This is a genomic window from Paenibacillus humicola, from assembly GCF_028826105.1.
In the GTDB taxonomy this organism is placed as follows: Bacteria; Bacillota; Bacilli; order Paenibacillales; family Paenibacillaceae; genus Paenibacillus_Z; species Paenibacillus_Z humicola.
Genome location: NZ_JAQGPL010000001.1, coordinates 1,692,465 through 1,750,135, shown reverse-complemented (window position 1 = coordinate 1,750,135; position 57,671 = coordinate 1,692,465). Strand labels below are relative to the sequence as shown.

The following is a 57,671-nucleotide window of genomic DNA, read 5'->3' as shown; positions in this document are numbered from 1 at the left end:
AAGCCCCGGTCTGCATGCAGACCGGGGCTTGCCGCACCTTCTATTATTCCGCCGCAGCGGCTACGGGAGCAGCTTCGATCGGGTAAACGCTGACTTTCTTACGGTCGCGTCCCCAGCGTTCGAATTTGACGACGCCTTCCACTTTCGCGAACAGCGTGTCGTCCTTGCCGATGCCGACGTTTGTGCCCGGATGGATCTTCGTGCCGCGCTGACGGACGAGAATGCTGCCCGCCGTTACGGTTTGGCCGTCGGCGCGTTTGGCGCCGAGCCGCTTCGATTCGCTGTCGCGTCCGTTTTTCGTGGAACCGACGCCCTTCTTCGAAGCGAACAGCTGAAGATTCAGTTTCAACATGGTGTTTCCCTCCTTTATGACCGGTATTGTTCTCGGATAACGACGAATTTGCCGTACGAACCGGCGATCGACTCCAGCATGACGATCATCGACTCCAGCAGCAGCTGCACCCGTTCGTGAACGGCGGGATCCTCGAGCTTCGGAATGTCCGACTGAAGCCAGCCGTTCCGGACCGAGTAAGGCAGCTCCACGCCGGCCAGAGACTCGATGGCGTTGACCGTGCCGACCGAAACGGCGGACACGCCTGCGCACACAATATCTTTGCCGCGTTTGGCGTATTCCGCGTGGCCCTCGATCGCGAACGACAAAATTCGTTTATCCGCCGCAGCCCGCGTAATCGTAACCGCAATCATGGCGGTTCCTCTTACGCCTGAATGCTGCCGATCGTCACTTTCGTATACGGCTGACGATGGCCTTGCTTGCGGCGATAGTTCTTCTTCGCCTTATATTTGTAGACGGTAATTTTTTGACCTTTGCCGTGCTTCTCGACTTTGCCGGTAACGACGGCGCCGGAAACGACCGGAGTTCCGGTCACGAGACCTTCGCTCTTGGATACGGCCAGAACGCGGTCGAACTTCACGTCCTCGCCTTCCGCTGCCTCCAGCTTCTCGATGTAGATGACATCGCCTTCCTGAACTTTGTACTGCTTGCCGCCGGTTTCAATAATTGCGAACATGTGGTGCACCTCCTTATATCGAAGACTCGCCTGATCCGGGTGCCGGCCGGCCTGCGCCTACCGGTCTTGCAAACCCGTCCTGTGCGGTAACGTCATGCAAAAACGGCATCCGCCTTTACATGCACCATAACATTCTATCATAACGAATGCACGGGAGCAACAACGAATAGGGAAGCCGCTAAAATACGCAAATATGGAATCTATTCACAATCCATTTCCGTCTAGGACGGCTTCAAGATTCGGTTCATAGATTAATAGTGTGCTTTAAAAGCGGCAGGTTCAATGATCGATACGAGATATTTGGCTTATCGGGAGATTTAAAGGGGGAGGCGAATGGAGGCATGGTCGTTCTGATCGTCATCGCGGTCGCCGGAGCCGTTCTATATGCGTTTCTAAGGCCGCCCGCACAAGCGGAAGCCGCTGTCAAAGCCGATGCGGGCGTCATTTCGGCAGAAGACGGCGCATCGGAGAAACAGCCGCTTTCGGATATTCGGCTCTAACCGGCGCAGCCCAAAACAGAGGTGAGAACTATGGTTGAATCCGCAGCCGCCACGATTACCGTCATCGCCTTTGTCATGGCGGTTGTCCTCATATTATGGCGGCCGAAGCAGTTAAACGAAGCCATACCGTCCACGATCGGCGCGGTTATCGTGCTGATGAGCGGCACCGTCACGCTGTCCGATTTCGGCCACATCGCCTCCACCGTAAGCGGCGCGGCGATTACGATCATGGCGACGATCGTCATGGCTGTCGTGCTGGAGAGCTTCGGTTTTTTCAAATGGGCGGCTGAGGGGCTGGCGGCACGGGCGAAGGGCTCCGGCATCCGGCTGTTCTGGTACGTCAATCTGATCTGCTTCTTGATGACGATGTTTTTCAACAACGACGGCAGCATTTTGATCACGACGCCGATTCTGCTCATCATGCTGCAAAATCTGCACCTGAAAAAGCATCAGAAAGTCCCGTACCTGCTGTCCGGCGCGCTGGTCGCGACCGCCTCGAGCGCTCCGATCGGCGTCAGCAACATCGTCAATCTGATTGCGCTCAAAATCGTCAACATGGATTTATATACGAATCTCATTATGATGTTCGTACCCGCCAGCCTCGGACTCCTGTTTCTCGTCCTGCTTCTGTTCCTCGTCTGCTACCGCAGCCTGCCGAAGAAGCTCCCGCAGGCCGGCCCGACGTTCTGGGCTTCCGGGGGAAGCCGGTACCATCCGCTCCAGGACCGGCCGGTCACCGTGCTCGATTCGCTGAGCGACAAGCGAAAAACCGCTCTCATGCGGAATATCCTGATCTTCGTGTTCGGCGTCCGCGTCGGCCTGTTCGTCGCTTCATATTACGGCATTCCGATCGAAATCGTATCGGTGCTCGGGTCCGCCCTGCTGCTCGGCTGGCGCTGGTACTATCTGAAGCTCCCGCCGAAGGACATGCTAAAAAAAACGCCCTGGCACATCCTGGTGTTCGCCTTAGGCATGTACGTGATCGTTTACGGACTTCATAATATCGGACTGACGCAGTGGCTCGTCACGTTTTTCGCGCCTTTCATGAACGGCAGTCTGCTCAACGCCGGCCTTGTGATGGGCGGCATTCAAAGCCTCATGTCCATGACGTTCAACAACCATCCGGCGCTGATGATCGGGACGATCGCGATTACGGGCATGCAGCTGGATCCGCTGACGCTCAAGATTGCCTACCTCGCCAACGTGATCGGAAGCGACGTCGGTTCGCTCGTACTGCCGGTCGGAACGCTCGCTTCGCTCATCTGGCTCCATATTCTCCGGAAAAACGGCATGCCGGTCGATTGGAAGGAGTACACGCGCATTACGATCCTCGTCATTCCGCCCACGGTCATTTTTATGATTATTGCGCTGTATTATTGGGTGACCTGGCTGTTCTGACCGAGAACCGGATCCTGCCCGAAAAAACCGGTGTCCGGCTACACGCTGCCTCTTCCCTGGCAGGCCGGGCAAATCACGCGGCGCTCGCGAAGCGCCTGGTCGCGGACCTTCCGGCGCGTCAGCTCGAGCAGTCCGAGCTTGGTCCAGCCGGCGACCTGCGTCTTGGAGCGGTCGCTTCGCAGCAGCTCCTCCATCCGCCTGGCAATTTGCGCGCGGTGCTCTTCCAGATCCATATCGATAAAATCGATGATGATGATTCCGCCGACGTCGCGAAGCCGGAGCAGACGGGCGATTTGTTCCGCCGCTTCCATGTTCGTCCGGAACACGGTGTCCTCCAGATCGCGGGTGCCGACGAATTTGCCCGTATTGACGTCGATGACTGTCAGCGCTTCGGTCTGATCCCAGACCAGATCGCCTCCGCAGCTGAGCGGAATGCGCCGCTCGAACGCTTCATCCAGCTGCTTGTCCGCTTTGTACCGCTCGAACAGCCCGGCAGAGGCGGCCGGATCGTAGAGGCGAATCCTTGGCAGCAGCGCCGGCGCCATGCGGCGGACGAGCTGCTCGGTCTCGGCGTACCGCTTCTTGTCGTCGATCCAGACCTCGTCAATTTCGGCGCTCAGCATGTCGCGCACCAGCCGGTGGATCAGCCCCTCCTCCCGGTGCAGCTCCGACGGCGCGGATGCCGTCTCGGCGCGGCGCTCAATGGCCGTCCACAGTCCGCGCAAACGGTCCAGATCGGCTTCGAGCGCATCCGCCGCCTCGCCTTCCGCCGCGGTCCGCACGATAACGCCCTCTCCCGGCCTGCGGCCTGATTCGGCGATCGCGCGCAGCCGGGCGCGCTCCTGCTCGCCGTTCACTTTTTTGGACACGCCTACGTAATCGGCATTCGGCATATAGACGAGGTATCTGCCCGGAAGTGAATAATGCGTCGTGACGCGGGCCCCTTTCGTGCCGAGCGGTTCTTTCACCACTTGTACGATAACGGACTGTGAGGGCCGGAGCAGGTCGGTAATGGACGGCTTCTCCTTCGGCTGCCGCTCCAGGTGTGGATGCAGGCAATCGTCGATATATAAGAAAGCGTTTTTCGCCTGGCCGATATCGACGAACGCCGCCTGCATGCCGGGCAGCACATTGACGACCCGCCCTTTAAACAAACTGCCGACGAGCTCCCCGTCGCTATCGGATCGTTCCATATCATATTCCAGCAGGCGGCCATCCTGCATGATTGCCGTTTTCAGCACGCCGCCGCGGCCTTGAACCAGCATTTGCTTCATTTCGCTTCCGACCCCCTGCGCATTCGGTCTTTCATGGAGTCTATTTTACATGAAAAGCTCCGAAACTGCACGGCCTCCGTTCCCGTCGGACAAGTAGCCGACGACGACCTTCTGTTCGGGGAGAACGGCCAGAATGCGCCCCTTCTCCTCCATCACGACGACCAGATGATAGCTGTCCCGCTTGAACAGGCGCAGCGCCGCCGAGACCGAATGCCCCTTCGAGACGATAATCGGAAACGCCCAGGCCCCGTTCGCGACGAACCGGGCGGACGCGGCGGCGCGGCCGGTCAGGAAACGCAAAAACAAAAACGGGATATTCCGGTTGTACGACCAGTTCGTGGCCAGCAGAAACAAACCGAGCAGCAGCAGGTTCGCCTCGATGCCGCCCGTGCGGACATGAAGCGCGGGGATAAGCGGGGTGAACGCGTAAAGCGTCATCAGCAGGCTGAAGGCGAGGCTGATCCGGGCGCCCCAGACGAGCGTCTGGTGAAAGGTCAGCGTCCGGCTGAGCGCGGCCTGCATCAGCCTGCCGCCGTCAAGAGGCAAAATCGGCAGCAGGTTGAACAAGCCGATCATGACATTGGCGCGCCACACATAATCCGACCAATCGGCGCTCCACCAGCCGGTTTGGCCAAGGGCCCAAGCCGCCGCGGCCATCCATACATTTTGCAGCGGTCCCGCCAGTGCGACGACAGCCTCCTCCTTCGCCGGTACGCTTGCGGCGTTCTCGACTTCAGCCACGCCTCCGAAAGGAAGCAGCTTGACGTCCCGCACGGTCCACCCGTATCCCCGCGCCGCCGCGACATGTCCCAGCTCATGCACCAGCACGATCGCGAACAGCGTCAGCAGCTCCACGAAATAACCGGTTGCAATCGAAGCGAGCATGACGAGCACGAAGAGCGGGTGAACCGACCACCGGATGCCAAACAGCCTAATCAAGCGGCACGACGTCCGCGGGGTTGACGTACCGGCCTTTCTCCTTCACCGCAAAAAACAAGAGGCTCGTCTCGCCCGAAGCGGCCGGCCCGAGCGTGCCGACGGTCTGGCCGGCGTCGACCCAGTCGCTCTCGGCTACGTCGGATCGGCCCAGATGCCCGTATACCGTGACGCGGCTGCCGGCATGCTGGATGACGACGGTGCGCCCGGTCGTCTTGTCGTCGGTCACGAGCAGCACCCGGCCGGCTTCGGCGGCGGCGACCGGATCAAGCGGCTTGCCCGCGATTTCGACGCCGCCGAGCGTCTCGGCAAAGCTGTGCACGACCGTACCGTCCTTCAGCGGCTTAACGATCGGCAGCGCGACGTCGCCTTCGGCCAGCTTTGTTTTGTCCTCGCCCGAGCCGCCGAACATCGGAATGAACGACGGCGCGCCGGCGAACATTTTGCGGTACAGCGCCTCGGCCGATTGGAAATTCATCTGCTCGGTCAGCGCCGCCGTTACGGTCTCCTGCCCCTTCTTCGCCAGCGGCGCGTCGAGATGGAACATGCCGTAAATAATCGCAAATAAAGCGGCGGCGAAGACGGTCTGGATAAACAGCCCGCGCACGATCGCGTTTCCGGTGCGGGCCGGCCCGCTTCCAAGCTCCCCTCCGCCGCTCGCGCCTATTGGCGGGGCCATGCGCCAGCCGGCTCTTTCCCACGGATTCGGCTGCGATTTCCAGAGCAGCTCCGGATCGGAATGAGCCGTGCCGGGTCCGCTTTCAGGACCGGCATACCGCTGCGGTCCGGCTAAGGAAGCCGGGGGCGGCGGATACGCCGGAGGGGAAGGCTGTCTCTGACCTCCGATCGCGCCCTCCCGGATATTCGATTCCGGCGGGCGGGAAACGCTCTGCCGGTCCATCTGCTCCAATATCCGTCTCATGCGCTCCTGCCTGCGCTGACGGACGCCGTTTTTCGTCCCCATGCTAATCCCTCCATCATATGGACAGCTTGCTCGATTCATATATATGAACCGGGGGGCTTGTTTATGTTGCGCTTGCATGCCGGAGCGAAAAAGCCGCTTCGGCGTTTGAACGCCAAAGCGGCTATGCGGCCATTTCGTATTTTTCCTGGTGCGCCTTCACGCTGAATACGAGCCCGATGCAGAGCATGTTAAGCAGGAGCGACGTGCCGCCGTAGCTGATAAACGGCAGCGTAATGCCGGTGATCGGCATAAGGCCGATCATCATGCCGATATTCTGAAAGACCTGGAACACGTACATCGAGACGATCCCGATCACGATGAATGAGCCGCGCAGGTCCAGGCACTGAAAGGCGATGAGAATCATCCTGTAGATGAGCAAAAAATAAAGCATCAGCACGACGGCGGCGCCTTGAAAGCCGAATTCCTCGCCGATCACGACGAAAATCGCGTCCGAATACGGGTACGGGATCAGCTTGCGGTTTTTCGAATCGCCCTTCATATAGCCGTCGCCGGTCAGTCCCCCGGAGCCGATCGCGATTTTCGAATTCTCGGCCTGATACACTTCGCTCTGCGGCGCCTCCGATGGATTGATGAAGCCGTTGATCCGCTCGTACCAGTGCACCTTTTGATGCTCTTCCAGAAAATCGTGGATGTTCTTGTTGTACGTGTTGAACAAATTGACGAACAGGATGAGGCTGCCGATGACGACGGCCATCCCGATCAGCACGTGCGTGTACCGGACGTTGCCGATCCACAGCATGCCGAGCACGATAACGAGGTAAATGATCGCGTTGCCGAGGTCCGGCTGGATCATGACAAGCGCGAACGGGAGAAACGAAAAGGCGGCGATGACAAGCAAATCCGAACGAATCCGCAGCGGATCCCCTTTGCGCCGGCCCATCAAATACGCAACCGTAATGATCAGAATGATTTTCACCATTTCGGCAGGCTGGAACAGCAGACCTCCCGGCAAAACAAACCAGCTTTTCGCGCCGTTGATTTCCTTTGCGGTCAAATAGACGAGCACAAGCATCACGATGCCGATCCCGTACAGCACATACCAGCCCTTCAAAAAGATGCGGTAATCGATCAGCGTAGAAACGATCGCCGCGGCGAATCCGATTCCGTAGAAAATGACCGTTTTCACGTCGTAATCGCGGTAGCCCGGATTGCCGTAGGTTGCGCTGTGGACGAGCAGCGTGCTGACGACCATAAAAGCGACCAAAATGACCAGCATGCCGACGTCCAGCTTTTTCAGTTTATAAATCACCGGCCGCTCATCCTATTCCCAGAAACTTGCGAAACCGTTTGAAGACGCCGGACTTCTCCTCCAGCGGCATGAGGGGTACCATATCGCCGAGCATCCGGCGCGCGATGTTCCGGTAAGCGACGGCCGCCCGGGAGGACGGATCCATGACGGTCGGCTCGCCCGCGTTCGCCGATTTGATCACTTTCTCATCATCGGGCACGATGCCGAGCAGGTCGATGGCCAGCACCTGGCAGATCTCGTCGATATCGAGCATCTCCCCGCTGCGCACCATGTTGGCGCGGATCCGGTTGATGACCAGCCGCGCCGGAACCTGCGACTGCTCAAGCAGACCGATGACGCGGTCCGCATCGCGCACAGCGGCGTTCTCCGGCGTCGTCACGACGATGGCGCGGTCGGCGCCGGCGACCGCGTTGCGGAAGCCCTGCTCGATGCCCGCCGGACAGTCGATCACCACATAATCGTTCTCCTTCTTCAGCTCCAGCACGATATCGCGCACCTGCTCCGGCGTGACGTCGTGCTTATCCTTCGTCTGCGCGGCCGGCAGCATATACAGCTCGTCGAACCGCTTGTCCTTCACCAGCGCCTGATTCAGCCGGCAGCGGCCCTGCGCCACGTCGATCAGGTCGTAGATGATACGGTTCTCAAGCCCCATCACGACGTCCAAATTCCGAAGGCCGATATCGGTATCGACCATGCACACCTTTTTGCCGAGCAAAGCGAGCGCCGTCCCCAAATTGGCGGAAGTGGTTGTCTTGCCGACTCCGCCCTTGCCGGACGTCACTACTATCGCTTCTCCCATGATTAAACACTCCCCGCCGCGGGCAGTCCGCGGATATCTCGCGCGGCTGCCGCCAATTTCAAGCCGTGCTTTTACGCCTTAAATACGACAGGCTCTTTGCGCAAACGATGCAGCTGCGTCATCTTGTCGATCTTCATGACGCCTTCGTTCAAATAGGCGAACTCCATCGCGGCGTCCCCCGTCATCCATTCGTCGGGCGGCCGGCTGATGACGTCCGCAATGCGGAGCTGCGTCGGACGCAGAAGCGATGCGGCGATGATCGCGTCCTCGTTGCCTTCCGTCCCCGCATGGGCCAGGCCGCGAAGCGCGCCCAGCACATAAATGTCGCCCGTGCAGCGAAGCGAACCGCCCGGGTTCAAATCGCCCATCAGCAGCAAATTACCTTCGTGCTCGATCGTTTGTCCGGATCGGACCATCCCCGTCAGCACCTTCAGGTTGCGTCCTTCCCCCGGGCCGGGCGTTTCCGGAACCTGGCTTTCGATCGACTGTACGAGCAGATTGCCCTGCTGGCGAATCGTCTCCGCAATCCGTTCTTTCTCCTCGTCCGTCAACCGGCGCGAGCCCAGCTTCACCTGTACGTGGACGATCGGACCGGACAGCAGCTGTTGATGCGATTTTTCCAATTTATATTGAAGTTCTTCGAGCAATGCGGAAAATTCGCAGGTGTCGTCCAGGAGGAATACGAGACCGTCCTTGACGCCTTTGATCGTAATATGCTGCTTGTCGGTCACGCTTGCCCCCCCTTGTACGCCTGACGATACCGCCTGAAAAGAAGCCTTTACCCGCATGACGGCTGAACACTCTTGTATACGATTCAATTCAATCGAGGCGGATTCCTGCTTGCCGCCTCTATTCTTCTTCCTCTTCGGCTTTCTTTTTCACGCTGCCTTCAAACCAGCGCCTGGCCGGCACGTATAGGGCGAGCGCAAACAGCACCTGCAGAAGGAGACTGGGCAAAATGTGATCGGACAGCGCCCACTCGAACGTTTCATGCGTCAGCCGGAACAGCCGGTATACGGAATAAAGCAGCGCCTCGTAAAACAGCGTGGACAAAAACATGACCGACAGCGACATCATCATCGTCGGTTTTTTCCGCTTGAAGATGAAGCCGGTCAAATAGCCGGCAATCGCCATGCCGAACGCATGAACGCCGATCATCCGGCCGTAATAGGCCATATCCTGCAGCAAGCCGAAGAAAAATCCGAGCAATAGCGCGGTGTGGCGGTCGCGGTACATGGCCGCGAACAGGACGAAAGCGAGCGTAAAGCGCGGGATCACCCGTCCGGCCAGACTGTCCGGCATCAGCCAGTAAAACACCGTGCCCTCCGCCAGAAAAAGAAGCAGCATGATGCCGACGATGCGCTGCAGCTTCATGAGCCGCTCCCTTCCGGCGTCTTCACGACAAACACTTCGGTCAAATGCTCGAAATCGGCCGCCGGAATGATCGTCGCCGTGGCGGTAAGCCCGGAATCGCCGTCCTGCCGCGATTCGACGGTGCCGATCATCAGCCCTTTCGGGAAAACGTCCCCGAAGCCGGTCGTAATGATCGTATCGCCTTTCTTCAGCGGGTCCTTATCCGCGATTTTGGACATCGTCAGCCGGTTCGTTTCCGCGTTATAGCTGTCGATGATGCCGAACGATTCGTTCTCGTGCCCGAGCACCGTCGCGGAGACCAGCTTCGTGTCCGGCGCGTTGGCGTCGAGCTTCGTCAACGGCATAACCGATGAATAGAACGGGTCGACGCGGCTGACAAGACCGATCAGCCCTTTATCCGACACGACGGCCATGTCCGGCTCGACCCCGTCCTTCGAGCCAAGGTCGATGCGGATTGTCCCGTCGTACGATTCGGGGTTGACCGCAACGACCTGCGCAATCATGTACGTATAGTCGTCCAGTTTTTTCTGCCGTTCGGTAAAATTCAGATCCTTCTGCAGCTGCTCGTTCTTCTGCTCGATCTGGTTAAAGCGGATGCTGTCGCGCGCATACGCGGCCGCAACCTTCCTCAGCCGCTCGTTCTCGTTGTAGATGTCGTGCAGATTGGCGATATCTTTAAACAGGCCCGCTATGTAACCAGCGGGCCTGTACAACCATTGCTGCACGAATGCGGATGAATCGAGCACGAAATTTTCGGGCCACGACAATTTCTTTCGTTCGCCGATCGTGAAGCCCATGACGGCGATAAACAAGATGAAAGCGATCATCAGCACGAACATGCGCCGGTTGCGCATCCAGTTAAACAACGTTTCTCACCCGCCTATTCCCGTTCCCCGTTTTCCCCGAGGCGCGTTCCCGCGAACGCGCCCGCTGCCGGACCTTATCGCTTGGAACGGGAAACCGGACCTCCTCTTGTTTTGAACAAGTCGATGTTGTCGAGTGCCCGGCCGGTGCCGATCGCTACGCAGTCCAGCGGATTCTCCGCGACGATGACGGGCATGCCGGTTTCCCGCGACAGGAGCTTGTCCAGGTTGCGGAGCAGCGCGCCGCCGCCCGTCAGCACGATGCCGCGGTCCATAATGTCGGCGGACAGCTCAGGCGGACATTTCTCCAGGGTGACCTTCACCGCTTCGACAATCGCGTTCACGGTGTCGCTGAGCGCTTCCGTGATTTCGTCGGCGGAAATCGGTATCGTTTTCGGCAGTCCGGTCACGAGATCGCGGCCGCGGATTTCCATCGTTTCGCCTTTCTCGCTCGTCATCGCCGAGCCGATCTCCATTTTCAGCTGCTCCGACGTCCGTTCGCCGATCATCAAATTGTACATACGCTTAGTATATTGAATGATCGCTTCGTCCATTTCGTCGCCGGCAATCCGGATCGAACGGCTCGTGACGATGCCGCCGAGCGAAATGACGGCCACCTCGGTCGTGCCGCCGCCGATATCGACCACCATGCTGCCCGTCGGCTCCCATACCGGCAGATCGGCGCCGATCGCCGCCGCGAACGGCTCCTCGATCGTAAACGCTTCGCGGGCTCCAGCCTGCTCCGTCGCATCCTTGACCGCCCGCTGCTCGACGGCGGTAATGCCGGAGGGCACGCACACCATTACGTTCGGATGACGCGGAAAGAGCGAACGCTGCTTCTGCGCCTGACGGATAAAATATTTGATCATTGTGGCCGTCGTTTCGAAATCGGCGATCACGCCGTCCTTCATCGGCCGCATTGCGCGGATGTTGCCGGGCGTGCGCCCGATCATTTTCTTCGCCTGCTCGCCAACCGCCTCGATCGTCTTCGTATCGGTGCGCAGCGCAACGACGGAAGGCTCTCTGACGACGATGCCTTTGCCTCTCACATAAACAAGGGTATTCGCCGTGCCGAGGTCGATTCCCAGATCTTTCGAAAAGCCACCAAACATATGATTATTCTCCCTTTCTATGCGCAAGGCAATCCCTCTTATTATATTACATGAATCCCTGCTCCTTCAAACTGGTATAGCGATTATCGCCGATCACCAGATGATCGAGCACATCGATGCCGGCCAGCTCGCCGGCTTCCTTCAGACGGCGCGTCATCGCGATGTCCTCGGGGCTTGGCGAGGGGTCACCGCTTGGATGATTGTGTATACATATAATGGAAGCGCTGCTGCATTTGATCGCCGCGCGAAACACCTCGCGGGGATGGACGAGCGAGGCGTTCAAGGTGCCGACCGACAGCGTTTCTCTGGCGATCACCTGATTTTTCGTGTTCAAAAACAGGCAGACGAAATGCTCCTTCTTCAAATATCGAAGCTCTTCCATCAGCAGATCCGCCGCATCCTCAGGCTTGCGGATGACCGGCGCTTCGCTGCCCGCGCTTCTGGCCAGGCGCCGCCCGAGCTCGATGCCGGCGCGCAGCTGCACGGCTTTGGCCGGCCCGATGCCGCGGATCGCCGTCAGTTCCCCGACACTCATATCGACGAGCCCGCGCAGGCTCCCGCATTCCTTCAAAATCCGGGAGGCAAGCAGAACGGCCGATTCGCGCTTCGTGCCGGTGCGCAGCAGAATGGCCAGCAGCTCGGCATGACTGAGCGCCTCGGCGCCGTTATTCATTAGGCGTTCCCTCGGTCGGTCCTCGGATGGAATGTCCTTCAGCACATAGTTATTCGCTTCCACGATTTCACAGCCTTTACGTATGTAATGAGCCTCGCGGCGGCTGCAGGCGTACCGGTACCGGGTACAATTGCCCGGTAAACCGGGCTATGCGGCCTCCATTCGCCGGCTACTTTATCGGCTGTAAAAAAGTATACCATATAACCTGGGTCTAATGGACTACATTCGGTCGAACTGGTAGAACGAATAGTGGAAGAAAGAACTATTTCGCGGATCGATTCGGATCGTTCTTGGACTGGAATGGACGAATATCGTACAGCTGGAGCATCCGGTAAAGCAGATGAAGGGGAAGCCCCATCACGCTGTAAAAGTCCCCTTCCAGCCGTTCGACAAAAATCGCGCCGCGCCCCTGAATACCGTATGCTCCGGCTTTATCGAGCGGCTCGCCCGTCATGGCATAGCCTTCGATTTCCTCGTCGCTCAGCGTCTTGAAGGTGACGCTGCTGACCGTATGGCCTGCGACAGCCTCCGGCATGCCGTTCTCCGTGCGGGAAACGACCCGGTACCCGGCCCCGGACCATTCCGCAGCTTCGCCGGTTTCCTCGCCGCATGCGGTAAGCTGCCCGGGCGGCCGCGTATTCGGCGCCGGGATTTGGCGGTCCTGTTCGGAGCCGCCGCGTACGGCGATGCAGGCTAGGCCCGAGTACACCTCGTGCGTCCGTCCCTGAAGACGGCCGAGCATGGCGGCAGCGGCAGCCGTATCCCTCGGCTTGCCGAGCGCTTCGCCGTCCAGGACGACGATCGTGTCCGCTCCGATAATAACGGAATCCGCGGCATGACCGGGTTCGTCCTGCAGCAGCGGCAATGCCGCGCGCGCTTTGCGCAGGGCGAGCTGCTCGACGATTTGCGCCGGCGTCCAGCCGGGCGGCGTAGTTTCGTCGGCATGAGTCGGTAAAATGAGAACCGGCAGGGAAAGGTCCAGCATCTCGACCAGTTCCCGCCGGCGGGGAGAGGATGAAGCCAGCACGAGCCGGCGAACGTTCAACGAATGGGAATTCAGCGGCGAATCCGCCATGAATATTCAGCTCCTGAATGGCTTCTTGCGTTGTTGAAACGGGCGGTTGCGGCGCCGCCGGCGCAAGGCCGGCGTTACATTTTTCGGTACAGCCAGATTGCGGCGAGCAGGCCGATGATGCTCAGCAGGCTCAGTTCGATGTGGACCTTCAAGCTGTAGCTGACCACAAGCAAATCCGCAGACGGCGTCCAATCCACCTTCTCCGAGTGTGTCAAAAACGAAAGTGCACGGACGGGCTTGAGCCAGTGCGACGCCAGCGCGCCCGCAACCAAACCGATTATGATGAACAGCGGCAGCAACCAAGCATTTTTCTTCATCAGCCCAACGTCCTTCGTCATGTTTTGACACGACTCATTATACGTCAGGAAAGCGGCGCATTACAATGCATCCATCGACGCAAACCAATCTTTCTGCGCGAATACCGCTTTCATCAGCGACGCCTGAACGGTCCACAAGGCGGCGTCCGAAGGCTTCTTCGCATATTCCCCGGCGGCGACCGCGGCGGAATTGACCGCCTGCGCCAGCTTGGCCAGCCCGTCTTTGTCCGCTGCCCTCGTCAAGCCCTGCTGGATCTTCCCGGCCGCCGTCGTCCACTGCTGATGAAGCGTCTGCCAGTCTCCGGCGGATTTGTCCGTTTGGCCCGTAAGCCCTCCGATGGTCATCCCGTCCATTTGACGAATCAGGTCGCCGGTTAGTTTGAAAAACGACTCGATATTTTTCGCATCGCCTGTAAACGCGACTGCGCCGACGGAAGGGATGTCGACCGGCTTTATATAGACGTCCATGCCGGGAAGCGAGTTTTGCAGCTGCGCAGCCCCATCCTTGTCGGCGGCAAGCCCGACATAAACGCGAAAATCGCTGCCGGTCGCAAGCGGCGCCGCCGCCAGTCCTTTGGCGTTCAAATCGCCGACCGCCGCATCGAGTCCGTCCTGGCTGCTGAAAACACCGTACTGCAGCACATAATACGATTCGGAAGGCAGGTTCACTTTGAGGGCGGCCGCGCCGCCGTTTTGTCCCGCTCCGGGCTTACTGGCGGAGCCGCCCGCTGCGCCTGTCCCCGCAGCGGCAGAAGCCCCCTGCTTCCCGCCCGCTGCGGCCGAACCGTCAGGGGCGCTTGCGGACGCCGCCGTCTCCTTCGCGGACTGGTCGGGTATCTGCGCCCCGTCGCCGCCGGCGAACAGCGCCAGCACCATATAGCCGAACAACGCGCCGGTCGCGACCGCCGCCGTCACCGAGGCAAACACCTTGAACCAGGAAGGGCCCCGCGTGGTTCGATAGTTCGCCGCCGGCGCCGAGAAGAAGGCACCCCGTATGGCCGCGTGTTTCCCCGGTACGAAAGGCGTCAGTCCGCCTTCCTCTTCCAGTTCGATAATCGGCGTATGGATGTTTTCCTCCCCGTCGAAGTCGGGACGCCGCATTCCGGCGTCCTCATCGCCGAGCGGGACAAAATCGTACTCATATAGGTCCGGTCCGTCCGTCTCTTCGGCCGCCGTCTGCCGTTCGGAGCCTTTTACGAAACGGCTGCCGCCACCGACGGCCGAGTCCAGGCGATGCTGCGAGCCGTCCTTCTTGCCCGCCCCGATATCTGCTCCGTCCGGACTTTCCGCCGGCTCCCGCCCGCCATCGGCCCGCTGCCCGTCCGTCTCGCGGATCAGCTGCTCCAGCGCAAAGGCGTCGTCCTGAAACGGACTGTTCCACGGTCCGATCTCCGACGTAAAGTTCATTTCCTCTCCGAACAAAGGCACAATCGTCTTCCCCAGGGCCGGCTTGGCTGCCTTTTGCTCCTTTTGCTGCGGCTCCAGGCGAATTCCGTTTTGTTTATCGAAACGATACGTAATGCGCGCTTTCGAGTTCATCGTCCTCTCTCCTTGTCCAGCATTCTAGTAAAAGTCTATGAATGCGTTGAGAGAGTTATGACAATGGAAAAGGCCGCTCCCCGCGCAACGGCGTCGATGCGGGAACGGCCTTCCGGCTGATAGGGACCATCTAAATGCAAACGATCGCTCCGGGAAAGAAAGCAAATCCAAAGCGAAGCCGTCAGGAGCCGTATCTGGCGCGCAGCGTCCGGGCCAGCCCGTCCGCCGTTTTCCAAATGTCTCCGGCGCCCATCGTGATGACGAGGTCACCCGGCGCGACCTTCTCCGCCAGCCGTTCCTGCACTTCTTCCTTTGTCGGAATGTAGGACGTGTTCGGGTTGCTGTTTTTGACGATCAGCTCGACCAGCTTCTGCGAATGAACGCCTTCGATCTGCTGCTCGCCCGCCGGGGAATAAATATCGGTGATGATCACCTCGTCGGCGCCCGCGAACGCCCGGCTGAACTGCTCGAGCAGAAAAAAGGTGCGGGTATACCGCTGCGGCTGAAAAACCGCGATAATGCGCTTGCCGGTCGCCCGCGCCGCGTCGATGGTGGCCTGGATTTCGGTCGGATGGTGCGCATAATCGTCAATGACCAGCACATCGTTCACCTCGCCCAGCACCTGAAAACGGCGTTTCGCGCCATGGAACAAGGCGATGGCGGAAGCGATCGATTCGAACGGAATGCCTGCTTCGAGGCACGTCATCACCGTCGCCATGGCGTTATACACGTTATGCCTGCCGGGCACGGACAGCTCGATCCGCCCGAGCGATACGCCGCGGCGCAGCATGTCGAACGAAACCTTCCGGTCGCCCGGCGATACGTTCGCCGCCGTAAATTCGGCGTCCCGGTCGATGGCGTACGTCAGCACCCCGGCGGCGCCGAGCGGCCCGGCCTGCAGCCGGGGCAGCATTTCGCGCACATTCTCGTCGTCGACGCAGACGATCGCTTTCCCGTCCGCCTTCACCTGGCTCAGGAACTGCACGTACGCCGCCTTCAGCTTGGCAAAATCGCCGTCGTAATTTTCCAGATGGTCCGGCTCGATATTCGTCACAATGGCGATGGCCGGATGGTACTGGAGAAATGAGCCGTCGCTTTCATCCGCCTCGGCGACGACGTATTCGCCTTTGCCCGCTTTGGCGTTCGTTCCGACATTCACGATCTCGCCGCCGATGATATAGGTCGGGTCCAGCTTGCACGTCTCCATCACGAGTGCAATCATCGACGTCGTCGTCGTCTTGCCGTGCGCGCCCGCAACCGCGACGCCCCTGCCGTTGTTCATCAGCCTCGCCAGCATTTGAGCGCGGTGCAGAATCGGGATGTTCAGCTCTTCGGCGGCTTTCCGCTCCACATTGTCGCGCGATAATGCGGTCGAATAGACGACCAGATCGGCTCCCCGCACATGCTCGGGCTCATGGCCGATATAAATCCGCGCTCCTTTGGCCGCCAGCTTCTCCGTCAGCTCTTGCCGCGCGACGTCGGAGCCGGTAACCGTATACCCCAGCTCCAGCATTACCCGCGCGATCGCGCTCATGCCGTAACCGCCGATGCCGATGAAATGAACGTGTTCTGCCGTATTCAAAGACGGTTCACCAACCTTTTTCAGAATCCGTATTGTAGAGCACATGGGAGCGAACATCGGCGATCAAATATAGCGTTCCCGTCACAACGGCAAGGTCCCCGCCGCCGGTCAGCGACAGCAGCCGGCGAAGCGCCTGCTTCCAGTTCGGTTCCACGATGAGCTCGAAGGAACAGCCAAGTTCCTCCCGGAGCGCGACGGCGATTTCCGCCAGCTCTTCAGCCGGCATCGCTCTGCGGAAGTCGGGCTCGGTTACCACAAGCGTATCCACTAGAGGTAGTATATGCCGCAGTGCGTCGCGATGATTCTTATTTGCCAGCATCCCGGCCATCAAATGAAGTTTGTCGTACCGGTACGTTTCGCGCAGCGCGGCGGCCAGCGTCTCCGCCCCTTCCGGATTGTGCGCTCCGTCGATCAAAAGCCGCGGGGAACGGGAAATCGTCTCCAGCCGTCCGGGCCATTTGGCCGTGCGCAGCCCCTCGCGCAGATCCTCGTCGTCCAGGATGAGCGCATAATACTGCCGCAGCACCTCAAGCGTCATGACCGCGACGGCCGCGTTCATCCGCTGATGAGCGCCGCTCAGCGTAATCGTGAGCGGTTCGATCGTGCGGAACAGCCCGTCGAACCGGAACGTCTGCTCGCCTTCTCGGGCCGTCAACGGGGTAATGCCGAATTTTTCGCCGTACCGGTACAGGCTGCTTTTTTTCTCCTGAGCCGCTTGCGCCACGACATCGGCCGCCTCAGGCTGGCCGACTGCCGTCACGACCGGCACGCCCGGCTTAATAATGCCGGCTTTCTCGCGCGCGACCGCTTCGATCGTATCGCCGAGAATGTCCATATGGTCGTGGCCGATGTTCGTAATGACCGACACGACGGGGGTCACAATGTTCGTGACGTCCAGCCTTCCGCCGAGGCCGGTTTCCCATACGACATAATCGGGATATTCGACGGTGGCGAAATACAGGATCGCGAGAGCCGTCGAAACCTCGAACATGGTCGGCGGCCCAAGCTCCGTCTCCGCGATGGCCTCGACGTGCGGCTTCAGTTCGTTCGTCAGCCGGAGCAGCGTCTCCTCCGGGATATCCGTTCCGTTATATTGAAAACGGTTCGTGAACTTCGTGATGTACGGGGACGTGAACGTTCCGACCCCGTATCCGCAGCGGATCAGCACGCTAGTCAAATAAGCGCAGACGGAGCCTTTGCCGTTCGTCCCCGCGACATGAATGAACTTGAGCCTGCGCTCGGGGCGGCCGAATGCTTCCATCAGCTTTATCATTCGTTCCAAGCCCGGCCGGATGCCGAACGGCACCCGTCCATTAATCCAGTCTCTTGCTTCCTCGTACGTGGCCAGCGTCCCGGCTGCGGATGATTGCTGCGCATCTGCCATGCTTTTTCGTCCCTTCTTCCTCTTCCGGTCTGTTTCCCCTTCAGGACAGGCAGCTGACGCCCATCCGTCCGGATATCCTATCCGCGCAGCTCCGCCAGCCTCGCTTGGACTTTATTCCGCTTGTCGGCGTAATCCGCCATTTTGGCCTTCTCTTCCTCGATCACCTTGGCCGGCGCTTTCTTGACGAAGCCTTCGTTGGCCAGCTTTTTCTCCACCCGCTCGACTTCGCCGTTCAGATGCTGAATTTCTTTCTCCAGCCGCGCGATTTCCTGTTCGATATCGAGCAGGCCGGCAAGCGGCAAATAGAGCTCCGCCCCGGTAACGACGGCCGTCATCGCTTTATCCGGCGCGGACAGCTCCCGTCCGGCCGTCAGCTTCGATGTGCCGCAGAACCGGCTGACAAATTCCTCGTTCCGGTTGAAAATCGATGCCTCGGCCTCGCCCGACGGCTTGATCAGAAGCTCGATCTTCCGGCTCATCGGCACGTTCACCTCGGCGCGGATATTGCGGACGGCGCGGATCGTATCCATCAGCAGCTCCATCTCGCGCACCGCCTCCGGCGCTTCCAGCGCGGCATCGTATGCCGGCCATGGCGCAAGCAGAATCGTTTCGCCTTCATGCGGCAGATGCTGCCAGATCTCTTCGCTGATAAACGGCATAAACGGATGGATCATCCGGAGCGTCCGGTCCAGCACGTAGGCGAGCACCGATTGGGTCGCCCGCTTCGCAGCCGCGTCGCTGCCGTAAAGGTTTAATTTTGCAAATTCGATATACCAGTCGCACAAGTCGTCCCAGATGAAATTGTACAGCAGACGGCCGGTTTCGCCGAAATCGTAGCCGTCGAGGAGACGGGTGATGTCGCGCGACGTTTCGTTTAACCGGTGCAAAATCCAGCGGTCCGCCGTCCCCAGCGTAACGCTGATGTCGATGTCCTCCGCCTTGACGTTTTCCAAATTCATCAGCGCAAATCGCGAGGCGTTCCAGATCTTGTTCGCAAAATTGCGCGCCTGCTCGACCTTCTCCCAGCGGAAACGCAAATCCTGCCCGGGCGTGCTGCCGGTCGAGATCATGAACCGCATCGCGTCCGCGCCGTATTTGTCGATCACATCGAGTGGGTCGACGCCGTTTCCAAGCGATTTGGACATTTTGCGCCCATGCTCGTCGCGGACAAGACCGTGAATGAGCACGTCCTTGAACGGATTCCGTTCCGTGAACTCGAGCGCCGTAAAGATCATTCGGGCGACCCAGAAGTAGATGATATCATAACCGGTAACGAGCACATCCGTCGGATAATAGCGCTTCAGATCGGCCGTCTCGTCCGGCCAGCCGAGCGTCGAGAACGGCCACAGCGCGGAACTGAACCAGGTGTCGAGCACGTCTTCGTCCCGGCGCAATTCGCCCCCGCAGGAGGAACATGCCGTCAAATCCTCGCGGGACACGTGCATTTCGCCGCACGCGTCGCAGTACCACGCCGGAATGCGGTGCCCCCACCAGAGCTGTCGGGAGATGCACCAGTCGCGGACGTTTTCGATCCACTGCAAATAGATCTTCTCGAACCGGTCCGGCACGAAGCGGACGCCTTTGCCGGATCGCTGCACCTCGATCGCCTGATCGGCGAGCGGCTTCATCGAGACGAACCACTGCGTCGACAAATACGGCTCGACGACGGCGCCGCTGCGCTCGCTGTGGCCGACCTGGTGCACGTGGTCCTCGATGCGGACGCATACGCCCTGCCTCTGCAGGTCGGCGACGATCCGCTTGCGGCATTCCGCGCGGTCGAGGCCTTTGTACGGTCCCGCTTCGTCGTTCATGACGCCGCTCTCGTCCATCACGACGATTTGCGGCAAATTGTGGCGCAGGCCGACCTCGAAGTCGTTCGGATCGTGCGCCGGCGTAATTTTGACCGCCCCGGAGCCGAATTCCTTCTCGACGTATTCGTCGGCGATGATCGGGATTTCCCGGCCGAGAATCGGCAGCACGAGCTTTTTCCCGATCAGGTGCCGGTAGCGCTCGTCCTCGGGATGTACCGCCACGGCGGTGTCGCCGAGCATCGTTTCCGGCCGGGTCGTGGCGACGGTGATGAAGCCGCCTTCGTCCTTCAGCGGATATTGCAGATGGTACAGGTGACCGTTAATTTCTTTATATTCGACCTCAATGTCGGACAAAGCCGTGCGCGCCGCCGGGTCCCAGTTAATAATTTTTTTGCCGCGGTAAATCAGGCCTTTCTCGTACAGGCGGACGAATACCTCGCGGACCGCCTTCGACAGCCCTTCGTCAAGCGTAAACCGTTCGCGCGAGTAATCGAGCGAAAACCCCATTTTCGCCCATTGCTCGCGAATCGTATTCGCGTACTGCTCCTTCCATTCCCATACCTTCTCGAGAAATTTTTCCCGCCCAAGGTCGTAGCGCGTAAGGCCTTCCTCGCGCAGCTTCTGCTCGACCCGCGTCTGCGTCGCGATGCCGGCATGGTCGCTGCCCGGCAGCCAAAGCGCGTCGTAGCCCTGCATCCTTTTAGCGCGGATCATAATATCCTGCAGCGTAAAATCAAGCGCATGCCCAATATGCAGCATGCCCGTTACGTTCGGCGGCGGGATGACGATCGTAAACGTCTGCGCGTCCGGCCGTTTGCCCGCTTCGAAATAGTTCCCTTTCAGCCAATAGTCGTGCCATTTTGCCTCGGACGCCTTCGGATCGTAGGTCGTCGGCATTCCGGCCATCTGTTGTTTTTCGGTCATTCGATGCACCCTCCATCTGTTCGCACGTCCGCATCCATCGGCTTTGCGCGCCTCTGCCGGACCTGCGAAGCTTCTTCAAGATTACAAGGTATACAAAAAATACCTTTCGCCCCCTGACCTGAACGGCAAAGGACGAAAGGTATTGCTTCCGCGGTACCACCTTTGTTTCGCTGACAGCCCGGTGCGGGCCGCGCATGCGACACTTGTAAGCAGATAACGGCTGCGGCCGGCCCGAACTGACGGCATTTCCGCTTCATCCGGGCAACTCGGGGGCGACCAGTGGCAGGTTCGTCCTGCGGGCCTTTCAGCATTACGGCGCCGCTCTCTGAAGGCATTGCTGCCACACTTCCCTTTCAACGTCTTTACATGAAAGTATAACCTATATCTGCTATCATACACGTTTTCAATCCGACGCGTCAATCCCGGCGCATGGCCTATGTCGCCCGTCATACGGCTTGTCCCCTTAAACGCCTGGGACGCCAAAATCCCTCCCGCGCCCTTAACCGGGACTTCGGGAGGGATCCGTTCCGGACAAGCCGGCTTCACGGAATATACAGCACCTGGCCTTCGCTGACGTTCTGGTCGGAAAGCCGATTGTAAAGCGCGATTTCGCGCGGCTGCAGCTGGTAGCGTCCGGCGATCGTTTCGAGCGTTTCATCCCGCTGTACGATGCACAGCCGCACCTTGCGGAACGACCGGTCCTCAAAAGCGCTGCCCAGGAACAGATTTTTCAATTCGATTTCTTCGGCGATCGCCTGCTTCTCGGCCTCGGCCTCGGCTTCGGCTTGGGCCGACTGCTCCGCGGCCGCCCGCGCCTCCTGCTCCCGGAGACTCGACTGCAGCAGCGAGCGGAAGCCGATGCCTCCGGCAGGCTCCGCATCCTGAAGCGGCTTGCTGCCGAGCGCGACGCGCATCTCTTTTTTTCCCGAATCGGCCTCGGCGGCGGTAACGTCCCCAAACGGCTGCGCCGCTCCGAATTCAGGCTGCGCCTGGCTTTCCGGCTCTGCCGTTCCGAAAGGCTGCCGCTCCGATTCGAAGCTGAAGTCCTGCTGCGAACCGGACGGGAAGCCAGGTTCTGCGGCGAAGGACGCATCGTCCTGCTGCGGTCCGTCGTCGCTGTAAGCAAGCTCCCATTGGTCCGACTCCAGCTCCCGCGGGCCCTCGGCCTGCCCGGCCTGCGCCGCTTGGAACGCTTCCTGCTCCTGCTCCCGGCGGTAAGCCGCCCAGGCCTCCGCTTCGCGCCGGGCGTCCTCCAGCTCCTCCGCTTCGCGCCGCGCGGCTTCCTGCGCTTCCGCTTCGCGCTGCGCAGCTTCTTGCGCCTCCGCTTCGCGCCGCGCAGCTTCTTGCGCCTCCGCCTCGCGCCGCGCAAATTCTTGCGCCTCCGCCTCGCGCCGCGCAAATTCTTGCGCCTCCGCCTCGCGCTGCGCGGCTTCTTGGGCCTCCGCTTCATGGCGCGCGGCCGCCTCGCGCTCCGCGGCTTCGCGGGCGTCGGCTTCGCGCTGCGCCGCCTCGCGGAACGTCTGCGTCGGCGGCGCCGCCCATCCGCCGAAGCCCGGCGTACTTTCCTGGCGCCCGGTCTGGCCGCCGCCCTCCTCTGCATCCCGCGCATGCACGACGGTGAAAGGCTCCTCGTGCCGCCAGCTCTCCTGTTCGCTCGGCTGCTCCAGCTCAAGGCCGTATAACGATAGCACGCCGGTTACGTTGAGCGTCCGCGCCGACAGCAGATCGACGTCGAAGTTGTCGATCTCGACGGCAATATCGTCGAGCCGGTTCACCCGGTTTAACGGCAGCGTAATTTCAACCGGGATCCGGTGCTCCAGCGCCTGCGCCGCTTCGGATTCGTTTTGCGCGCGATAGGCGCCGGACAGCAGCAGATGGCCCTTCAGGATCACCTGCTGCCCTTGATGCACGATTTGAATCCGGGGAACAAGCTCGATCTCATCCAGCTCGTCGATCGCCGCGAGCGTATCGGGCAAATGCACGCGTTCATATACGTCAAACCGCAATCCGTTCGATTGATTGTGCACGTTTGTCCTCCTCCTCTCCCCTACTTAAAGCTTGGTTACAGCTTTCGGCTCTATTTATCTATATGGCCCGGGAAAGGCAGGCATGACTACGATTTTCGCGAACGGACAAGCCCGGCCTCCAGCTGAAGGAACCAATCGGGCGCCGGAGACGTCACTTCGACGGGATGTCCTGTAAAAGGGTGGGCGAACGTAAGCCGTTCGCCGCGCAGCGCCTGATGGCCGAGCAGCCGGGTGCTTCCGCCGTACAGCGCGTCCCCGATCAGAGGATAGCCGATATGGCTCATATGAACGCGGATTTGGTGTGTTCGGCCGGTCTCCAGCCGCAGCTTGACAAGCGAGGCTTCCGCATAAATACGGACCGTCTCATAATGGGTGACCGCCCGCTCGCCCGAAGCGGATACCCGTCTGCGCGAGCCGTGATGACGGTCCCTGCCGATCGGCGCCTCGATCGTGCCGCGCCGGCGCCGCATAACGCCGTGCACGAGCGCTTCATACTGCCGTTCGATCCGCTTCGCGCGCATCGCTTCGTCCAGCCGCTGCTGCGCCAGATCGTTTTTCGCATACAGCACCGGGCCGGCCGTGTCATCGTCGAGCCGGTGAATATGCTTCGCCGGCAGCGGGTCGTTCCGCTCCAAGCCAAGTCTGGCGCACGCTTCGTCCAGCGTCCCCCGCTCGCCCGGCCGCGACGGATGAACGGGCATGCCGGACGGCTTGTCCAGGACGAGGCACCAATCGTCCTCGTACAGGACGGCCGCTGCGAGCGGAGATACAGGCGGGAGCTGCGCCAAACGGTACATCGGATCGGCTGCCGGATCCGCAGCCTCGAACGTCCGCAGCTTCACGATGCCGCGCTCGCACCGGATGCCGCCGGCCGAGAACAGGCGGTTGACCCATTTCGGCGGAAAAACGGCGAGAGCCAGCAGCCAAAGCCGCACGTCGTGCGGATGACTCCCGGCCTCAAGAGGCTTTGTCCGCGAAGCGGCCGGGCCGGACATTGCAGCGATCGTTTCCGCCGCCATTTCCAGCCATTCGCCGTTTCGCCGATACGTCCAAAAATTTTCGCGCATCTGACCGCCCGATTCCTAAAGGCGGCGCAGCGCTTCGTCGTGCGCGGCGATCGTGGCGTCGATCGCCGTTTCGTCGTGCGCCGCGGACACGAACATGCCCTCGAACTGGGAGGGCGCCAAGCTGACGCCCAAGTCGAGCATCGCGGCGAAATACGCCTTGAACCGCTCCAGGTCGGACGTTTTCGCCGTTTCATAATTGATGACCGTCTCGCCCGTGAAAAACGGGCAGATCATCGAGCCGACGCGGTTGATCGTGCATGGAACGCCGTGCTTCGCCGCATTCGCCTCGAAGCCGAGCTGCAGTCTGACGGACAACCGCTCCAGCCGCTCGTACGTCTCCGGCTTCAGCAGGCTGAGCGTCGTATAGCCGGCGGCCATCGCCAGCGGATTGCCCGACAGCGTGCCCGCCTGATAAATCGGGCCGCTCGGCGCAATCATCTCCATGATTTCGCGCTTGCCGCCGTAAGCGCCGACCGGCAGCCCGCCGCCGATCACTTTGCCGAGGCACGTCAGATCCGGCGTAATGCCGTAGAGGCCCTGCGCGGAATGGTAGCCGACCCGGAAGCCGGTCATCACCTCGTCGAAAACGAGCAGGCTGCCGTATCGGCTCGTAATTTCGCGCAGCCCGGTCAGGAAGCCGGGGAGCGGCGGCACAACGCCCATGTTGCCGGCGACGGGCTCGACGATGATGCAGGCGATCTGCTCGCCGTACGTTTCGAACGCCAGCTTGACCGACTCGATATCGTTATACGGAACCGTAATCGTGTGCGAAGCGACGCTTTCCGGCACGCCCGGGCTGTCCGGCAGGCCGAGCGTAGCGACGCCGGAGCCCGCTTTGATCAGCAGCGAATCGGCATGGCCGTGGTACGAGCCTTCGAATTTAACGATTTTGCTCCGTTTCGTATATCCCCGCGCCAGACGAAGCGCGCTCATCGTGGCCTCGGTTCCGGAATTGACCATCCGGACCATCTCGACCGACGGCACGCGCTCACAAACGAGCTCCGCCATCCTCGTTTCCAGTTCGGTCGGCGCGCCGAAGCTCGTCCCTTTTTCCGCCGTGCGTTTGATCGCTTCGACGACCTCGGGATGGGCGTGACCCACGATGAGCGGCCCCCATGAACCGACGTAATCGATGTAACGGTTCCCGTCAATGTCATAAACCCGGCATCCGTCGCCGCGTTCGACGTACACCGGCGTCAACCCGACCGACCGGAACGCGCGGACCGGGGAATTGACGCCGCCGGGGATCAGCCTTTTCGCCTGGGAGAACGCCTCCTTGGAGCGCTCGTCCGATCGTTTATGAGCTTGCTTGCTCATTGCCCTCACTCCTGACCGTTAAGAAATGGCCTTGCCGCCTGCCTCTTATTCGCCCTGCAGCCAACGCGCCGCGTCAAGCGCATGATACGTAATGATCAAATCCGCGCCGGCCCGCTTCATCCCGGTGAGCGTCTCCATGACGATCGCCTTCTCGTCGATCCAGCCGCTGGCGGCCGCCGCCTTGACCATCGAATATTCGGCGCTGACGTTGTACGTTACGACCGGCAGGTCGAAGGATTCCTTGAGCAGCCGGACAACGTCCAAATAAGCGAGCGCAGGTTTGACCATCAGCATGTCCGCTCCCTCGAGCACATCCGATTCCGCCTCGCGCAGCGCTTCGCGCACGTTGGCCGGATCCATCTGGTACGTCTTGCGGTCGCCGAACTGCGGCGCGGAATGGGCCGCATCGCGGAAAGGCCCGTAATAGGCCGAAGCGTATTTGACCGAATACGACAGAATCGGCACCATTTCGAAGCCCGCCTCGTCGAGTCCGCTGCGAATCGCCGAGACAAAGCCGTCCATCATATTGGACGGTGCGATGATGTCGGCTCCCGCCTGCGCCTGCGAGACGGCCGTCTTCACCAGCAGCGCCAGCGATGCGTCGTTGTCGATCTCCGCCTCGCCTGTCGTCTCGTGCACGTGCACGACGCCGCAGTGGCCGGTATCCGTAAACTGGCACAGACAGGTATCGGCGACGACGACGAGCTGCGGCGCCCACCCTTTGACCGCGCGGACCGCCTCCTGGACGATGCCGTTCGATTCGTAAGCCGACGTGCCCTCCGCATCTTTATGCTCCGGCACGCCGAAAAGCAGCACCGACGGGACGCCCGCCGCGACCACCCGGTCGATCTCCTCCTTCAGCGTATCGATCGAAAAATGATACACGCCCGGCATCGAAGGAATTTCCTCCTTGACGCCGCTTCCATGCGTAACGAAAATCGGATAGATAAAATCGTTTGCCGTCAGCTGTGTTTCTCTCACCATGCTGCGAAGCGCCGGCGTCCGGCGCAGCCGCCGATGGCGGTTAAGCGGAAAACTCATCTCAATCGGCCCCTCCTTCATTCGAAAAACGTTTGGCTTGGCGCGACGCGGCGATCGCCCCGATCAGCGCCTCAATCGTTGCTTCCTCGGACTCGATCGCGACGGAAAGCCCGGCTTCGCGGGCCGTCTTGGCCGTAACCGGGCCGATGCATGCGATTTCCGCTGCCCGCAGCGCTTCGGCCGGCTCGCTGACGCCCATCCGGCGCATCACCTGAAGCAGATTCGTGACGGAAGACGAGCTGGCGAACGTCACGACGTCGACTTCGCCGCGAAGCAGCAGCTCCAGCGTCTCCGCGTCCTGATTCTCGGCAATAACCGTTTCGTACACATCGAGCACGACCGGCTCGAGTCCACTCTCTTTCAGATCCCGGGGGAGTATCTCCCTGGCCAGATCGCCTCGCGGGAGCAGCACCCGCTGGCCCGGCTTCAGCGAGCCTTCCAAGCTTTCCAGCAGCCCTTCGGCCTGAAATTTTACCGGCAGCTCCATCGCATACAGCCCCCGATGCTCCAGCGCCTCAGCGGTCTTCGGCCCGACGGCGGCGACGCGCGCACGGTTGAACCGCCGGATATCAATCCGGAAACGGCGCAGCCACCGCCAGAAATATTCCACGCCGTTGGCGCTCGTAAACATAAGCCAGTCGTAGCTTTCCGCCTGCTGCAGTGCACTTTCGATCCCCGCCCGAGCGTCCGGGTCCGCCGGTTCGCGCGTCTCGATGACAGGAAATTCGCACGGTTCCCCGCCAAGCTCCTCGATTCGATCCGCCAGCTCGCTGTTTTGCGCGCGGGCGCGGGTCACAAGCACGCGCGTCCCGAACAGCGGCTTGCGCTCGTACCACCGCAGCTTCTCGCGCTGCCTGACGACTTCGCCGACGACGATGACGGCCGGCGGCTGAAAATCGGCCGCCTTGACGACCGCCTCGATCGTGGCCAGCGTGCCCGTCACCGTCTGCTGCTCGACGCGCGTTCCCCACCTGATAAGCGCCACCGGCGTTTCCGGCGGTCGGCCGTATTTCATCAGCTGTTCGGCAATGTAGCCGATTTTGGCCACGCCCATCAGGAAAATAAGCGTGCCCGTCGCTTGGGTCACTTTGTCCCATTGAATGGAACGGTCGAGCTTGTCCGGACTTTCATGCCCGGTAATGATCGAAAGCGACGAAGCCAGATCGCGGTGCGTCACCGGGATGCCGGCATACGCCGGAACCGCGATCGCCGACGTAATGCCGGGCACGATATCGAACTCGATGCCGTGCTCCTGCAGCAGCTCGGCCTCTTCCCCGACGCGTCCGAAAATCGTCGGATCGCCGCCCTTCAGCCGGGTGACGACCTTCCCTTCAAGGGCAAGGTCGACCAGCAGCCGGTTGATCTCCTCCTGCTTCATCGTATGCCGGTCCGGAAGCTTGCCCACGTAAATTTTTTCCGCTCCCGGCTTCACATGCTTCAACAGCCGCGGACTGGCCAGCCGGTCGTACACGATGACGTCGCAAGCCTTGATGCACTCCAGCCCTCTCACGGTAATCAGCTTCGGATCGCCGGGACCGGCACCGACCAGATAAACTTTCCCCTTCGCCATCGTTTATCCCCCAACTTCCGCCAAAATGCGGTCCGCGCCTCTCTCCTTCAGCGCATCCGCCGTTTCCTTGCCCAGCCGCTCCGGATCGCTTCCCCTGCGCGTCTCCTTGAGCAGCACCTTGCCGTCCGGCGTGCCTACGATGCCGGTCATTTCCAAGAGCGGCCGGCCGCCCGGTTCATCGGACGGACCGGCAATTGTCGCATAAGCGCCGATCGGGATTTGGCAGCCGCCGTTCAGCGCCCCGAGAAAGCTGCGCTCCGCCCGGACGGCGAGCGCCGTATCCGGGTCCTCGTACCGCTCCAGCAGCCGGCGCACTTCGGCGTCATCGGCGCGGCATTCGACGCCGAGCGCTCCCTGCCCGACGGCCGGAACGCAGACATCCGGCGGGATGTAGGCCGAAATTTTCGCCTCCCACCCCATACGGTAAAGACCTGCGGCGGCGAGCACCACCGCGTCGAAGCCTTCCGATTCCAGCTTGCGGATGCGGGTATCGATATTGCCGCGGACGGATTCGAGCTTCAAATCCGGCCGCGCCGCAAGCAGCTGGCTGGCGCGACGCAGACTGCTCGTCCCGACCCGCGCGCCTTGCGGAAGCTCCGTCAGCCCCAGCCCATCGCGGCTGACGAGGCAGTCGCGGGGATCGACGCGCTTCGGCACCGCCCCGTTCACAAGCCCTTCCGGAAGCTCGTAGGGCATATCCTTCATGCTGTGCACGGCCAAATCGATGTCACCGTCCAGCAGCGCCTGCTCGATTTCTTTCACGAACAGCCCCTTGCCGCCCACCTTGGACAGCGTGACGTCCAAAATCCGGTCGCCTTTCGTCACGATTTTGCGGATTTCGAAATCAGCCTCGATTCCAAGCTTCCCGGCAAGCCTTGTCAGCTCACCGATCACCTGTCCCGTTTGCGTAAGCGCCAATGCGCTCTGCCTCGTTCCGACGACGATTGTGCGCCGCCTCTTGCCTGCCTGTACCATTACAACTGCCCCCCACCGGCTGCGGCCAGCAGCCGCAGCATCCATTGCTCGATCGGTTCATTTCGCCGATCCGCCGTTCCGGCCTGCGTTTCGCCGCGCCGGTCATGCAGCATTTCTGCGGCCGCCATGCGCAGGACGACCCGCTTCAGCGTTCCGTCCGCCGTTTCGGCGGCCAGCCTGTCGCGGAGGCTTCGCAGCTTGTCCAGCCGCCGCGCGTAATCTTCGCCGTACCGCTCGCCGAGCTCGCCGGCGATAAGGCCCGCCAACGCCGGGCTTGCCCCTGCGGTCGTGACCGCGATGACCAGATCGCCCCGGCGCACGACGGCCGGCGTCACAAACCCGCCGGATTCAAACGCGTCCGCCGCGTTGACGAGCGCGCCGGCTTTCTCGGCCGTACGCACGGCCATCCGGTTCACTGCCGGATCGTCCGCCGCCGCAACGAGCAGAAACGCGCCTTCCGCGTCCTCTTCCTTGTATTCCCTGCGCACGAGCCGAATAGACCCTTCGGACGCCAGCCGTTCCAGCTCGCCGCATGACTGCGGGCTGACGACAACGACCGAATCCGCCCCGCCTTCGAGCAGCCCCCGCACTTTGCGGGCGGCAACCGTACCGCCGCCGACAACTACGCATTTTTTTTGGTTCAAGGACAGCATAACCGGATAAAAGCCCGCCAATATCGCCACTCCCCTTCGCTTCTACGACCACCCGTGAAAACTCGACAGCCGGTTCAGCAGCAGGCTGAGCACCAGGACGGCGAAGCAAATCAGGTCCCACCGCGCCGTTTTTCCGCCCGGCCTGTCGAACCACCGGTGCTCCAGAACATTGACGATATACAGCGCCAAGGCGGCGAAAGACGTCAGCACCTTTAAATCAAGCAGCAGCAGGTAGCGACCTTCCGTCAAAATCGACGTGACCGCAACCGCCAGCGACATCGTCAGAAGAGGCGTGCCGATCAGCGCCGATCGGCTCATCATTTTTTCGATCATTTCGAGACTCGGCAGGCGCTGCACCGACTTCGTCCACTGTTTCCCTTTCAATCGGCGATGGAGAAAAAGGTACATGCCGGAAAAAACGGCGCCGACGGTAAAGGCGACATAAGCCCCGATCATAAGGGTAATATGTACGATCAGCAGATGGCGGACGATTTCCCATCGCGCCAAGGACGCGCCCTGCCCGATGCCGAACAGATTGAGCGTCAGCACGGCAAACCCGATGACATTGACGAAAAAAACGAACAATTCGATCCGAAAAAACCGGCTGATCGCCAGTGAAACCGTGATCAGCAGCCAGGAAAACATAAGCAAATATTCCGACAATGTCATGAACGTCATATTCAAATGCGAAATGATCCGGTGTACGAGAAACGCCGTCTGCAGAATCCAAACGAAAATAAGCAGCCCTGTTCCCATCCGTTTCGCCTGCCGATTTCGTTCCACGAAATCGGAGAAATAAAACAGAAGGCTCAGGGCGTAAATATACAGCATCGCATCATATAGCCAGTTATGCGTTAACATAGGCGCCTCCACGAATCCGGAGTCGGCGGCCGGCAGACGAGCCGGTTATTGAGCGGCGGTTGGGGCCGCCGCCGTCACATGATTCGGACCGCAGGTCCGACGGGTATTTAGGAAGTGGCCGCCGCAATCGCTCCCGGCGTCTTCGCGCCGAATGCCGCATGCCCGGACTGGGGCTCGGCGGCAGGCGCTGCTGCCGTATCCGGCTGCTGCTTGGTCAGACGATCCTCCAGCGCGAACAGCTTGACGAACAGCTCCATGGCGTCCTCGGCATGCTTCTCTCCGGCAATCTCCTTGAGACGCAAAATCGGATCGTGCATCATTTGATTGACGATGCTCTTGGTCAGCTTGCGGATGACCTTCAATTCGCGCTCATCCAGATCCGGCAGCTTGTTCGCCAAGCTGTCCATCGTCTCCTCGTGAATCGCGGCTGCTTTGTCCTGCAGCGCACGGATGAGGGGCACGACGCCGAGCGTCTTGTACCACTGCCGGAACGCCTCGAGCTCTTCCGCGATAAACGTTTCGATCTTGGCCGCTTCCTGGCGCCGCTGCGCCAAATTGCTCTCGACGATTCCTTCAAGGTCGTCGATATCGTATAGAAACACGTTCTCGACCGACGCGATCGCGGGATCCAAATCGCGCGGAACGGCGATGTCGATCATGAACAGGGGGCGTGATTTGCGCCGGCTCATTGCCGCCGCTACCCGCTCGCGGTCAAGCACGTAGCCGTCGGAGCCCGTCGAGCTGATCACGATGTCGGCTTCACCGAGCCGCCGAATCGCTTCGTCCATTCCGAGCGGGATGCCGTTGAACTTGTCGGCCAGCTGCACCGCCCGGTCGTAGGTACGGTTGACGACATACACACGGTTGGCGCCGTTGGCGTACAAATGCTTCGCCGTCAGCTCGCTCATTTTGCCCGCGCCGATAATCATGACGGTCTTGCCGCCGAAATGGCCGAAAATCCGTTTGCCCAGCTCGACGGCGGCATAGCTCACGGACACGGCTGCTTCGCCGATCGACGTCTCCGAATGCGCCCGCTTCGCCAGCGTCACCGCCTGCTTGAACAGCGCATTAAACAGCGTGCCCGTCGTTTTGAGCTGCTGCGCCAGCTGGAACGCGTCCTTCACCTGACCGAGAATTTGCGTCTCCCCGATCACCATCGAATCGAGCCCGCACGCGACGCGAAACAGATGCTCGATCGCGCGCTCGTCTTCGTACATATATAAATCTTGCGTAAATTGTTCTCTCGGCAGCTTGAACCACTGCTCCATAAAATGCCGGATATAGTGGCCGCACAAATGGTTGCGGTCAACGACCGCGTATAATTCCGTCCGGTTGCAGGTCGCCACAATGACACATTCCAGGATGCTCGTCGTATGCTGCAGCTGCTTCAGGGCTTCCGGCAAATCCCGCTCTTGAAACGTAAACCGTTCTCTGACTTCGACCGGGGCCGTCCGGTAATTCAGCCCGACAACTACGATGTGCATGCGCGTTCACCTGCCTTTACGTTGAAATATCATTAGTATTATAGCACAGTTCGACAACCTGTACCCCCGCATTTATGAAAAATATTTGAAAACGAAACGTAAGGCCGAGAAGAAACCGCTGACGCCGTTTTGAAGGCGGAACAAGCTTATTCCCTTCGATTTATGGAGAACGTGAGGTAAATGTTCACCTTTCCCGGACATTAAAAAATGGCCACGGATCGCTCCATGGCCATTCAATCGCTTATTGAATCAAGCAAGCTGAGCTTGCTTCATTTCCGGTTCGACAACCTGCATGTCGCCGATTCCGCGAATCAGCTTTTTCGCATGAACCGTCTTCGGCTTCAGAACGGACATCATGTAATCGATCGCGAGCTGAGGATCGACCGTTTCGCCGCAGGTGTAGCAATCCAAAGCGGCAAAACCTTTCTCGGGATACGTGTGGATCGAGAGATGGCTTTCAGACAGCAGCACGAGTACCGTTGCGCCTTGCGGCTCGAATTGTTTGGCTTGCACGGAAAGTACCGTAGCGCCGCAAGCCTCAGCGGCTTCCACCATTTGGGCTTGCAAAAATTCCGCGTTGTTGAGCAGGTCGAACTCCACACCCCAAGTGTCAACAGCAACGTGTCTTCCGAAAGTTGAATATTCCATCTTTCGGTTCCCCCTTCCTAGGAATAAAATGTTTAAAAAATTTCATCCGCTAGGACCTACGTCATTCACTGCCCGAGGGAATAATCTCTCGCAACATTACCATGTCCTGAGTGAATCCTGGTTCCTATTATTCATTTCAACGAAAATAAAAATAACATCTATCCGTCAGAAATGCAACTCTTTTTTTCAGCAAACACCTATTTGGAACCGGACATCAAACTCCAATATGCAGGGTATGCCGCCGCGTTTGTCCACGTGTGCCCTGCCACCGCCCAACATAGGGTCGAAAACGGGCTTGTACATGCCAGTTTCAGACAGCCCCCGTCCCGCGCCTGCAGACAAAAAAATAAAAACCGCATCGCTGCGGTTTTCTTCAATGAAACGAGGGCACGCCCGCTTACGCTTCCAGCACGAACAGCTGCTTCGTAAAGCGTCTCAGCCGCTCGTCGATCCCGGCAATCTGCTCCCGGTCCGAGCATTGATTGCGCATATCGAGAAGCTCGTTGATCGCGTGCTGAACGGCTCCGATTTCACGTTCGATTTCCATCCGGTTAAACCGGGCTTCCAGCTGTCCGATCGTATCCTTGTACTCGAATACGACGCGGGAACCGCCGGCCGTTTGTTCGACGATTTTGCGAACGGCGCCTTGCTCGTAATGATAGACCATCGTATAGGTCGGATAAATGCGGTTGACGATCGCATCGCCGTGAAACGCGGATACCGCCTTGCGCATCGCGTTCGTCAGTTTGGGATTCAAAAGCCTGCAGGAAACGACGGTTACGTACCGTTCCTGCTGCCGTTCAAAAATAAAGCGGACTTCTTCACGCCCTGCGTCGTCCTCGAGAACCATTTCGTGATTGCCGTTTTCGAGCACCCGTACCTGCTGCCTGACATGAAGCTCATCAAAAAACCGGACAAATCCCGCCATCTCTTCAGCCGTTAATTGCAGAGAAGCTTTGACATACTCCGTGGCTATCCGCTGAGCCATAAAAATCTCCTCAATTCTTTAAACTAAACCATTCGCTTACGTATATTATACTCGATCGGCGTCTTTTATTCCTGCTTCCTGCCCTTGATATTCTCGCATATTTCTGAAAAATCCACGGGAATCTGCAAGGAGTACGCGCTTTTGTGCGTTATCCTCGCTTTTCAAGCCGAACTTCACTCGGTTTCGGCCCGATCCAGCGCAACGTCCATAATGACCGACCACAGCTCATCCCGGCCGAGCCCCGTCTCGGAGGAGAACAAGACGACGGGATCGCGCGGATCGGCCTCAAGCTCGGTTTTAATCGTTTTCACGTGCTTATCCCACTTGCTGCGCGGAATCTTGTCCGCCTTCGTGCATACGACACATACCGGAATGTCGAAATGCTTCAGCCAATTGTACATGAGACGGTCGTCCTCGCTCGGAGGATGACGGACATCTACGATTTGAAGCACCAGCTTCAGCGGCTCCCGCGTCTTCAAAAACGACTCGATCATGACGCCCCACTGCTCGCGCTGCTTCTTGGATACCTTGGCATAGCCGTAGCCGGGAAAATCGACGAAATAAAGCCGGTCGTTAATCCGATAATAGTTGAGCTGCTGCGTTTTGCCCGGCTGGGAGCTGGTGCGGGCAAGGCTTTTGCGCAGGATCAGCTTGTTGATGAGCGACGATTTGCCGACATTGGAACGCCCTGCCAGAGCGATCTCCGGCAAGGCGTCCTCAGGATATTGATGCGGTTCAACGGCGCTGATGACAAATTCGGCTGACGAAATATTCATAACGAAAATCCAACCTGCTCTCTAGTGAGTTTCGACCGGGTGAGTTACGGCCGGCTCGGCTGCGAGCGGCGCTCCGGCCAGCGCATGCTTCAGCACATCGTCCATGTGCGCGACGGGGATAAAATCCAGGTCGCTCCGCACGCTGTCGGGAATATCGCGAAGGTCGCGCTCGTTATCCTTGGGCAGAAGCACCTTCTTGATGCCGGCACGATGCGCGGCAAGCGATTTTTCCTTCAACCCGCCGATCGGCAGAACGCGGCCGCGAAGCGTAATTTCGCCGGTCATCGCCACTTCTTTCGAAACCTGACGGCCGGTCAGCGCGGAAATGAGCGCCGTCGCCATCGTGATGCCTGCCGACGGACCGTCCTTCGGAATCGCACCTTCGGGAATGTGGATATGAATGTCGTTCTTCTCGTAAAAGTCGGGGTCGATGCCGAGCTCCTTCGCTTTCGAGCGCGTGTAGCTGAAGGCGGCCTGCGCCGATTCCTTCATCACGTCGCCAAGCTTGCCCGTAAGCGTCAGCTTTCCGCTGCCCGGCAGCACCGTTACCTCGATGACCAGTGTGTCGCCGCCAACCTCCGTCCATGCAAGACCGGTTACGGCGCCGATCTGGTCTTCCTGCTCGGCCACGCCGTAACGGAACTTCGGCGGTCCCAGCCATTCCTTGACCTTCTCGTTATCGACCGTGACCGGCGACGATTCCGGGTCGCCCACGATCGCCTTGGCCGCCTTGCGGCAAATGGCCGCGATTTGCTGCTCCAAATTACGAACGCCCGATTCGCGCGTATACTCGCGGACGATCTGCTCGAGTGCGCTTTCCTCCACCCGAACCTGATCGTCGCCCAGACCGTGCTCCCGCTTCTGTTTCGGCAGCAAATAGCGGTCCGCGATCTGCTTTTTCTCGAGCTCGGTATAACCGGGGATGTAGAGCACTTCCATCCGGTCGAGCAGCGGCCGCGGAATATTATGAATCGCGTTGGCCGTCGTGATGAACATGACGTTGGACAAATCGAACGGCACTTCGATAAAGTGATCGCTGAACGTATTGTTCTGTTCCGGGTCGAGCACCTCAAGCAGCGCGGAAGCGGGATCGCCCCGGAAGTCCATCGCCATTTTGTCGATTTCGTCAAGCAGGAACACGGGATTGGCCGCCCCCGCCGTTTTCATCCCCTGGATGATCCGGCCCGGCATCGCGCCGACGTAGGTGCGCCGGTGACCGCGGATTTCCGCTTCGTCGCGGACGCCGCCGAGCGAGATGCGGACGAACTGCCGGCTGAGCGCCTTCGCGATGGAGCGGGCCATCGACGTTTTTCCGACGCCCGGCGGGCCGACGAGACAGAGGATCGGGCCTTTCAATTTTTTGACCAGCTGCTGCACGGCCAAATATTCCAGCACCCGTTCCTTCGGCTTTTCCAGCCCGTAATGATCCTCGTTCAAAATCTTCTCCGCACTGACGATATTCAAATCGTCTTCCGTCGTTTTGTTCCAGGGAAGCGCAAGAAGCCAATCGATATAATTGCGAATGACGCCGCCTTCCGCCGAAGTGGAAGGCATTTTCTCGAGCCGGTCGATTTCTTTCTCGACCTTCTCCTTCACCTTCTCGGGAACGCCGGATTCGGCAAGCTGCGAACGCAGCTCCTCCACCTCGCCCGCGCGGCCTTCTTTCTCTCCGAGCTCCTTCTGGATCGCCTTCATCTGCTCGCGCAAATAATATTCCTTTTGCGTCTTCTCCATCTGCTTCTTGACGCGCTGGCTGATTTTGCGCTCAAGCTCCAGCACTTCCCGCTCGTTGTTCAGGATGTCGAGCAGCTTCTCGAGCCGCTTGCGGACATCGACCGTTTCGAGAATGTCCTGTTTGTCTTTGATTTTGAGCGTCAGATGGCTCGTAATGACGTCGGCCAGCCGGCCCGGCTCGTCGATATCGGAGACGGCGGCAAGCGTTTCCGGCGTCACCTTCTTCGATAAATTAATATAATGCTCGAACTGGCTCAGCACCGTACGCATCAGCGCGTCCGTCTCCGGATCGGCCGATTCGGTTTCCGGCAGTTCTTTGACCGTCACTTCGTAAAAATCGTCGTTCGGCAAATAATCGACGATTTCGGCTCGGGTAACCCCCTCCACAAGCACGCGGATCGTTCCGTTCGGCAGCTTGAGCATTTGCCGGACGCGGGCGATCGTACCAACCCGGTAAATATCCTCCTGCGTCGGCTCTTCGATGTTCACTTCCGACTGCGAGCACAGCAAAATCATATGATCGTCGAGCATCGCGCGGTCAAGCGCGCGGACCGACTTCTCCCTGCCCACGTCAAGGTGGAGCACCATGCTGGGATAAACCAGGAGCCCCCTCAGCGGAAGGAGGGGGAGCCGACGACCTTTCCATTTAACAGGTCCCATACCAGCACCTCCAACTTAGAAGCATAGTTCCGGCACCCGATAAGGCCGGTTATTTTCGCGCTGCCTCCCACCATTTTATCACTCAACGGAATCCGCCTGCAAATAAGGAAGGCTGGACGCAACGTATACGTCGGCGTTTGCGGCCGGAGCCTGCGCGGCGGAACGGCTTTCGTCCGCCGGGAAGGTATGGCGGAACACGTCGTCGATATGATCGGCGGGAATGACCTTCAGTCCCTGCAAATCGGTGAAAATCGCCTGCCAGTTCTCGCGCGGTATAATGACCGTATCCGCCCCCGCCTGGAAAGCGGCCTCCACCTTGGCCAGCACGCCGCCGACCGGCTTAACGTTGCCGTGAATGCCGACCTCGCCCGTCATGGCCAGCTTGTTGTCGACCGGCTCTCCTTTGATGGCCGACGCGATCGCGGTGGCCATGGCGATGCCGGCCGAAGGCCCGTCGATCGGCGTTCCGCCCGGGAAATTGATGTGCAGGTCGTAATTTTCCGGCTTCATGCCAATCCGGCGAAGCACGGTGAGCACATTCTCGACGGAGCCTTTGGCCATGCTTTTGCGGCGCAGCGTCCGGCTTCCGCCGCCTCCGAGCTCCTCCTCGTCCACGACGCCGGTGATGGTGAAGGTGCCTTTTCCGGCGCGGACCGGAATCGCGCTCACTTCGATTTCAAGCAGCGTCCCCATATTCGGCCCGTATACCGCAAGGCCGTTAACGAAGCCGACCTGCGGCGCGGACGGCACCTTGCGGTCCGGACGCGGCGGAATCTGGCTGCTGTTGACGACCCATTCGATATCCGCCGCCGTTATGGACTCGCGCTTCTCGGACAGTACCAGCCCGGCCGCGAGCTGGATGACGTTGACGGCTTCGCGGCCGTTGGTGGCGTAGCGTTTCACGACGTCGACCGCCTCCGGGCTGGGCGGAAGCCCGATTTTCTTCAGCGCATTGTCGGCGATCAGCGAAATCTCGTCGGCCAGCAGCGGGCGGAAATAAATTTCCATGCAGCGCGACCGCAGCGCCGGCGGCAAATCCTGCGGCGAGCGGGTCGTGGCGCCGACCAGCCGGAAATCGGCCGGCAGGCCGTTCTGGAATATATCGTGAATATACAGCGGGATATTCGGATCCTCCGAATTATAATACGCGCTTTCGAGGAACACCTTGCGGTCCTCGAGCACCTTAAGCAGCTTGTTCATTTGTATCGGATGCAGTTCGCCGATCTCGTCGATAAAAAGCATCCCTCCGTGCGCTTTCGTCACCGCGCCCGGCTTCGGCTGCGGAATGCCGGCGACGCCCATCGCGCCTGCGCCTTGATAAATCGGATCGTGCACCGAGCCGATCAGCGGGTCGGCGATGCCCCGTTCGTCGAAGCGGGCGGTCGTCGCGTCGATCTCGGTAAATTTGGCGTCCTGCTGAAACGGGGACGCCGGATTTTTCTTCGCTTCCTCCAGCACGACACGCGCCGCAGCCGTTTTCCCGACGCCAGGCGGGCCGTAGATGATGACGTGCTGCGGATTCGCGCTGCACAGCGCGGCTTTGAGCGCGCGCAGTCCGTCCCGCTGGCCGATGATATCGTCCATCGTTTGAGGGCGGGTTTTCTCGGCAAGCGGCTTCGTCAGCGAGACGGAACGCAGCTTGCGCAGCTTATCCATTTCCTTGCGCGACTCCCGGTCGACAGCGGAACGGTTCGTCTTCTGGTTGCGCAGCAAATTCCAAAAATACAGTCCGATCACGATCGCGAAAAACACTTGAATCAGCATTAAAATCAAACTAAAGCTCATAGCGATTACTCTCCTCTCAAACGAAAAACATCCGGCTTATGCGGGACTCATACTTGACAGTATTGCCCCCAGCCGGATGGAATAATCGCTATTGCCATGGTAAAGTTTCATGTGCCGGCGCGGCAATTAAACGCCGGCGGGCTGGTGCTTTCGGCCCGGAATTTCCCCCGTCGCCTCGTAGACGCGGACGATTTCGTCGATTTCCTTCTTCAGCTCGGCCAGCAGCTCCGCCTCCGGCACCTTGCGGATCATTTCCCCGTACCGGAACAGCATGCCTTCGCCGCGGGCGCCGGCGATGCCGATATCGGCTTCGCGCGCTTCGCCCGGCCCGTTAACCGCGCAGCCCAGCACCGATACCTTGATCGGCACCTTGATTTTGCTGATGTAATCCTCCACCTCGTTGGCAATCGAGAACAGATCGATATCGAGACGGCCGCAGGTCGGACAGGAAACGAGCGTCGCCGCATTGGTAATGAGCCCGAAGCATTTCAGCAGCTCGCGGGCGACCTTCACTTCCTCCACCGGGTCCGCGCTCAGGCTGATCCGCACCGTGTTGCCGATGCCCATCGCGAGCAGCGCGCCGATGCCGGCCGAGCTTTTGATCGTACCGCTGTGCAGTGTCCCCGCTTCGGTGATGCCAAGATGAAGCGGATAGCGAATCTGCTCGGCCGCCATCCGGTAGGCTGCAATCGCCATCGGCACGTCGGACGCTTTGAGCGAGACGATAATATCGTGAAAATCGAGCTCTTCAAGAATGCCGATATGGAACAGCGCGCTTTCCACCATCGCTTCCGGCGTCGGATAGCCGTACTTCTCAAGCAAATGGTTCTCCAGCGAGCCGGCGTTGACGCCGATCCGAATCGGGATGCCTTTCGCCTTGCATGCTTGGACAACGGCCTCGACCTTCTCCCGCCGCCCAATGTTGCCGGGGTTGATGCGGACTTTATCGACGCCGTTCTCGATCGACGCAAGCGCCAGGCGGTAGTCGAAATGGATGTCGGCCACAAGCGGAATATGAATCCGCTTCTTGATTTCCTTAATCGCTTCGGCCGCTTCCTTATTGTTGACCGTAACCCGGACGATTTGGCAGCCCGCTTCCTCGAGCCGCAAAATCTCCGCTACCGTCGCCTCCACGTCGGCCGTCTTCGTCGTGCACATGCTCTGGATGAAAACCTCGTCGCTGCCGCCGATCGTAAGCGGCCCGACCTTGACCGGCACGGTATCTTTCCGCAAGAACATCCCAGATCTCTCCCATGAAAGTCAAAGTCCACCTCCGCCGCAAAGGCGGTTCGAAGCCGCATGAAGGCGAAGGTGGAGTTGTTTGACGGATATTATCGCCATCAATCAGGCGCTTTCTTCTTTTTTCTTGCCTTTCTTGGTGGTCAGCTCAGGCATGATTTTCTCCTGTACGACCTTCTCCGTAATGAGGCAGCTGCCAACATCTTCGCGGGAAGGCACCTCGTACATCACCTCGAGCATAATGCCCTCGATGATAGCGCGCAGTCCCCGGGCGCCGGTATTGCGCTTGATCGCTTCTTTGGCGATCGCATCAAGCGCGCCCGCTTCGAAATCGAGCTTGACGTTATCCATTTCAAGCAGCTTCTGGTACTGTTTGACCAGCGCGTTCTTCGGCTCGGAAAGAATCCGGACCAGCGCGGCTTCGTCAAGCGGCTCCAGCGTCGAAATGACCGGAAGACGGCCGACGAACTCCGGAATCAGACCGAATTTGAGCAGGTCCTCCGGCAGCACCATCGACAAATATTCGCCGGGCTTCAAATCCTTCTGCCCGTCGCCGGACGCATTAAAGCCGATGACCTTTTTGCCGATACGGCGCTTGATATACTGCTCGAGACCGTCGAACGCTCCGCCGCAAATAAACAGAATGTTCGTCGTGTCGATTTGGATGAATTCCTGGTGCGGATGCTTGCGTCCGCCCTGCGGCGGCACCGAAGCGACCGTGCCTTCGAGAATTTTGAGCAGCGCCTGCTGAACGCCTTCGCCCGATACATCGCGCGTAATCGAAGGGTTCTCCGATTTGCGCGCCACTTTATCGATTTCGTCGATATAAATAATACCGCGCTCGGCTTTCTCGACATCGTAATCGGCTGCCTGAATCAGCTTCAGCAAAATGTTCTCGACGTCCTCGCCGACATAGCCGGCCTCCGTCAGCGACGTCGCATCGGCGATGGCGAAAGGCACGTTCAAAATTTTGGCCATCGTCTGCGCCAGCAGCGTTTTGCCGGAGCCCGTCGGGCCGACGAGCAAAATGTTGCTCTTCTGCAGCTCGACGTCCTCGAGCTTGTTCTGCGAATTGATCCGCTTGTAGTGGTTATATACGGCGACGGAGAGCGATTTTTTCGCCTGCTCCTGACCGATGACGTACTGGTCGAGAATGTTGCGGATATCCTTCGGTTTCGGAATATCTTTCAGATCGAGCTCTTCCTCGTGTCCGAGCTCCTCCTCGACGATTTCCGTGCATAGCTCAATGCATTCATCGCATATATAGACGCCTGGTCCGGCGACAAGCTTGCGAACTTGATCCTGCGACTTGCCGCAGAACGAACATTTCAACTGGCCTTTTTCGTCGTTGAATTTGAACATGGGATCACCCCTTCGTATCGATTCGTTACAGAGCCGTAACGACCTTGTCAATCAGGCCGTAATTCAGCGCTTCCTCCGCGCTCATGAAGAAGTCGCGGTCCGTGTCCCGATCGATCTTCTCATAAGGCTGACCCGTGCGATCCACATAGATCTGGTTCAGTTTTTGCTTCGTCTTCAAAATCCAGTCGGCGTGAATTTTGATATCCGATGCCTGGCCGCGCACGCCGCCAAGCGGCTGATGGATCATGACCTCGCTGTTCGGAAGCGCGAACCGCTTGCCTTTCGCGCCCGCCGTCAACAGCAGCGAGCCCATGCTGGCGGCCAATCCGACGCATATCGTCGATACGTCCGGCTTAATGAACTGCATCGTATCGTAAATACCCATGCCCGCCGTTACCGAACCGCCGGGCGAGTTAATGTAAAGATGAATGTCCTTCTCCGGATCATCCGCCGCAAGGAACAGGAGCTGCGCGATAATGGAGTTCGCCACATCGTCGTCGATCGCACTTCCCAGAAAAATAATCCGATCCTTCAGCAGACGGGAGTAAATATCGTAGGATCGTTCTCCCCGATTCGTTTGTTCGACGACTATAGGTACCAGATTCATGCGACCAACCTCCTCATAGGTAATATACCCCTAAATTCCTCTTCACCCGATGTAAAGACCGCTTTTCGTCTTTAGTGGTTTAAAGGGAGCATATTGTTATTTTATCACGTTCCGGATGCAATGTCATTTTTCCGAATACTACAGTATACGGCATCGCCGTACGGTTATGTACGGGGCAAGGCCCCAATTGTTTCCGCGAAATAATCGCGGCGAAGACGAGTGAATGTTCCGCTTCATCCTCTCAATGAGAAACGAGCCGCCCATCGGACGGCTGCGGTTCATTATGCCACTTCTGTCGTAACTTTGCTGTTGTCGAGCAGAAACTTAAGCGTCTTGCGAAGCACGAGCTCGCCTTTCAGGTTCTCGATATTGCCGTTCCGCGTAAAGATGTCGCGAAGCTCATCGGACGGACGGTTGTACATGCCGGACAGGCTTTCCAGCTCCTCCGACAAATCGGCTTCCGTTACTTCAATGCCCTCCTGCTTGGCGATTTTCTCCAATACAAGATTGTTACGGACGCGTTTCGTCGCATCCTCGCGCATCTGTTCGCGCAGCGCCGACTCGCTCTGGCCGGAGAACTGGTAATAAATGTCCATCGTCATGCCCTGCATGCGAAGCCTGTTTTCGAATTCGCGAACCATATAATCCACTTCGGAATCGATCATGGCCTGCGGAATGTCGATTTCGGCGTTCTCCGCCACTTTTTCCAAAATCGCCGTTTCGCGCGCCTGCTCGGCATCCTTCTCCTTGCGTTCTTTCAGCTTGGAGGTCAAATCCTGCTTGAATTCGTCGAGCGTATCGAACTCGCTTACGTCTTTGGCGAACTCGTCGTCGAGAGCCGGAAGGTTTTTCCGTTTGATCTCATGCACCTTCACTTTGAATACCGCTGCTTTGCCTTTTAGGTTCTCGGCATGGTACTCTTCCGGGAACGTCACTTCCACGTCCTTGAAGTCTCCCGTTTTCATGCCGACGATCTGTTCTTCGAAGCCCGGGATGAACGAGTCCGAGCCGAGCTCCAGCGAATAACGCTCCGCCTTGCCGCCCTCGAACGGTTCGCCGTCGGCAAAGCCTTCGAAGTCGATGACGACGACGTCGCCGTTCTCGGCAGCGCCTTCATCGATGACCGTAAGCTCGGCATGGCGCTGCTGGAGGCGGTTCAGCTCTTCGTCGATTTCTTCTTCCGTCACGATCGCATCGGTCGCGGGAATTTCCAGCCCCTTGTATTCGCCAAGCTCAACCTCCGGCTTGACCGTCACCTTCGCCTTGAATTTGAACGTCTGGCCTTTGCCGAATTGCTCGACTTCGATTTCAGGGCGGTCGACCGGCTCGATTCCGGTTTCATCCACGGCATTGGAATACGCGTCCGGAAGCAGGATGTCGATTGCGTCCTGGTACAGGCTTTCAATGCCGAAGCGCTTCTCGAACAGGGCGCGCGGCACCTTGCCTTTGCGGAAGCCCGGCACGTTCACTTTCGCAACGACCTTCTTAAACGCCTTGTCCAAGGCTTCGGTAACTTGCTGCTCCCCGACTTCCACGTCGACGGCCACAAGATTCTTGTCTATCTTTTCCCAAGTTGCTTTCATGTTATGCTTTCCCCTCCAAATTGAATAACGCATCTGCGTCAGGTCTTTCACGATTAATAAACCACTCTATTATAATCAACATCCGCGGGTTTTTCAAGGCTCGTCCCCTTCTCCGCCGCTTTGCAGGACGGTTACGCCGCGAAGCGTCCGAGCCGCCTGCTCGTAACGAAACCGGAGCGCATCGGTAATGCCGTATGTATCCCGGATTTCGTCGTCGTCCGCCCGGCCGTAAAGCGACAATTCGAGCGCTTGATGAAGGGCCGCCGCAAAGCAGTCGATCGTGTCGTCGTCGTCCGACAGCATTCGCTTGTAAGCCGAGGTGCCGTACAGGCACTGGAGGCTGAGCTTCCACAGCTCCCGGGCAAAATGCGGCATCGTCGCATCGCGTACCTCCGTCACGGTTTCTACCCTTTCTACGACTCTCGTAACCGCAACCGGAAATTCAGCCATGGAAAGCGGCGTCTCCTCGATTTCGAGCTCGACCCGTTCGCCCAGCCGCTCCAGCGCGACCGTCCCTGTCACTCCCCGGGTCCGCAAGCATTGAAGCGCTTTAAACTGCAGAGCGGGATGAAGCTCCGAGCCGGTCAGCCAGGCCATGATCGTCCGGTCGATGTCGGGATGATTCAAATGAGCCGCGCGCTCAAGCGCAAGCATTTGCTGATCGGGCATCGGATGATGCTGCATGATATAGAGAATCTGTCCGACATACTCGTCGTCCTGCCTTTCCGGTGCCAGCGCAAGCCGCCGGAACTTTTCTTCCTTTACCCGGTCGTCTTCTTCGTCGTCATCCTCGGCGGCAATGCGGCTATCGGCGGACGGAAAAGCCATTTCGAGCCAGGACAGCAAATTGCTCCATTCCTCATAGTACCGTTTCTCTTCGCCCCGGCATTGGAGAAGAAATGAAAGCAGCCGCTTGGCTTCGCCGAACTGCTCGGCTTCAAGCATCCGGGTCAGCTGCAGCTGGTATTGATCCAGCATATTCGGAAACAAATAAACATTGTCCTTGCCTTCCTCCTGCGGAGGATGTAGTGGTGTAATTGGGATCACCGCCTTTCCGGGCACCCTCATTCGATGTTGTTCACGATTATAACATTCTCCGCAGTTGAATTCCATTTATCCATGTGCTATTATTATTTCTGCTATTATTCATGCGGGTGTAGTTCAATGGTAGAACGCCAGCTTCCCAAGCTTGAGGCGAGGGTTCGATTCCCTTCACCCGCTCCATAACTTCTTAAAATGTCCAGAAGGGAAGCGAAACCTCAGCATTGGCCTTCTTTTCGATTGCGGACGCGTTCGCAAAGAAAGACTATGAATGTCCTTAAACGTTCCCGTAAGGGGACTTTTTGTTTTTTTAGGCAGCTTTTTTGTTTTATTAAGAGAGGTTCATTGCTCGTCTCTTCTACGCCTTTAATCGAAGCAAAAACTTGTTCCGCCCGCCTGAAAAACGGCATCAGACGTTTTTTCATCATTTATTGCGTATTCAAGCGGATCCATGTTATAATCTTACTTACGTGTCCCGGTAGCTCAGTTGGATAGAGCATGCGCCTTCTAAGCGCACGGTCGGGGGTTCGAATCCCTTCCGGGACGCCATTCTCAACCATCGATAACGACAAGAACCATGACGCAGCTCGTCATGGTTCTTTTGGTTCCCGGCGATTTGCCGGCGCCATGTTCCGCCCCCATTGCTGCACAATAAAGAGTTCACCATCGCGCAAGGAGGATTACCGTTGGACGTCACTTCTTTACTGCTGGTGGGTTTTGCCGCTCTCGGCATTCTCAGCCATAACAACACGATCACGATCGCCGTCATCCTGCTGCTGCTCGTGCGGGTGATGAAGCTCGACGCCGCTTTTCCCTGGCTGGAGAAATACGGCCTCACCGTCGGCATCATCATCCTGACCATCGGCGTCATGGCGCCGCTCGCAAGCGGCAGAATCAGCCTCGCCGCAATCCGCGATTCCTTCCTAAACTGGAAGTCGCTTCTGGCCATCGGCATCGGCGTACTGGTCGCTTACCTCGGCGGACGCGGCGTATCGTTAATGGCGCATCAGCCGACGGTGGTCGCCGGCCTGCTCATCGGCACCGTCCTCGGTGTCGCGTTTTTCAAAGGCGTTCCCGTCGGTCCCTTAATCGCGGCCGGACTGCTGTCTTTATTGATCGGCAGCAAATAAAAGGGCCGTTTCAAGAAAACCCGGAGACGCGCTCATTGGGGCCAAAAAGGGAAAGCGAGGAAGCCCGGCGCCGAATTCGGCGCCGGGCTTCCTCGCTGAATAACCGTCCTGCCGCGTCGAACCGCGCCGAAGGCTGGCCGAGGCGCCCCCCTACCTTCCGCCGATCAAGCGGTTTACAATCTCCATCAGTGTCGAATCCCCGCCAACATTTCCCGGAAAGACGATATAGGGCAGATGAGGGAACTTCGCTTCCGGTCCGGTGAGCCACACCGGTATGCCGGCGGCTGCCTGCCCCAGCACGAGCGCCTTGCGGATGTGCAGCCCTTTGGTCGCGATGTCGCTTGACGTGATGCCGCCTTTGGCAAGGATGAACCTCGGCGCCGCAGACAGCGAACGGACGAGCTCGACCATCGCGGCCGAGACGGTTTGACCGATTTTCAAATTGCCGGCCTTGTCCTTAACCGAGACCAGCCGGCGGCTGCTGTATACGGCGGCGCTGACGCCGCGGTCCAGCATGCCGTTCAGCTCGGCGGACAACCGCATAAGCTCCGCGGCGCCCGATTCCGGATCCAGAATCCGCTCGACTTCCAGCTCGAGCGGTTCAACGGATCCATGCTGCAGCAGCCGGTCCAGCTGCGCGGTCGTCTTGGCCGTATACGAGCCGACGACGATCAGCCCTCCGCGGCGCTCGCCGCCCCCCGCCGTCATCCGTTCGGGCGGCACATAATCGCGGTCTTCGATACCGGCGTATGCTTTGACGAACGAAGCGGCGGTCCGGTAAACGAACCGTTTGCCGCGGGCATAGGCCCGGTGAAGGGCGATCGCCACCGGAAACAAATCCGCATAGGACATAGCGTTGATGATGACCGGCGTCTGCCCTTTGGCGCGCATGAGCCGCTCTTCGACGGCATCCGGCCCTTGGCGGATGAGGTCGACGGGGACGGACAGGCATTGGTCGGGCCGAAAGCGCATGGCCGTTTTCTCCGCGATCCAGAACCGCAGGTCCGAATGCGAGTAGCCGAACACCTTATCGGCCGCGAACTCCGTCTTATGGACGGGGGTCAGCCACTCGTCCGTTTTCAAATAATGAATGTTGTTATACGTATAACGGCCGCCCTCGAAAAAAGCGGGTACGATCAGATGGCCGTCGTACTCCCGTCCGGCTGAGGAGCGGTAAACGTCGGACAAAACATCGATTTCCAGCGGATAATGGCCGCGCAGCGTCGAATCGCTGCGGCTCATAAATTCCACCTCGCAGCCGAGCTCCCGGGCCGCCTGCAGCACGTTGCCCGCAATTTCGCGGTTCACCGCCTCCGCCTCCATCGGCGTCATGGAACGGGTGTTGGTCAGGATGAAAAAAAGCGGGCGCTCGTCCTGCAGCGCTTCTTTCAGCAGCGGCAGCTCCCAATCGGTCAGCACCTCGATATCGTGCACCGTCTGCACGCCGGTCGGGTCGTCGTCCAAGACGACAAGCTTCCGCCCGGCCGAACGCAGGCTGCGCCGAATTTCCTCCTCCGCGCCGGGAGACGTCCACTCCGGCGGCAGTTTGTCCGCCGTTTCGCGATAAAGAATCGGATTTGCCATTTCACTCACCTTGTCCTGGATCGGTGTAATTTGGGATCATGCCATTCGCTCCAGCGCTTTCTTTACCGCCTCCACGCCGCTGGACGGGCTCGCCAGCACGGGCACCTTCGTCTCACCGAGACTCGGAATAAGGCGAGCCATGGAAACCTGCGCCAGCACGACGACATCGACCTTCGCGATCAGCTCCGAGATCGTTTCCTTCACGATCCGGTCGTGCTTCTCGCCGTCTCCGTCCAGCAGCGCCTGAAACGCGCCTTCGGCAATCTGCCGTACGACCTCGACCGGCTTGCATTTCTCCTTCGCCTTCGATTCGATCAGCCGAACGGTCGGCTCCAGCGTTGTTTTCACGGTTGCGACGACGCCGATTTTGGAACCGATTTCACTGGCACGGTCCGCCATCGCTTCATCGATCTTGATAACCGGTACCGACAGCAGGTTCCTTGCAGCGTCCGCCGCTTCCCCGACCGACGAGCATGCGTTCAATATCAGGTCGGCCTTCATGGCCTGCGCCTGCTCCATGTAGGCATACAGGCGGCTGGATACTTCCTTTGTGAGATGGCCCGCCTGCATGGCGTCATTCAGCAGGCTGTCGTCCATAATGTTGATCATCCGGACGTCCGGCAGCACCTGTCTGAACTGATCCTTCAGCGGCTGGACCGTTACCGGCCCGGTGTGGATGACGACTACCGTTTTCATTTGGTTTGTATTCCTCCCTGTTTAAATATCCGGCTTCATATAACCGCTGCCCCGCCTTGTCCGGCCGCGGCCTCGATGATGCGTTCCTGAGTCGCTTCCTCCCGGGAGAACTCCCCGGCGATCCTGCCTTCCCGGACGACGACAATGCGGTCGCTCATCGCCATGATTTCCGGCAAATCCGATGAAATCATGATAATTCCCATTCCCTCCCTGGCAAGCCGGAGCAGCAGCGCATGGACCTCGGATTTCGCTCCGATATCGATGCCGCGCGTCGGTTCGTCGACAATGAGCACCTTCGGATGGCGGGCCGCCCATTTGGCAATGACGATTTTCTGCTGGTTGCCGCCGCTTAAGAGGACCGCTTCCTGCTCGGGAGACGGCGTTTTGATCCCGAGCGCATCGATATACGTCTCGCACGCCCGCTTCTCTTTCTTGCGGTCGACAAAATCGAAACGCGTATAGCGCTCCAGGTGGGTCAGGCTGAAATTTTCCCGGACGCTCATATTGAGCACCAGCCCCTGCAGCTTGCGGTCCTCCGTCACGAACCCGATTCCTTTGCGGATCGCGTCGGCCGGACCGCGCACGTTCAGTCTTTCCCCGTCAAGCAGCACTTCCCCCCGGGAGGGACGAATGCCGAACAGAAGCTCCATGATTTCCGTGCGGCCGGCGCCGACGAGGCCCGAAAAGCCGAGAATTTCGCCTTTATGCAGCTTGAAGCCGACATCCCGGATGACCGCCCGGTGCGAAGCGGCCTTGAACGCCTGGGTTAAGCCCCTGACCTCCAAAACGGCCTCGTCCGTCGCGAAGCTTTCTTCTTTAGCATACATGTCGCTCAAATCGCGGTCGACCATTTTTTTGACGAGCATCTCGGTCGTCGCTTCGGTCGCGGGCATTTGGTGAACGGTTTGGCCGTCCCGCAGCACGCAAATCCGGTCGGCGATTTCGAAAATTTCCTCGAGCCGGTGAGAAATGTAGACGATCGAAATGTGCTGCTTTTTCAGCTTTTGCACCAGCTGCATCAGCGTCCGCGTTTCCTTATGGCTTAAAGAAGCGGTCGGCTCGTCCATCACGATCACTTTGGCGTTATAAGAGATCGCCTTCGCGATCTCGATCATCTGCTGCTGACCGACGCTGAGCTCGCCTACCTGCGTGCCCGGATCGATCTCCATGTTCAGCTCGGACAAAATCCGCCCGGATTCGGCCAGCATGCGGCGCGTATCGATCAGCCCGAGCCGGTTGCGCGGCTCCTTGGCCAAAAAGATATTTTCCGCCACCGTCAAATTCTCTGCGGTGGTCAATTCCTGATAAATGATGCTGATGCCGAGATTCCGGGCGTGAATCGGGTCTTTGATGGCCGTCTCCACGCCGTTCACGACGATTTTCCCTCTTCCGTCCCGGTCCGGTTCGTAAACGCCGGTCAAAATTTTCATCAAGGTGCTTTTGCCCGCCCCGTTCTCGCCGACCAGCGCCAGCACCTCGCCCTCGAACACCTCGAGCGTGACGCCGCTCAGCGCCTTGACGCCGGGAAAACTTTTGGAAATGTTCTGCATTTGCAGAATGGGCTTCACGCGCATCCCTCCTTTTATAAACGAAAACGAGAAGCCTGTAGAGCCCGCCGGCGCCTGCGGGCCCCCGGATTCGCCGCGCCGAAGAAGGCTTATTTCGTATAAGAATCGAGATTGTCTTTGGTGACGACGGTGACTCCCGTATCGATATCCTGCTGCGGCACGGTTTCTTCCCCTTTGATTTGCGCGACCAGATGCTGCACGGCGAGCTTGCCCATCGTAACGGGACGCTGCACGATAATGCCGTTAATAAAGCCGTCCTTCACGCCCTGAATCGTATCGGGCAGATCGTCGAACGCAAACACTTGAACGGCCCCTTTGCGGCTGGCAAACTCCTTGGAATTCATTACCTTCGCCATGGCAGGCCCGCCGACCTGGCTCACCCCAAAGATCCCTTTCAGGTTCGGATGCGCCCTGAAAATGCCTTCGGAAACGGATACGGCCTTGGCCAGGTCGTCCTCCGTGCCCTGCGTATCGACCAGCTTGATAGCCGGATATCCGGCAAGCGCCTTCTTGATTCCCTCGATGCGCTGGTTCAGGTTAAGCGCGCCCAGCTGTCCGGTAACGATCGCCACCTCGCCCTGGCCTCCGATCGCTTCGGCCATCGCCTTGCCCATCGTCTCGCCCGCCGATTCGTTGACCGTGCCGATGTACATCGTGCGGCCGCTGTCCGGCGAATCGGAATCGTAGGTCAAAACCTTGACGCCGGCATCCATCGCTTTTTTGATCGCTTCCTGTACCGATTTCGGCTCGTTGACGGAAATGCCGATGCCGTCCACATGCTTGGAGACGAGATCCTCGATCAGCTGGACCTGCGTCGAGCCCTGCGTGTTTTCCGGCACGACCCATTGGTACTTCACGCCGAGGGACGCCGCCTCGTCCTTGCCGCCCGTATTGATATCGTCGAAGAACGGCACGGCCACCTTCGGAATGAGGGCGACGGTGATGTCCTTATCGTCCTTCGCGCCGGCCGAGGAGGTGCCGCCGCTTGCCGATTGATCGCCAGCGGAGGAAGACGCGCCGCCGCTCCCCCCGGTATCGCCCGCGTTTGCCGGCCCTTTGGCCGAACAGCCCATCGCGGTCAGACAAAGCGCCAAAATCATGACCCAAGCGGTTAACGTATGCCTTTTCATCGTATTATCGCTCCCTTTTTCATTTGACTGCAAAACGGTTTACGGAACGTGTTTCAAGCGGCCGAAGCGAGTTCCGGCACGCCTTTACCCCCTTCGCTTCGAGCGCCACATGTCGATGCTGACCGCGATCAGAATGACGAGCCCGGTAATCGCCTGCTGCGCGTACGTGTTGATATTGAGCAGGACGATGCCGTTGGCGATGACGCCGATCAGCCCGGCGCCGATAATGGCGCCGACGATGCTGCCGAATCCGCCCGACAGACTGGCTCCGCCGATGGCGGCGGCGGCGATCACGTCCAGTTCGGCCCCGAAACCGGAGGCCGGTTCGGCGGAGGTCAGCCTGGCGAACAGAATAATGCCAGCTGCCGCCGATATGACGCCCGACAGCACATACACGATCATCTTCGTTTGGTCGGTTTTGACGCCGCTCAGCCTGGCAGCGTTTTCATTTCCGCCGATCGCATACACGTGCCTGCCGAACCGGGTCTTACTCATCACGACGGAGAAAACGACCATGAGCAGTAGCATGGCAACCACCGGAAACGGCACGAAGCCGATATAGCCCTGCCCCAAAAAGATGTAGCCGTCCGGCACGTCGGGCGTAACGGGGAAGCCCTCCGTAATGATGTAAATGAGTCCCCGGCCGATGCTGAGCGTGCCCAGCGTCGCGATAAAAGGAGGCAGATGGATTTTCGTAATCAGCAGGCCGTTCGCAAGCCCCGCCAGAAGCCCCGTAACGAGTCCCGCGGCGATCGCGATTGCGGTCGGGAGACCGTGCGCGAAGGACAGCGCGGTTATCAGCGAGGACAGCCCCATCACCGAGCCGACCGACAGGTCGATCCCTCCCGTAATGATGACCATCGTCATGCCGATCGCCATAATCGCCGTAACGGAAAACGCGCGGGATACCCCCATCAAATTGTCCGTCGTCAGAAAGTAAGGCGAAAACAGGGTGATGACGACCCCCATGACGACCAAAACCGCCAAAATGTTCATTTCCCGCGACTTGACGACGGACATGACGGGCTTGATGCCCGCCGGCAGCCGAAAGCCGCCCGGCTTCCCTTCTGCGGCCACTTTCATTGCTCAACCTCCTGTACGTTAAAGTTATCCGCGGTCTGCGGATATGCCTTGCGTTCACAGCGCGAACGGCAGCGTCTGCCGCGGCAGCGCTTTCTGCGACGCCGCGGTTTGGGGCCAGACCCCCGGGGATCCGTCACTCGCGCCGCCTCCAAATGTACGCGCTTTTTTTTCCAAAAACCATGATGTGTGTCACAGATTTTGTAAGTCACCCTCTGCTATAGTTTCAAGCGGAGCGGACCGGCCGGCAATCGATTAGGGACGGATCGTTTGCCATTTCAAAATCCGAACAAACGGGAGGAATACGGAACATGACAAAACGGGTGATCGTTACCGGGGGCAGCGGCATGGCGGCCAAATGGATCGTCAAGGATTTGGCGGAACGCGGGTACGAGGTGCTGAATCTCGACCGGGTGCCGATGAACCCGGCAATCCCGCGCACGAGAACGCTCATTACCGACCTGACCGATGCCGGTCAAGTGTTCAATGCGATGGCGGCAAGCACGGCGGGGCACGAATTCGACGATTCGATCCGCCCGCAGCCGATCGATGCGATCGTCCATTTTGCGGCCATACCGCGGATCATGACGCACCCCGACAACGAAATTTACCGGATCAACGTGATGGGCACGTACAATGTGCTCGATGCCGCCGCGAAATACGGCATTCGGAAGGTCGTGCTGGCGTCGAGCGAAACGACCTACGGGCTCGTCTTCGCTCACGAGCACCGGAATCCCGACTATTTTCCGCTGGACGAGCAGTATCCGGTCGATCCGATGGACAGCTACGCCTGTTCCAAAATCGTGAACGAGGTAACGGCCAAATCGTTTCACGCAAGGACCGGCATGGACGTGTATTGCTACCGCATCGGCAACGTCATCGATGTGCCGGATTACGCGAATTTCCCGGCATTTTTCCGGGACCCGGGGTTCCGCAAACGGATTACATGGAGCTACATCGACGTGCGCGATCTGGCCCAGGCCGTCCGCCTCGGGATCGAAAAAGACGGGCTCGGATTTCAGATCATCAATATTGCGGCCGACGACGTCTCCTCCGATCTGCCGACCCGGGAGCTGCTCGGCCGGTTCTACCCGGGCGTTCCGGTGAAGAAGGAGCTCGGCGAGCATGAAACGCTGCTGAGCAACGAAAAGCTGAAGCAGCTGCTCGGGTGGAAGCAGGAGCATGACTGGCGGATGTACGTAAACTAGGGCGGCCGAAAGGGCCAGCGCATCGGAAGCGCTGGTCTCTTTCGCTCCCGCGTCCTGCCCTCCTTCGTTGCCGCTCGCCGTGTAACCGTTTACAATTAATGGTGCGCCGAGGCTTTGTCCGCTGCCCATAAACCATGTCAAAGGGGATGTCCGCATGTGGTACGTTAAGAAGAGCGAAATTCTGTCTTTGATTCCGCACGAATGTTTAGACGAAGTCCTCCATATTTTCAGTCCGCACATGCCGATCAAGAAAAACGTGATCATTTACCACCCGAACGATCCGAGCGATTTTGTCTATATGATCAAAAAAGGCAGCGTCCAGCTGACCCGCATCGCCCACAACGGACAGCAGATTACGCTTAATATCGTGACGGAGGGCATGATTTTCGGCGAAGGGGACGTCCTCAATGAAAAGGTATACACGCATTACGCCGAAACGCTGGAAACGAGCCAGATCTGTTATATCCGAAAGGACGATTTCCAGGGGCTTCTCGCGCAATACCGCAACGTGAACAACATGATGCTGAACATCCTTCACCGGCGCTGGAAAGAAGCTCAAATTCAGATCGAGAATCTCGCGTTCTACGAAGTACATGAACGTCTGGCCAATATTCTGCTCCGATTTTCGGCGGAATATGGAATGCCCTACAATAACAACGGCCTCCGCGGCACGCTGGTCAACTTCAAGGTATCGCAGGATAAGCTGGGCGACTTTTGCGGCACGTCGCGGGAATCGATCAACCGCAATCTGAAGGACATGAAGGCGCAGGGGCTGCTGGAATTCGAAGGGAGGAGAATCGTATTGCTCGACAGCTTCTTCGACGTTTATTCGGGCGGCTTGGAGCACGTACCTTCGGTAAGAGCGAAAAAGCATGCCTGAGCTGCAGTCTCGGCCGGCTCCGAACCGGGACCGGGCACAGCCAAGCGTATGGATGGAGCCGGACGTAATTCCTTCTATATAATAGCGCTGCCAACTGCTGCGGGCGGCTGACCGGTCCGGCGCCAAACGTCTCCAGCCTGCCGGTTCGTCCGCCAGGCTGAAGCCGTCTGCCTCGCGGCGGCAGCTTATTTCGCCCGGTTTACGCCTTCGCTTGGGTTGTTTTGGGCCGGCTGCTTCGAATTCGCCTCCATCACTTCTTCGGCGTAATCGTTGTTGTCCGCGTATTTGCGCCCCTTGTTGTTTTTCCCTTCATTCGCCATGCTCGTTCTTCACCTCCTTTCTTCCGCGCTTACACCGAGTAAACGCCCGAGGCCGGCCCGGATGCCGGGCTGCGAGAGCACCTGCTCCTTGAACGTTTCGCGGCGCCCCCAGTCCGTCTTCATCGTGCTTGTCTCGAAAAGCTCGATCGTCACATCGGCATATGCGTTATGGAGGCCGTTGTCGAACCAGTCGATTACCGTTTCGGCGTCCTTGCGGACGATCGCGAGCAGATCGAAATCGTTGTCGCGCGACGGTCCGAAATAGACAAGCAGCTCCGGCGAATCCGGCCGGTCCGTACGCACCTTCACCTCGCAGCACGGCTTTCCTTCCCGCTCCGTTTTGCGCAGCACCGACGCCTCCGTCACGTTCATGGGCGGCTTTCCTCCGGCAGTAGCCCCGCCGAAGCCATTCTCGTCTTCGTATCCGGCGTTCCTAGCCGATACAGCAGCTTGTACATCTCCAGCATCTTCCCTTGCCCAGCGGAAGGCGGCTGTCCCGGTCCCGCTTCGCCGGCGGTCGGCAGCTCCTCGAACTGCCGGTGCAGCCTTTTCATCTCTTCCTCGCTGGCGCGAATCTCCAGCTCCTCGAGCCCGGGCGGCGGCTGCAATCCTCCGGACTCCGCTTGAACGGTTACGAAGTAGGTCCGCCGGATCGTACCCTCCCCGCCCGGCTCCGCCGCAGCCGGTTCACGCTGCATCTCATGCTCCATTCTGTGCATGTCATCTCCTTATTCGCTAACGTTTTCCTCCGCGATAGCTTCCCCCCGCGGACAGACATTTTATGCCCCCCGGGCGCATACCCATCATAGTATCGCTGCTTAACCCCCATTAGCCGATCGCTGCCTATGCCGCCCTATTTCGCGAATACGCCTGAGAGGAATGAGAACCATGTGTGGATTCACGGGCTGGATCGATTGGACAGACGACCTCACGAAGCAAGCCGCGACGCTGGAGAAAATGACCTGCACGCTGGCGGCGCGCGGTCCGGATGCCTCCGGCACCTGGATTTCTCCGCACTGCGCCCTCGGTCACCGGCGGTTGTCCGTCATAGACCCCGCAAACGGCGCGCAGCCGATGGTCCGCACTTCAATCGACGACGACGATTACGTGATCGTCTATAACGGCGAGCTGTATAACGCGCCCGAGCTGAAACGAGAGCTGGAAAGCCGCGGAAGGCGGTTTACGACGACATGCGACACGGAGGTGCTGCTTGTCGCTTATATGGAGTGGGGCTCGTCCTGCGTGGAAAGGTTTAACGGCATCTTCGCTTTCGCCATCTGGAATACCCGCGAGCAGGAGCTGTTTCTGGCGCGCGACCGGCTCGGCGTCAAGCCGCTCTTCTACGCCCGCCAGCTCGGCCGGTTCATTTTCGGCTCGGAGCCGAAATCGCTGCTCGCCCATCCGGCCGTCAAGCCGGAAATCGGGCCTGAAGGTCTGGCGGAAATTTTTATGATCGGACCCGCAAGGACGCCCGGCCACGGCGTATACCGCGACCTTGCGGAGCTGCTCCCCGGCCAGTGCGCTACGGTGAACCGGTCGGGCGTCTCCATCTCGCATTACTGGAGGCTGGAAAGCCGGCCGCATACCGAGGACGCGGAAGCGACCGCATCGACGGTGCGGGACCTGCTGAAGGATACCCTCGAGCGCCAGCTCGTTTCCGACGTACCGCTCTGCACGCTCCTGTCCGGCGGACTCGATTCGAGCGCGCTGACGGCGCTGGCCGTCCGCTATTATAAGGAGAACGGGCAAGGAACGATGCACACGTTCTCGGTCGATTATGTCGACAACGACAAGCATTTCAAGGCGCACGCCTTCCAGCCGAATGCCGACGCCCCGTGGATCGAGCGGATGCGCGACCACCTCGGCACGACTCATCATTTCGTTCAATTCGATACGCCGGAGCTTGTCGAGGCGCTGCGGGCGGCAACGCTGGCGCGGGACCTGCCGGGCATGGCCGATGTCGACGCTTCGCTGCTGCTGTTCTGCCGCGAAATCAAGAAAGGCGCCACCGTCGCTATTTCCGGCGAAGCCGCAGATGAAATTTTCGGCGGCTACCCTTGGTTCCACCGCGAGGACTCGCTAAACGCCGCCACCTTCCCGTGGGCGCTGGCGTCGCCGATGCGCGCGGAGCTGCTCTCGCAGGATGTCGCCGCCTGGATCCGGCCTCTCGAATATATCGGCGATCGTTATTCGTCGGCGCTGGCCGAGGTGCCGAAGCTTTCCGGCGAGGACGCGGCCGCAGCCAGGATGCGCGTCATGTCGTATCTGAACATCACCCGCTTCATGCCGACGCTGCTGGATCGGAAGGACCGGATGAGCATGGCTGCCGGCCTCGAGGTGCGTGTGCCGTACTGCGATCACCGGCTCGTCGAATACGTCTTCAACATTCCGTGGGAGATCAAAATGACCGGCGGCCGCGAGAAAGGCGTGCTGCGCCGCGCCTTGGAAGGCGTGCTGCCGGACGACGTGCTGTACCGCAAGAAGAGCCCCTATCCGAAAACGCACAATCCGAACTATTTGACCGCCGTTCGTTCCCGGTTCATGGAGGTGCTGGAGGAAGGAACGTCCCCGCTGCTGCCGCTCATCAACGTGAGGAAAATCCGTGAAATCGCCGCATCGGAAGAAGCCAGCTCGAACTTCCCCTGGTTCGGCCAGCTTATGTCCGGCCCGCAGCTGTTCGCTTATCTTCTTCAGGTCGATACGTGGCTGCGGGAATATAACGTCGCCGTACGCTGAAGAGCCACCCGGAAAGACGTGGTCGACGCTGTATTGCGGCGGCGGAGCAAGCTTCTTCCCATCGATCGAATCGGCCGACGCCGTCCTGCGGCGGCGAAACAAAATTGGCGGAAAGTTAACCTCTTCCTATCCATCAAAAAAGCCCCGACTGGAGTCCGGAGCCGGCAGCCCGCAGGCCGCCCGCCGGATGGCAGCGGGGTTTCTTTTTGTCGCTCGCTTTCTTATTACTCGCTCACTTTAAATTTCTGGGCCGATTGCTGAAGCTCGTCCGAGAGCTCCGCCAGCCTGCGGGTCCAGGCGCTCAGCTCCTGCATGGCGCCGCTCTGCTCTTCCGCCGCCGCCGCGACCTCCTCCGAACCGGCCGCCTGCTCTTCGGTGATGATTGAGATTTGCTGCATAGCCGTCGTAATTTTCTCGAACGACCGCTCCACCTTGCCGAGCGCCTCGGACAGCTGCTCCGTCCGCTCCGAAAATTGGGAGACGCCCGTTTGGATGCCTTTAAAATTCTCATACGTGCCGCTCAGCCGGATATGCCCCTGCGCAACCGCTTGATCGCCCTCGTGAAGGCGGTCGATAACCAGCCTGCTGTACTCCTGCGTGCCCGTCACCAGCTCGGTGATCGAAAGCGCCGACTGCGCCGACTGCTCCGCCAGCTTGCGCACCTCGCCGGCGACGACGGCGAAGCCCTTCCCCTGCTCGCCGACGCGCGCGGCTTCGATGGAAGCGTTGAGCGCCAGCAGATTCGTTTGCTGCGCGATATTCGAAATGATCGTGACGATCTCGCCGATCTCCCGCGAACGGCCGTCCAGCTGTTCGGCCGCGTCGAGCGAATGCTTCATCGCGCGCTGGATGGCGTTCATCTGCTGCAGCGTCTGCTCGACCAGCAGCTGGCCTTCGGCCGATTTTTCCATCGCATTGGCGGCAATGGACCGCATCTCCGTCACGTCGCCCGTGACGTCGGACAGCTCCGAATCGATTTCGGAAATAGCCGAGGCGCTGTCATTGATGCTGCCGACGATTTCGCCGATGCTCTCGCTCATCCGGTTCATCGATACGGCCACCTGCTGCGCGCTTTCGCTCGATTCGCCGGCGGATTGA

53 protein-coding genes and 2 tRNA genes (1 of these 55 only partly in view) are annotated in these 57,671 nt (G+C 59.3%); 8 read left to right on the top strand and 47 right to left on the bottom strand.

Annotated elements, in window-relative coordinates:
- Window positions 1–43: 43 nt before the first annotated feature.
- From rpmA to rplU, 3 genes are read right to left on the bottom strand one after another with little or no spacing between them, the layout of a single operon-like run.
- Window positions 44–352, bottom strand: a complete 309-nt coding sequence (rpmA, locus tag PD282_RS08185; RefSeq protein WP_274649980.1) for a 50S ribosomal protein L27 — start codon at window positions 350–352, stop codon at window positions 44–46.
- 14 nt (window positions 353–366) lie between these two features.
- Window positions 367–705: a ribosomal-processing cysteine protease Prp gene (locus PD282_RS08180; RefSeq protein ID WP_274649979.1), complete on the bottom strand. Its 339-nt coding sequence runs from the start codon at window positions 703–705 to the stop codon at window positions 367–369.
- A gap of 11 nt (window positions 706–716) precedes the next feature.
- Window positions 717–1,028: a 50S ribosomal protein L21 gene (gene rplU / locus PD282_RS08175; protein ID WP_274649978.1), complete on the bottom strand. Its 312-nt coding sequence runs from the start codon at window positions 1,026–1,028 to the stop codon at window positions 717–719.
- A 341-nt stretch (window positions 1,029–1,369) separates the two neighbouring features.
- Between rplU and PD282_RS08170 the strand changes: the two genes are divergently transcribed.
- Window positions 1,370–1,528, top strand: a complete 159-nt coding sequence (locus PD282_RS08170; protein WP_274649976.1) for a hypothetical protein — start codon at window positions 1,370–1,372, stop codon at window positions 1,526–1,528.
- Window positions 1,529–1,558: 30 nt separating this feature from the next.
- A complete protein-coding gene (locus PD282_RS08165) occupies window positions 1,559–2,926 on the top strand; it encodes an arsenic transporter (RefSeq protein WP_274649974.1) in 1,368 nt (455 codons plus the stop codon).
- A 38-nt stretch (window positions 2,927–2,964) separates the two neighbouring features.
- Here the strand turns inward: PD282_RS08165 and PD282_RS08160 are convergent, their stop codons facing one another.
- The 35 genes from PD282_RS08160 to PD282_RS07990 form a co-directional block, all read right to left on the bottom strand.
- Window positions 2,965–4,200: an Rne/Rng family ribonuclease gene (locus PD282_RS08160; RefSeq protein WP_274649973.1), complete on the bottom strand. Its 1,236-nt coding sequence runs from the start codon at window positions 4,198–4,200 to the stop codon at window positions 2,965–2,967.
- Between the two features lie 45 nt (window positions 4,201–4,245).
- Window positions 4,246–5,139, bottom strand: a complete 894-nt coding sequence (locus PD282_RS08155; protein WP_274649972.1) for a M50 family metallopeptidase — start codon at window positions 5,137–5,139, stop codon at window positions 4,246–4,248.
- A complete protein-coding gene (locus PD282_RS08150) occupies window positions 5,132–6,100 on the bottom strand; it encodes a M23 family metallopeptidase (RefSeq protein WP_274649970.1) in 969 nt (322 codons plus the stop codon). Before PD282_RS08150 ends, PD282_RS08155 begins: the two co-directional genes overlap by 8 nt.
- A gap of 121 nt (window positions 6,101–6,221) precedes the next feature.
- Window positions 6,222–7,370, bottom strand: coding sequence for an FtsW/RodA/SpoVE family cell cycle protein (locus PD282_RS08145; RefSeq protein ID WP_274649968.1), 1,149 nt, complete (start codon window positions 7,368–7,370; stop codon window positions 6,222–6,224).
- A gap of 7 nt (window positions 7,371–7,377) precedes the next feature.
- A complete protein-coding gene (minD, locus tag PD282_RS08140; RefSeq protein ID WP_274649966.1) occupies window positions 7,378–8,169 on the bottom strand; it encodes a septum site-determining protein MinD in 792 nt (263 codons plus the stop codon).
- A gap of 71 nt (window positions 8,170–8,240) precedes the next feature.
- Window positions 8,241–8,900, bottom strand: a complete 660-nt coding sequence (minC, locus tag PD282_RS08135) for a septum site-determining protein MinC (RefSeq protein WP_274649964.1) — start codon at window positions 8,898–8,900, stop codon at window positions 8,241–8,243.
- Window positions 8,901–9,018: 118 nt separating this feature from the next.
- A complete protein-coding gene (gene mreD, locus PD282_RS08130) occupies window positions 9,019–9,543 on the bottom strand; it encodes a rod shape-determining protein MreD (protein ID WP_274649962.1) in 525 nt (174 codons plus the stop codon).
- Window positions 9,540–10,409: a rod shape-determining protein MreC gene (gene mreC, locus PD282_RS08125; RefSeq protein WP_274649960.1), complete on the bottom strand. Its 870-nt coding sequence runs from the start codon at window positions 10,407–10,409 to the stop codon at window positions 9,540–9,542. The genes mreD and mreC overlap by 4 nt, the downstream gene beginning before the upstream one ends.
- Before the next feature lie 74 nt (window positions 10,410–10,483).
- Window positions 10,484–11,518 (bottom strand): rod shape-determining protein, encoded by a 1,035-nt coding sequence (locus tag PD282_RS08120; protein WP_274649958.1) that lies wholly within the window; start codon window positions 11,516–11,518, stop codon window positions 10,484–10,486.
- Between the two features lie 46 nt (window positions 11,519–11,564).
- The gene (gene radC, locus PD282_RS08115; RefSeq protein ID WP_274649956.1) at window positions 11,565–12,254 is read right to left on the bottom strand and encodes a RadC family protein; all 690 of its coding nucleotides are present in this window, start codon (window positions 12,252–12,254) and stop codon (window positions 11,565–11,567) included.
- Window positions 12,255–12,453: 199 nt separating this feature from the next.
- Window positions 12,454–13,266: a Maf family protein gene (locus PD282_RS08110; RefSeq protein WP_274649954.1), complete on the bottom strand. Its 813-nt coding sequence runs from the start codon at window positions 13,264–13,266 to the stop codon at window positions 12,454–12,456.
- A gap of 74 nt (window positions 13,267–13,340) precedes the next feature.
- The gene (locus PD282_RS08105; protein ID WP_274649952.1) at window positions 13,341–13,583 is read right to left on the bottom strand and encodes a DUF4321 domain-containing protein; all 243 of its coding nucleotides are present in this window, start codon (window positions 13,581–13,583) and stop codon (window positions 13,341–13,343) included.
- A 60-nt stretch (window positions 13,584–13,643) separates the two neighbouring features.
- A complete protein-coding gene (locus PD282_RS08100; RefSeq protein WP_274649950.1) occupies window positions 13,644–15,122 on the bottom strand; it encodes an SPOR domain-containing protein in 1,479 nt (492 codons plus the stop codon).
- Window positions 15,123–15,303: 181 nt separating this feature from the next.
- Window positions 15,304–16,704, bottom strand: a complete 1,401-nt coding sequence (gene murC / locus PD282_RS08095) for a UDP-N-acetylmuramate--L-alanine ligase (protein WP_274649948.1) — start codon at window positions 16,702–16,704, stop codon at window positions 15,304–15,306.
- 7 nt (window positions 16,705–16,711) lie between these two features.
- Complete coding sequence (locus PD282_RS08090) at window positions 16,712–18,088, bottom strand: bifunctional folylpolyglutamate synthase/dihydrofolate synthase (protein ID WP_274649946.1); 1,377 nt, start codon at window positions 18,086–18,088, stop codon at window positions 16,712–16,714.
- Window positions 18,089–18,165: 77 nt separating this feature from the next.
- A complete protein-coding gene (locus PD282_RS08085) occupies window positions 18,166–20,823 on the bottom strand; it encodes a valine--tRNA ligase (protein WP_274649944.1) in 2,658 nt (885 codons plus the stop codon).
- Between the two features lie 542 nt (window positions 20,824–21,365).
- Window positions 21,366–22,850, bottom strand: a complete 1,485-nt coding sequence (locus PD282_RS08080) for a LysM peptidoglycan-binding domain-containing protein (RefSeq protein ID WP_274649943.1) — start codon at window positions 22,848–22,850, stop codon at window positions 21,366–21,368.
- An 86-nt stretch (window positions 22,851–22,936) separates the two neighbouring features.
- Complete coding sequence (locus PD282_RS08075; protein WP_274649941.1) at window positions 22,937–23,917, bottom strand: RluA family pseudouridine synthase; 981 nt, start codon at window positions 23,915–23,917, stop codon at window positions 22,937–22,939.
- Between the two features lie 15 nt (window positions 23,918–23,932).
- Entirely contained in the window at window positions 23,933–25,234 is a 1,302-nt protein-coding gene (gene hemL, locus PD282_RS08070) for a glutamate-1-semialdehyde 2,1-aminomutase (protein ID WP_274649939.1), read from the bottom strand.
- Between the two features lie 45 nt (window positions 25,235–25,279).
- Entirely contained in the window at window positions 25,280–26,275 is a 996-nt protein-coding gene (gene hemB, locus PD282_RS08065; protein WP_274649937.1) for a porphobilinogen synthase, read from the bottom strand.
- 1 nt (window position 26,276) lies between these two features.
- Window positions 26,277–27,845, bottom strand: a complete 1,569-nt coding sequence (gene cobA / locus PD282_RS08060; RefSeq protein ID WP_274649935.1) for a uroporphyrinogen-III C-methyltransferase — start codon at window positions 27,843–27,845, stop codon at window positions 26,277–26,279.
- 3 nt (window positions 27,846–27,848) lie between these two features.
- Window positions 27,849–28,820: a hydroxymethylbilane synthase gene (gene hemC, locus PD282_RS08055; protein ID WP_274649933.1), complete on the bottom strand. Its 972-nt coding sequence runs from the start codon at window positions 28,818–28,820 to the stop codon at window positions 27,849–27,851.
- A complete protein-coding gene (locus PD282_RS08050; protein ID WP_274649931.1) occupies window positions 28,820–29,503 on the bottom strand; it encodes a precorrin-2 dehydrogenase/sirohydrochlorin ferrochelatase family protein in 684 nt (227 codons plus the stop codon). Before PD282_RS08050 ends, hemC begins: the two co-directional genes overlap by 1 nt.
- A gap of 12 nt (window positions 29,504–29,515) precedes the next feature.
- Entirely contained in the window at window positions 29,516–30,334 is an 819-nt protein-coding gene (gene ccsA / locus PD282_RS08045) for a cytochrome c biogenesis protein CcsA (protein ID WP_274649929.1), read from the bottom strand.
- Between the two features lie 107 nt (window positions 30,335–30,441).
- Window positions 30,442–31,818, bottom strand: a complete 1,377-nt coding sequence (hemA, locus tag PD282_RS08040) for a glutamyl-tRNA reductase (RefSeq protein WP_274649927.1) — start codon at window positions 31,816–31,818, stop codon at window positions 30,442–30,444.
- Window positions 31,819–32,067: 249 nt separating this feature from the next.
- A complete protein-coding gene (speD, locus tag PD282_RS08035; protein ID WP_274649925.1) occupies window positions 32,068–32,466 on the bottom strand; it encodes an adenosylmethionine decarboxylase in 399 nt (132 codons plus the stop codon).
- A 397-nt stretch (window positions 32,467–32,863) separates the two neighbouring features.
- Complete coding sequence (locus tag PD282_RS08030) at window positions 32,864–33,454, bottom strand: non-ribosomal peptide synthetase module (protein WP_274649923.1); 591 nt, start codon at window positions 33,452–33,454, stop codon at window positions 32,864–32,866.
- 173 nt (window positions 33,455–33,627) lie between these two features.
- On the bottom strand, window positions 33,628–34,230 hold the full coding sequence (yihA, locus tag PD282_RS08025; RefSeq protein ID WP_274649921.1) for a ribosome biogenesis GTP-binding protein YihA/YsxC: 603 nt from the start codon (window positions 34,228–34,230) through the stop codon (window positions 33,628–33,630).
- 21 nt (window positions 34,231–34,251) lie between these two features.
- Window positions 34,252–36,624, bottom strand: a complete 2,373-nt coding sequence (lon, locus tag PD282_RS08020; protein ID WP_274649919.1) for an endopeptidase La — start codon at window positions 36,622–36,624, stop codon at window positions 34,252–34,254.
- Window positions 36,625–36,702: 78 nt separating this feature from the next.
- Complete coding sequence (gene lonB, locus PD282_RS08015; RefSeq protein WP_274649917.1) at window positions 36,703–38,409, bottom strand: ATP-dependent protease LonB; 1,707 nt, start codon at window positions 38,407–38,409, stop codon at window positions 36,703–36,705.
- 126 nt (window positions 38,410–38,535) lie between these two features.
- Window positions 38,536–39,648 carry a flavodoxin-dependent (E)-4-hydroxy-3-methylbut-2-enyl-diphosphate synthase gene (gene ispG / locus PD282_RS08010; RefSeq protein WP_274649915.1) on the bottom strand — a complete coding sequence of 371 codons (1,113 nt, stop codon included), beginning with the start codon at window positions 39,646–39,648 and terminating at the stop codon, window positions 38,536–38,538.
- 105 nt (window positions 39,649–39,753) lie between these two features.
- Window positions 39,754–41,010: an ATP-dependent protease ATP-binding subunit ClpX gene (gene clpX / locus PD282_RS08005; protein ID WP_274649913.1), complete on the bottom strand. Its 1,257-nt coding sequence runs from the start codon at window positions 41,008–41,010 to the stop codon at window positions 39,754–39,756.
- A gap of 25 nt (window positions 41,011–41,035) precedes the next feature.
- A complete protein-coding gene (gene clpP / locus PD282_RS08000) occupies window positions 41,036–41,617 on the bottom strand; it encodes an ATP-dependent Clp endopeptidase proteolytic subunit ClpP (protein ID WP_274649911.1) in 582 nt (193 codons plus the stop codon).
- A gap of 281 nt (window positions 41,618–41,898) precedes the next feature.
- Window positions 41,899–43,200, bottom strand: coding sequence for a trigger factor (gene tig, locus PD282_RS07995; RefSeq protein ID WP_274649909.1), 1,302 nt, complete (start codon window positions 43,198–43,200; stop codon window positions 41,899–41,901).
- 93 nt (window positions 43,201–43,293) lie between these two features.
- Window positions 43,294–44,247 carry a hypothetical protein gene (locus tag PD282_RS07990; RefSeq protein ID WP_274649907.1) on the bottom strand — a complete coding sequence of 318 codons (954 nt, stop codon included), beginning with the start codon at window positions 44,245–44,247 and terminating at the stop codon, window positions 43,294–43,296.
- A gap of 103 nt (window positions 44,248–44,350) precedes the next feature.
- On the opposite strand from PD282_RS07990, the gene PD282_RS07985 reads away from it, so the two are divergent.
- From PD282_RS07985 to PD282_RS07975, 3 genes are all read left to right on the top strand, one after another.
- Window positions 44,351–44,424: transfer RNA gene (locus tag PD282_RS07985), tRNA-Gly, on the top strand.
- Between the two features lie 289 nt (window positions 44,425–44,713).
- A tRNA-Arg gene (locus PD282_RS07980) sits at window positions 44,714–44,790 on the top strand.
- Between the two features lie 137 nt (window positions 44,791–44,927).
- A complete protein-coding gene (locus PD282_RS07975; protein ID WP_274649905.1) occupies window positions 44,928–45,371 on the top strand; it encodes a DUF441 domain-containing protein in 444 nt (147 codons plus the stop codon).
- Between the two features lie 150 nt (window positions 45,372–45,521).
- On the opposite strand, the gene PD282_RS07970 is transcribed toward PD282_RS07975, so the two are convergent.
- From PD282_RS07970 to PD282_RS07950, 5 genes are all read right to left on the bottom strand, one after another.
- Window positions 45,522–46,955 (bottom strand): four-carbon acid sugar kinase family protein, encoded by a 1,434-nt coding sequence (locus tag PD282_RS07970; protein ID WP_274649903.1) that lies wholly within the window; start codon window positions 46,953–46,955, stop codon window positions 45,522–45,524.
- 36 nt (window positions 46,956–46,991) lie between these two features.
- On the bottom strand, window positions 46,992–47,651 hold the full coding sequence (locus PD282_RS07965; RefSeq protein ID WP_274649901.1) for an aspartate/glutamate racemase family protein: 660 nt from the start codon (window positions 47,649–47,651) through the stop codon (window positions 46,992–46,994).
- Window positions 47,652–47,686: 35 nt separating this feature from the next.
- The gene (locus PD282_RS07960) at window positions 47,687–49,219 is read right to left on the bottom strand and encodes a sugar ABC transporter ATP-binding protein (RefSeq protein ID WP_420832277.1); all 1,533 of its coding nucleotides are present in this window, start codon (window positions 49,217–49,219) and stop codon (window positions 47,687–47,689) included.
- 89 nt (window positions 49,220–49,308) lie between these two features.
- Window positions 49,309–50,349 (bottom strand): sugar-binding protein, encoded by a 1,041-nt coding sequence (locus PD282_RS07955; protein WP_274649897.1) that lies wholly within the window; start codon window positions 50,347–50,349, stop codon window positions 49,309–49,311.
- Window positions 50,350–50,433: 84 nt separating this feature from the next.
- A complete protein-coding gene (locus PD282_RS07950) occupies window positions 50,434–51,432 on the bottom strand; it encodes an ABC transporter permease (RefSeq protein ID WP_274649895.1) in 999 nt (332 codons plus the stop codon).
- A gap of 308 nt (window positions 51,433–51,740) precedes the next feature.
- On the opposite strand from PD282_RS07950, the gene PD282_RS07945 reads away from it, so the two are divergent.
- Both PD282_RS07945 and PD282_RS07940 read left to right on the top strand, forming a co-directional pair.
- The gene (locus PD282_RS07945) at window positions 51,741–52,637 is read left to right on the top strand and encodes an NAD-dependent epimerase/dehydratase family protein (RefSeq protein ID WP_274649893.1); all 897 of its coding nucleotides are present in this window, start codon (window positions 51,741–51,743) and stop codon (window positions 52,635–52,637) included.
- Window positions 52,638–52,791: 154 nt separating this feature from the next.
- Complete coding sequence (locus tag PD282_RS07940; RefSeq protein ID WP_274649891.1) at window positions 52,792–53,517, top strand: Crp/Fnr family transcriptional regulator; 726 nt, start codon at window positions 52,792–52,794, stop codon at window positions 53,515–53,517.
- Window positions 53,518–53,702: 185 nt separating this feature from the next.
- Here PD282_RS07940 and PD282_RS07935 read toward each other — a convergent pair whose 3' ends face one another.
- The 3 genes from PD282_RS07935 to PD282_RS07925 are packed head-to-tail and all read right to left on the bottom strand — an operon-like array spanning window position 53,703 to window position 54,547.
- Window positions 53,703–53,837 (bottom strand): hypothetical protein, encoded by a 135-nt coding sequence (locus tag PD282_RS07935; protein ID WP_274649889.1) that lies wholly within the window; start codon window positions 53,835–53,837, stop codon window positions 53,703–53,705.
- 9 nt (window positions 53,838–53,846) lie between these two features.
- Window positions 53,847–54,209 (bottom strand): hypothetical protein, encoded by a 363-nt coding sequence (locus PD282_RS07930; RefSeq protein WP_274649887.1) that lies wholly within the window; start codon window positions 54,207–54,209, stop codon window positions 53,847–53,849.
- Entirely contained in the window at window positions 54,206–54,547 is a 342-nt protein-coding gene (locus tag PD282_RS07925; protein ID WP_274649885.1) for a hypothetical protein, read from the bottom strand. Before PD282_RS07925 ends, PD282_RS07930 begins: the two co-directional genes overlap by 4 nt.
- Before the next feature lie 178 nt (window positions 54,548–54,725).
- Here PD282_RS07925 and asnB point away from each other — a divergent pair, with 178 nt between their 5' ends.
- Window positions 54,726–56,573, top strand: a complete 1,848-nt coding sequence (asnB, locus tag PD282_RS07920; RefSeq protein WP_274649883.1) for an asparagine synthase (glutamine-hydrolyzing) — start codon at window positions 54,726–54,728, stop codon at window positions 56,571–56,573.
- Window positions 56,574–56,797: 224 nt separating this feature from the next.
- Here asnB and PD282_RS07915 read toward each other — a convergent pair whose 3' ends face one another.
- Window positions 56,798–57,671, bottom strand: partial view of a methyl-accepting chemotaxis protein gene (locus PD282_RS07915; RefSeq protein ID WP_274649881.1) — the 3' portion only. Its footprint extends 845 nt past the window's final position; only the last 874 of its 1,719 coding nucleotides appear in the window; its start codon lies beyond the right edge, outside the window; it ends in the stop codon at window positions 56,798–56,800.

Coding starts and splice junctions, on each gene's coding strand:
- PD282_RS07955 (WP_274649897.1), bottom strand. CDS start 50,349: ATGAAAAGGCATACGTTAACCGCTTGGGTCATGATTTTGGCGCTTTGT.
- minD (WP_274649966.1), bottom strand. CDS start 8,169: ATGGGAGAAGCGATAGTAGTGACGTCCGGCAAGGGCGGAGTCGGCAAG.
- PD282_RS08120 (WP_274649958.1), bottom strand. CDS start 11,518: ATGTTTGGTGGCTTTTCGAAAGATCTGGGAATCGACCTCGGCACGGCG.
- PD282_RS07945 (WP_274649893.1), top strand. CDS start 51,741: ATGACAAAACGGGTGATCGTTACCGGGGGCAGCGGCATGGCGGCCAAA.
- yihA (WP_274649921.1), bottom strand. CDS start 34,230: ATGAATATTTCGTCAGCCGAATTTGTCATCAGCGCCGTTGAACCGCAT.
- PD282_RS08085 (WP_274649944.1), bottom strand. CDS start 20,823: ATGACCGAAAAACAACAGATGGCCGGAATGCCGACGACCTACGATCCG.
- ispG (WP_274649915.1), bottom strand. CDS start 39,648: ATGTTCTTGCGGAAAGATACCGTGCCGGTCAAGGTCGGGCCGCTTACG.
- PD282_RS08075 (WP_274649941.1), bottom strand. CDS start 23,917: ATGCGCGAAAATTTTTGGACGTATCGGCGAAACGGCGAATGGCTGGAA.
- clpP (WP_274649911.1), bottom strand. CDS start 41,617: ATGAATCTGGTACCTATAGTCGTCGAACAAACGAATCGGGGAGAACGA.
- cobA (WP_274649935.1), bottom strand. CDS start 27,845: ATGGCGAAGGGGAAAGTTTATCTGGTCGGTGCCGGTCCCGGCGATCCG.
- PD282_RS08090 (WP_274649946.1), bottom strand. CDS start 18,088: ATGGCAGATGCGCAGCAATCATCCGCAGCCGGGACGCTGGCCACGTAC.
- PD282_RS07940 (WP_274649891.1), top strand. CDS start 52,792: ATGTGGTACGTTAAGAAGAGCGAAATTCTGTCTTTGATTCCGCACGAA.
- PD282_RS07950 (WP_274649895.1), bottom strand. CDS start 51,432: ATGAAAGTGGCCGCAGAAGGGAAGCCGGGCGGCTTTCGGCTGCCGGCG.
- PD282_RS08100 (WP_274649950.1), bottom strand. CDS start 15,122: ATGAACTCGAAAGCGCGCATTACGTATCGTTTCGATAAACAAAACGGA.
- hemB (WP_274649937.1), bottom strand. CDS start 26,275: ATGAGTTTTCCGCTTAACCGCCATCGGCGGCTGCGCCGGACGCCGGCG.
- hemC (WP_274649933.1), bottom strand. CDS start 28,820: ATGGTACAGGCAGGCAAGAGGCGGCGCACAATCGTCGTCGGAACGAGG.
- PD282_RS08110 (WP_274649954.1), bottom strand. CDS start 13,266: ATGGCGGATTCGCCGCTGAATTCCCATTCGTTGAACGTTCGCCGGCTC.
- hemA (WP_274649927.1), bottom strand. CDS start 31,818: ATGCACATCGTAGTTGTCGGGCTGAATTACCGGACGGCCCCGGTCGAA.
- PD282_RS07965 (WP_274649901.1), bottom strand. CDS start 47,651: ATGAAAACGGTAGTCGTCATCCACACCGGGCCGGTAACGGTCCAGCCG.
- mreD (WP_274649962.1), bottom strand. CDS start 9,543: ATGAAGCTGCAGCGCATCGTCGGCATCATGCTGCTTCTTTTTCTGGCG.
- PD282_RS07925 (WP_274649885.1), bottom strand. CDS start 54,547: ATGGAGCATGAGATGCAGCGTGAACCGGCTGCGGCGGAGCCGGGCGGG.
- lonB (WP_274649917.1), bottom strand. CDS start 38,409: ATGAGCTTTAGTTTGATTTTAATGCTGATTCAAGTGTTTTTCGCGATC.
- PD282_RS08165 (WP_274649974.1), top strand. CDS start 1,559: ATGGTTGAATCCGCAGCCGCCACGATTACCGTCATCGCCTTTGTCATG.
- hemL (WP_274649939.1), bottom strand. CDS start 25,234: ATGAGCAAGCAAGCTCATAAACGATCGGACGAGCGCTCCAAGGAGGCG.
- PD282_RS08030 (WP_274649923.1), bottom strand. CDS start 33,454: ATGGCTCAGCGGATAGCCACGGAGTATGTCAAAGCTTCTCTGCAATTA.
- PD282_RS07930 (WP_274649887.1), bottom strand. CDS start 54,209: ATGAACGTGACGGAGGCGTCGGTGCTGCGCAAAACGGAGCGGGAAGGA.
- lon (WP_274649919.1), bottom strand. CDS start 36,624: ATGGGACCTGTTAAATGGAAAGGTCGTCGGCTCCCCCTCCTTCCGCTG.
- PD282_RS07970 (WP_274649903.1), bottom strand. CDS start 46,955: ATGGCAAATCCGATTCTTTATCGCGAAACGGCGGACAAACTGCCGCCG.
- PD282_RS08170 (WP_274649976.1), top strand. CDS start 1,370: ATGGTCGTTCTGATCGTCATCGCGGTCGCCGGAGCCGTTCTATATGCG.
- PD282_RS07935 (WP_274649889.1), bottom strand. CDS start 53,837: ATGGCGAATGAAGGGAAAAACAACAAGGGGCGCAAATACGCGGACAAC.
- asnB (WP_274649883.1), top strand. CDS start 54,726: ATGTGTGGATTCACGGGCTGGATCGATTGGACAGACGACCTCACGAAG.
- rplU (WP_274649978.1), bottom strand. CDS start 1,028: ATGTTCGCAATTATTGAAACCGGCGGCAAGCAGTACAAAGTTCAGGAA.
- speD (WP_274649925.1), bottom strand. CDS start 32,466: ATGGAATATTCAACTTTCGGAAGACACGTTGCTGTTGACACTTGGGGT.
- PD282_RS08180 (WP_274649979.1), bottom strand. CDS start 705: ATGATTGCGGTTACGATTACGCGGGCTGCGGCGGATAAACGAATTTTG.
- PD282_RS08105 (WP_274649952.1), bottom strand. CDS start 13,583: ATGAAGAAAAATGCTTGGTTGCTGCCGCTGTTCATCATAATCGGTTTG.
- clpX (WP_274649913.1), bottom strand. CDS start 41,010: ATGTTCAAATTCAACGACGAAAAAGGCCAGTTGAAATGTTCGTTCTGC.
- rpmA (WP_274649980.1), bottom strand. CDS start 352: ATGTTGAAACTGAATCTTCAGCTGTTCGCTTCGAAGAAGGGCGTCGGT.
- tig (WP_274649909.1), bottom strand. CDS start 43,200: ATGAAAGCAACTTGGGAAAAGATAGACAAGAATCTTGTGGCCGTCGAC.
- PD282_RS08150 (WP_274649970.1), bottom strand. CDS start 6,100: ATGGGGACGAAAAACGGCGTCCGTCAGCGCAGGCAGGAGCGCATGAGA.
- ccsA (WP_274649929.1), bottom strand. CDS start 30,334: ATGTTAACGCATAACTGGCTATATGATGCGATGCTGTATATTTACGCC.
- PD282_RS08160 (WP_274649973.1), bottom strand. CDS start 4,200: ATGAAGCAAATGCTGGTTCAAGGCCGCGGCGGCGTGCTGAAAACGGCA.